Origin of the sequence: Stenotrophomonas sp. LST15-1-1.1 (genome assembly GCF_040815575.1) — a bacterium.
Lineage (GTDB): Bacteria > Pseudomonadota > Gammaproteobacteria > Xanthomonadales > Xanthomonadaceae > Stenotrophomonas > Stenotrophomonas lactitubi_B.
Genome location: NZ_JBFPNJ010000023.1, coordinates 167,271 through 221,814, shown reverse-complemented (window position 1 = coordinate 221,814; position 54,544 = coordinate 167,271). Strand labels below are relative to the sequence as shown.

The following is a 54,544-nucleotide window of genomic DNA, read 5'->3' as shown; positions in this document are numbered from 1 at the left end:
GTACGGCCGGGGCCCAGCCAGGGTTCCAGCACGGCAACACTGTCCGCATCCAGGCCGTTGATCGCGTGCAGCGCGATGCCCTGCAGTTCCAGTTCTTCCAGCACCGCCAGCGCATCGTCGCTGTACTCGGTCTGGTCGGCCTTGGTCAGCACCACCACCGGTTCGGCACCGCCACCGCCCACCAGCAGCAGGTAGCGTTCAATACGGCGCGGATTGAAGTCCGCATCCAGCCCACAGACGATGAAGACGGTATCGATGTTGGCCGCAATCACCTGCTGGTGGTAATGCTCACCGGCAGCGCCACGCTTGATCGCGGTACGTCGCGGCAACAGGGCAACGATGCGGATGCCATCCAGCAGCACCCAGTCGCCGACCGCCGGCCGTTCGTGGCTGGGAAAGCGCGGGCGCTGCCATTCCGGCAACGATTCGGCCTTGATCGACGCCTCCGGGCCATCCGCCACCACATAATGGGTGCGGTGCTGTTCGATCACCCGTGCCGGGCGGGCCTGCGGGTGTGCGGCCATCACGGCCTGCCAGTCGGCCTGTTGCGCAGGGCCTGGCCAGGGCCAGCCAATGGTCTGCAGGGCGTTGAAATCGGGAGTCTGGGTCATCGCCCCCATTCTACCTGTGCCGGTGGCCCGCAAGCCCAATGGCAGCAAGCCCTGCGGCCTTGCCATGCAATGCAGCAATTCCGCTACCATGGAACCCCCATGCCTTTTGCGGCCCACCGCCCATGTCCACTCCCTCGCCCAAACCCCTGGTCATCCGCGAGCGCCTTTCCGAAGTGCGCTACGAAATCCGCGGAGAACTGGCGCGGCGAGCCCGGGAGCTGGAAGCGCAGGGTCACAAGCTGATCAAGCTCAACATCGGCAATCCCGGCGCGTTCGGCTTCCGTGCACCGGAACACCTGCAGCGCGCGATTGCCGACGACATGGGCCGCACCGATCCGTACACCCACCAGCAGGGCCTGCCGGTCGCCCGCGAAGCCATCGCCGCCGCCTACGCCCGCCGTGGCGCGCCGGACGCCCACCCGGACCGTGTGTTCGTCGGCAACGGCGTCAGCGAGCTGATCGACCTGTCGCTGCGTGCGCTGCTCAACCCGGGCGACGAAGTGCTGGTGCCCTCGCCGGACTACCCGCTGTGGTCGGCCTCGACCATCCTCAATGATGGCCGCCCGGTGTACTACCGCTGCGCCGCCGAGAATGGCTTCCAGCCGGACCCGAGCGAGATCGAGACGCTGGTGTCCTCGCGCACCCGCGCCATCGTGCTGATCAACCCGAACAACCCCAGCGGCGCCAGCTACCCGCGCGAGCTGCTGGAGCGCGTGGTCGAGATCGCGCGCCGGCACAACCTGCTGCTGCTGGTCGATGAGATCTACGACCAGATCCTGTACGACGACGCGGTGTTCCAGCCGGTCGCACCGCTGGCCGGTGACCATCCCTGCCTGACCTTCGGCGGCCTGAGCAAGGTGCACCGCGCTTGCGGCTGGCGCGTGGGCTGGGCCCACCTCAGCGGCGACGACGCACGCCTGGGCGATTTCCGCGCCGCGCTGGACCTGCTGGGCGCACTGCGCCTGTGCGCCAACGTGCCGGGCCAGTACGCCATCGACGCCGCGGTGAACGGGCCGGACACCATTTCCGAGCTGTGTGCACCGGGCGGCCGTCTGTATGAAACCCGCCGTGCGGTGATCGAAGCCTGCGAGGCCAGCGAGCATCTGTCGCTGGTCGCCCCCGCCGGTGCGCTGTACGCGTTCCCGGCCGTGGTCGGTGCCGCCGCCAAGGGCTTCGACGACCACAATTTCGCGCTCGACCTGATGAACAACGACGGCGTGCTGGTGGTGCCGGGCTCGAGCTTCAACGTGCCATACCGCCACCACTTCCGCGTGACGCTGCTGCCGGAGGCGTCGGTGATGCGCGACGTGTTCGCCCGTATCGACCGCGCCCTCGCCCGCCGTGCCGAAGACGCCACCAAGGTGGTGCCGCTGAAGCCCCGCCGGTCGGTGGCTTGAGCAATGGGCTTGTCGTATCTGGCCTTGGGCGATTCCTACACCATCGGTGAAGCGGTCGCGGTCGAAGGCCGCTGGCCGCATCAGCTCGCCGCCGCCCTGCGCGCGCAGGGCATCGATCTGGCCGATCCCCATACGATCGCCACCACGGGCTGGACCACCGACGAGCTCGACGCCGGCATCGACGAGGTGGCTCCGCAAGGACCGTTCGACTTCGTCAGCCTGCTGATCGGCGTCAACAACCAGTACCGCGGGCGCCCGCTGGGCGAGTACCAGGTGCAGTTCCAGGCCCTGCTGCAGCGCGCGATTGGCTTTGCCGGCGGCCGCGCGGACCACGTGCTGGTGCTGTCCTTCCCGGACTGGGGCACCACGCCGTACGGTGCAGGCAGCGGTCGCGACCTGGCCCGCGTCGAGCTGGAGACCGACGAGTTCAACGCGGCCGCCGAGGTGATCAGCAGCCAGCAGGGCGTGGCCTTCGTCGACATCACCGATATCAGCCGCGACAACGGCGCTGACCCGGCGATGATCGCCGAGGATGGCCTGCACCCGTCCGCACGGATGTATGCGCTGTGGAGTGCGCGTGCGCAGCCGGTGGCCGCGCACCTGCTGGGCAGGACGGACTGATCCGATGGACGGCACGCCACGGAACGGCACGCCTCTGCCCTGCTCGCCGCTCGATGCCGGACAGGCGCGCCTGATCGCCGAGTCCTTCCGGCCGATGCAGGCCTGGGGCAGCCGCCGCGATTACTACTACACCCGCGGCAAGCTGGGCAGCGACCCGCTGTATGACGGCGTACTGCAGCACCTTCCCGACGACGGCCAGCCGTTGCTCGACCTCGGCTGCGGGCTGGGCCTGTTCGCGCACGTGCTGCGCCAGCGTGGCCGCCAGCAGGCCTACCTCGGGATTGACGTGGACAGCGACAAGATCGCGCGTGCGCAACGCGCTGGCGGCGGCCTGGCCGATGCACGTTTCGACTGCCTGGATGTGCAGGCACCCTTGCCGGCACACAGCGGGCATGTGCTGCTGCTGGATGTGCTGCAGTACCTGGACGAAATGCCGCAACTGGAACTGCTGCGCGCGGTGAGCGCGCGGGTCGCGCCCGGTGGCCGCTTGCTGCTGCGTACGCCGCTGGCGACCGGCGACCGTCGCGACCGCACCACGCGGGTAACTGATCGCCTGGCGTGGCTGGTCGGCTGGATGGGCACGCGGCCGCGTCACTACCCCGATCCACAGGTGCTGCAAGCGACGCTGGCCGAAGCCGGATTGCGGGTGACGGCACCACGGCCGCTGCATGGGCGCACGCCGTTCAACAGCTGGCTGCTGGTGGCCGAGCGTCCGGGAACGGCGGCCAACGGCTGAGCCCCTCGTGGTGGGCGGCGGTCTACGAGGGCTGCCCGGGCGGGATGGACTGCGCGGGGACGCCGTGAACCCCTCCTTGGGGGCTTAGCCGCGCCATCCTTGGCGCGGATACCCCGCACAGCCCATCCCACCCGGGCGCGGACGGTTTACGGGGGCGTCCACCACGGAAGACAAGAGAGAAAAGCGAAGCGCAAACGCGGGTCGCTTCGCTCTTGCCGCGCTGCGCGCTCGCCGGGCGTGGTCCGGCGCTACCGGTCAGCCGAGCGGCAGTTCGGCCTTCAGGCCGCGCTCGTCCAGCGCCTGCAGCACGCGTTCGATGATGGCCAGGTTGTGGCCGTGGGCGGCCCCTTCATGCAACAGCACGATCGCGCCCGGGCGCAGGTCGGGCAGCAGACGGGCCAGCACGCCATCCGGCGTACAGCCGACGCCGTCGTAGCCGCGGGCGCTCCAGCCCACGCGCACCAGGCCCAGCTTGCGCAGCACCGGTGCCACGAACGGGTTGGTCATGCCCACCACCGACCGGTACCAGCGCACCGGTCGCCCGCTCACCGTCTGCAGCGCCTGCTGGCAACCTTCGATCTCCGCCGCCATCGTGCCCGGGCCCAGCCGCCAGAAGCGCGCCTGCGGGTGGCTGTGGCTGTGGTTGCCGAGGTCGTGTCCGCGACGCAGGATCTCCTCCACCAAGGCCGGATGCGCCAATGCGCGCTCGCCGACCAGGAAAAAGGTCGCCCGTGCCTGGTACCGGTCCAGCAGATCCAGCACCGCCGGGGTCTGCTCACCGGGGCCGTCGTCGATGGTCAGCCAGACGCGGTTGCCGGCATCGGGCAGCCGGCTCAGCACCGGTGCATAGAAGCGGCTGTTGGGCAGGAACACCGGCACCAGGAACAAGGCGTGGCTTGCCACCATCACGGCCAGGCCCCAGTGCCAGCCCGCCAGCACCCAGACCAGGATCACAGCCAGCTGCGACAGCACCAGCCAGGGCACCCAGCGCCAGGGCCGGGTTGGGATGCGATGCAATGTTCCTGCGTTGGTCATTCCCCATGATGCCATGGGGGGTAGAATTGATGATTCGAATTTTTCGGACCCATGACTGCCATGTCCCTCGATCCCGCCCTGCGTTCGCGCATCGAAACCATCCTCAACGACAACCGCGTCGTGCTGTTCATGAAGGGCCAGCCGTCGATGCCGCAGTGCGGTTTCTCGGCCAAGGCCGTGGGTGCCCTGCAGGACCTGGGCGTGGAATTCGCCCACGTCAACGTGCTGGCCGACGCGGAGATCCGCGAAGGCATCAAGGCCTATGGCGACTGGCCGACCATCCCGCAGCTGTACATCGACGGCGAACTGGTCGGCGGCAGCGACATCGTGCTGCAGATGGCCGCCAGCGGTGAGCTGAGCAGCGTGCTGGGCCTGGCTGCACCGGACCGCACCCCGCCGCGCATCACCGTCACCCCGGCCGCGGTGGAAATGCTGAAGGGCGCGCTGGCCGATTCGCCGGGTGCCTCTCTGCAGCTGGGCATCGATGCCCGCTTCCAGCCGAACTTCCAGCTGGCCCCGTACGACGAAGGCGCGATTGCCGCCGAGTCCAACGGCCTGCGCGTGCAGTTCGACCTGGCCAGCGCCCGCCGCGCCGATGGCATCACCATCGACTGGGTTGACGACATCCGTGGCAAGGGCCTGGCGATCGACAACCCGAACGCGCCCAAGCCGGTGCAGGAAATCAGCGTGCGCGATGCCGACGACCTGGTGCGTGCCGGCAACGTGATGCTGGTGGACGTGCGCCCGGCCGAAGAACGTGCCATCGCCGCGGTCGGCGTGCCGTTCAAGAGCTTCGATGGCAACGGCCGCGCCGAGCTGGAAGCCCTGCCGAAGGACACCGCCCTGGCCTTCCTGTGCCACCACGGTGGCCGCAGCGCGCAGGCAGCGGAGCAGTTCCGTGCGCTGGGCTTCAGCAAGGTGTTCAACGTCACCGGCGGCATCGATGCCTGGTCGGACGAAGTGGACAACGGCGTGCCGAAGTACTGATCGGCTGCGCTTGAAACCCACAAAAACGCCGGCGAAAACCGGCGTTTTTTGTTTCTTACCCGGCGAACCCGCCTTCGGCCAGATAATCCAGTTCTTCCGGCGACGGAATACGGCCGAGCACCGCATTGCGGTGCGGGAACCGGCCGAAACGGCGGATGATGTCGCGGTGCAGTTCGGCGTACTGCAGGTATTCCTTGTCGCCCAGCACGTCGAACATCGCGACCGAGCGGTCCTGGTCCAGCGGATCTTCGGAATGCTCGAACGGCAGGTAGATGAAGGCGCGCAGCTTGGGGACCAGCTGCAGGTCCAGCCCCTCTTCGATCGCACGCATGGCGTAGTGCCGGGCCAGGCCATCAGTGGCATAGGAATGGGCCGTGCCGCGGAAGCAGTTGCGCGGGAACTGGTCCAGCAGCAGCATCAGCGCCAGCGCACCCTCGGCGCTGCCCAGCCAGTGCTCGCGCGCGCGCGATGCGGCCGCATGGTGTTCGTCCGCGAACAGCGCACGGAAACGCCCGTCGAACGCATCATCGCGGGCAAACCACTTTTCAGGGCCCGCGTCTTTCCAGAATTCCACCACTTGCGCGGCAACGTCCATCACCTACTCCCCAGGGCCGGCGCACCGCGCCAGGCCATCATCATCATTCGTCGAAGCGCAGGTGGCGGACCGACTTGCCGTTGCGCCGGATAAGCTTAAGCGCCTCGATGCCGATCTGGATATGGTTTTCCACGAACTGCGAGCTGACCTTGGCGTCGGACGCCTCGGTTTTCACCCCGTCCGGGATCATCGGCTGGTCTGAAACCAGCAGCAGAGCGCCACTGGGAATGTGGTTGGCGAAGCCGGCGGCGAAGATCGTAGCGGTTTCCATGTCGATGGCCATGCAGCGCATCGCCCGCAGCCGCTCCTTGAAGGCCTCGTCGTGCTCCCAGACCCGGCGGTTGGTGGTGTAGACGGTGCCGGTCCAGTAGTCGTGGCCAAGGTCACGGATCATGGTCGAGACCGCACGCTGCAGGGCGAAGGCCGGCAATGCCGGCACTTCCGGGGGCAGGTAGTCGCCCGAGGTGCCCTCGCCGCGGATGGCCGCGATCGGCAGCACCAGGTCGCCCAGCTCGTTCTTGCGCTTCAGCCCCCCGCACTTGCCCAGGAACAGCACGGCCTTGGGCATCACGGCAGACAGCAGATCCATGATGATCGCGGCGTTGGGGCTGCCCATGCCGAAGTTGATCATGGTGATGCCATCGATGGTGGCGCTGGCCATGGGCCGGTCCAGGCCGATCACCGGCGCCCCGGTCAACGCGGAGAACGTATGCAGGTAGCCCCCGAAGTTGGTCAGCAGGATGTGCTGGCCGAACTGGTCCAGGGGCACGCCGGTGTAGCGTGGCAGCCAGTTGTCGACGATGTCCTGCTTGCTCTTCATGGGCGGTCCGGTGCGGCGTGGGGAGCACCATTTTCCGGGAGGCGGACGTTGCCGTCGAGATGACAGATGACGCCCCGTGAACAAGGACACTTGGCAAGCAGGCCGGTCCCCGGCTAGCGTCGGTGGGTTGAACACGCTGCCAAGGGGATATGCATGACATCGACGTTGTTGCGCGCCGGGTTGGGACTGGCGCTGGTATCGCTGAGCACGGCGCCGGCCGTGGGCGCTTCGCGCTTCGTGGCCGATCCCTACCCGAGCACCTACCAGGCGCATCCCGATGGGCCGTTGCTGATCCAGAACGCCACCGTGCTGACCGGCACCGGCCAGCGCCTGGACAACGCCGATGTGCTGCTGCGCGATGGCCGCATCGTCGCCGTCGGCGATGCGCTGCAGGTCGACGCCAGCGTCACCCGCATCAATGCCGACGGCAAATGGGTGACCCCGGGCCTGATCGACGTGCATTCGCACCTGGGCGTCTATCCCAGCCCCGGCGTAAGCGCGCACAGCGACGGCAACGAGATGACCGCGCCGGTCACCGCCAACGTCTGGGCCGAGCATTCGGTATGGCCGCAGGACCCCGGTTTCCACGCGGCACTGGCCGGCGGGGTGACCAGCATGCAGGTGCTGCCCGGCTCGGCCAACCTCGTTGGTGGCCGCGGCGTAACGCTGAAGAACGTGCCTGCCACCACCTACCAGGCGATGAAATTCCCCGGCGCGCCGTGGGGCCTGAAGATGGCCTGCGGCGAGAACCCCAAGCGCGTCTATGGTGGCGGCAAGGGCGTTGCACCTGCCACGCGGATGGGCAACGTGGCCGGTTACCGCGCAGCCTTCATCGACGCGGCCGACTACATCGCCAAGAACAAACCGAAGCCGGCCAAGCGCAAGGGCTGGTTCGGCAGCGACAAGGGCGACAGCGCCGGTGACGCCGGCGGCAAGCGCGACCTCAAGCTGGACACGTTGGCGGGTGCAATCCAGGGCGATATCCGCGTGCATATCCACTGCTATCGCGCCGATGAAATGGCCACCATGCTCGACCTGTCCAAGGAATTCGGCTTCAAGGTGGCCGCCTTCCACCACGGCGTGGAGGCGTACAAACTGGCCGACCGGCTGGCGGCCGAAGGCGTGTGCGGGGCACTGTGGGCCGACTGGTGGGGCTTCAAGATGGAGGCCTTCGACGGCATCGCCGAGAACATCGCGCTGGTCGACCGGCCGAAGAACAGCTGCGCCATCGTCCACTCCGACTCGCCCGAAGGCATCCAGCGCCTGAACCAGGAAGCGGCCAAGGTGATGGCCGCCGCGCGCCGCGCGCACATGCCGGAGATCGCGCCGGAACGCGCCATCACCTGGATGACCGCCAACGCCGCCAAGGCGCTGGGCATCGAAGCACAGACCGGCACGCTGGAGGCCGGAAAGATGGCCGACGTGGTGATCTGGAACGGCAACCCCTTCAGTTCGTACGCACTGGCCGAACAGGTGTTCGTCGATGGTCGCCGCGTGTACGACCGCAGTACGCCGGCGGCAACGCCGCGGTCGGATTTCCAGCTTGGACAGGAGCTGCGCTGATGGGCATGTTCAAGGCAATGGTGAAGCCTGCCGCAACGCTCGGCGCTGCCGTCATGGCGCTGGCCTGCATCGCATCGTCTGCGCAGGCGCAGGACCTGCTGGTGCGCGGTGCGACCGTCGCCACCGCCAGCGCACGCGGCAACGTGGAAGACGCCGACGTGCTGGTGCAGGGCGGCATCATCCGCGCGGTGGGTCGCGGCCTGTCCGCACCGGCCGGCGTGCCGGTGGTCGAGGCCAGGGGCCGCACGCTGACCCCGGCCCTGTTCGGCGGCATCACCGAGATCGGCATCGAGGAAGTGTCCGGTGAATCGAGCACGGTCGACAGCGCGCTGAAGATCGGTGAGCAGCCGCTGCGTCCGGAATTCGACGTGACCCTGGCCTACAACCCCGCTTCGGTGCTGATTCCGGTGGCACGCCTGGATGGCATCGGCTTCACGGCGCTGGGTGCGGCCACCGGTGGTGGCTTCGTTGCTGGCCAGGGCGGCGTGGTGCGCTTCGATGGCAGTGCCGACCCGATCGGCCCGCGCGCCCTGTTCCTGCGCCTGGGTGCTGCTGCATCTGAACTGACCGGACAATCGCGCGCGGCGCAGTGGATGCTGCTGCAGCAGATGGTCGACGAAGCGCGTGGCCAGGTCGCCGCCGACTCGCCGCATGCGCTGCTGACCCCGGCCGGTCGCCGCACGCTGGCCCGCTATCTGTCCGGCCAGGGCCGCATCGTGGTGGAAGTGGACCGCGCGGCCGACATCCGCCAGCTGTTGCGCTGGGCAGCCCGCGAAAAAGTGAAGATCGCCATTGCCGGCGGTGCCGAGGCCTGGCAGCTGGCACCGGAACTGGCAGCGGCCAAGGTGCCGGTGTTCGTCGACGCACTAGGCAACCTGCCGACGACCTTCGACCAGATCGGCGCCACCCTGGAAAACGCCGCGCGGTTGCAGCGCGCCGGCGTACCGGTGGCCTTCGCACAGCGCGACGATGCCTCGCACAACGCGCGCAAGATGCGCCAGCTGGCCGGCAATGCGGTAGCCAATGGCCTGCCCTGGGCCGACGGCCTGGCCGGGCTGACCCGGGTACCGGCCGAGGTGCTGGGTGTGGCCGACCAGATCGGCAGCATCGAGCCGGGCAAGCGCGCCGACCTGGTGCTGTGGGAAGGTGATCCGCTGGATGTGGCGCACTATGCAGAGCAGGTCTGGCTGGGCGGTCGCGCGATGCCGATGCGCTCGCGCCAGACCGAACTGCGCGACCGCTACCTGCAGCGCAACGCGCAGCCCTGACCGCTACAAGGAGCCACAGATGCCCACCCTGCGCTGGTATTTCGACTTCGTCTCGCCGTACTCCTACCTGCACTGGCAGAAGGTGAAGCGGCTGCCGCAGTTCGAGCACATCCAACCGGTACCGATCGCCTTCGGTGCGGTCCTGCACCATCTGGGCAACCTCGGCCCGGCGGAGATCCCGGCCAAGCGCCGTTTCATGTACCGCCAGCTGCTGTGGACCGCGCAGGCCGAGAGCACCCCTCTGCGCTTCCCGCCCGGGCATCCGTTCAACCCACTGGCGGCCCTGCGCCTGTGCCTGGCCGCGGGCGCCAGCTCCGAGGCGGTGGATGTGCTGTTCGACTGGATCTGGCGCGACGGCCACGCGGCCGACAGCGCCCCGGCCCTGCGCGACCCGGCCGCCCGGCTGGGTGTCAGCGACGTGGAAGCAGCCATTGGCGAACCGGCGATCAAGGAACAGCTGCGACGCAACACCGACGCAGCGATCGAGGCTGGCGTATTCGGCGTGCCGACCCTGGCCATCGACGGCGAACTGTTCTGGGGCAACGATACCCACCCGCTGATGGCGGCGGTGCTGGACGACCCGGGCCTGCTGGATCGCCCCGACTGGCAGCAGGCGGTGGCCCTGCCGATGGCGGTGCAGCGCAGTCGCTGAACAGGCAGTGGCGCATTTCCCTCGCGCGCCCGATCCGGTTTTGAGATAGTTTTCACATTTCCGAACCTACAACCGCCCTGGAGGGGGAGCCGCGGATGCGCATCGGAATCGTCGTCGACTCGGCCTGCGACCTGCCGCAGGACTTCATTGCCGAGCACAACATCGTGCTGTTGCCGATCACCGTACGGATCGGCGAAGCCGTGCTCGCCGACCACCGCGACGAGCAGGCCACGCTGAGCTTCCTGCACGCACACGTCGCCGAGCACGGCGCCGAAGCGGAGACCATCCCCTTCAGCGTCAACCAGATCCGCGACCTGTTCCTGCAGCGCTTGGTGATCGATTACGACCACGTGTTCTGCATGACCATCACCAAGACCCGCAGCCCGATCCACGACAACGCGCTGCAGGCCAGCTTCGCCATCCTCAACGACTACAAGCCGGTGCGGCAGGCGGCAGGCTACAACTCGCCGTTCGCGCTGCGTGTGCTCGACACCCAGAACCTGTTCGCCGCACAGGCGGTGACGGCGGTGGAAGCGGTGCGCCTGCGTGCCAGCGACGCCAGCGTGCAGCAGATCCGCGAGCGCCTGGAAGAACTGGCCGGCAACGTGCACGGCTACATGGTCACCCGCGACCTCTACTACATGCGCGCCCGCGCGCGGCACAAGGGCGACCGCAGCGTCGGTCTGCTCAGCGCGGCGCTGGGCAGTGCGCTGGACATCAAGCCGGTGCTGCATGGCTATCGCGGCGAGACCGGGCCGGTGGCGAAGATCAAGGGTTTCGACAACGCCGTGCTGAAGCTGTTCGGCGTGGTCGGCCAGCGCGTACGCGCCGGACTGATGACGCCCACCGTGTGCGTCAGCTACGGCGGCGAACTGGACGAGCTGCGCGCCCTGCCCGGCTATGCGCAGATGAAAGACGTCTGCGCTGGTCATGGCGTGACCGTGTACGAATCGGTGATGAGCCTGACCGGCATGGTCAACGTCGGCAAGGGCGCGGTCACCGTGGGCTTCGCCGATGGGCCGCATCGGTTTGAATGAAGGCCAACCACGCATTGGAATCTGCACATCGATTCCACCGCGTCTATGCCAGCCTTGCCGCACCTCAAGGAGACCAACATGCCTGCGCAGTACCACATCAGCCTGCCCGACCCGTCCAAGGCCCGCGGCAATGACCCCGACCTGTCCTTCCATTCGCAGGGCGCGGCCGGCTTCGCCGAAGAACTGCAGAACGCGCTGCGCAATGGCAGCCTGTTCGAACGCTGGCGCGACAAGCAGCCGGACCCGGATGCGGTGGAACCGCAGTGGGGCGCGACCGATCCGGAAGCCACCGTGACCGGTGAGCAGAAGGATCTGCGCATCAACCTGGTGGCCACCACCCGTATCGACAGTGACGTGTTCAAGCAGCGCCTGCGCCTGCTGGCCGGGCACCACTGGGAACTGCGCGACGTGCGTTGAGGCCACGCGCTTTGGTAGGTGCCAACCTTGGTTGGCGCTTTCCAGAAGGCTGCCAACCAAGGTTGGCATCTACCGACTCCTCGTTGCCGGCACTACCGAGCACCAGGGCCTGCTGCTATCGTGCCGCCGCCAACGGTGACTGCACGGATTGCACATGGACCCCAAGCTCAAAGCCCTTATCGAGCAGACCAACCTGTCGGACCTGCTGCCGTCGGCGCCCAAGGAAATGGACCTGCAGCAGCCGGTGGCGTCGCCTGAACCCGCAAAACCGCAGCCTGCCCGTTCCACCAACGATGCACTGCAGGTGTATTTCGGTGGTACCGACATGGTTGGCAAGCTCGCCAACGCGCCCACCAGTGGACGCATAAGGACCTTCGCAATGATCCTGCTGGGCGGACCGACCATCGTACTCGGCCTGCTTCTGCTGGGCATGGTCTGGACCGAGCCTGGCAAGTCGGTGTTCGCGCTGGTCTACGGCACCGTCATCGCAGCGGTGTTGATCGGCATCTGGCCTTATCTGCTGTTCCGCAAGCGCGAGAAACCGTCGGACTGACGCGGACTGCCGACCAGGGTGATGCCGGCCGCTGGCCGGCAATCCATGCATCCTGCAGCTGCCGGCCAGCGGCCGGCACTACCCCATCCTGCGTGCTACCAACCGCCGCCCAGCGCGCGATACAGTTCCACCCGTGCAATCGCGGCCGTGGCCTGGCTGTTGGCCAGCGCGGCCTGGTTGTCCAGCGCGACGCGCTGCGTGCTCAACACGTCCAGCATGTCGACCACGCCTGCCTGGTACTGCCGACGCGCAGCGCCCAGCGCCGTCTCGCTCTCATCCACCGCCACATGCAGCTGCGCGGTACGCTGCTGTTCGGCGGCATAGCTGTCGATGGCATCGTCCACTTCGTGCCAGGCCTGCAGCACGGTACGGCGGAACTGCAGCGCCGACTGTTGCTGCTGCAGCCTGCTCAACGCCAGGTTGGCCTTCAGGCGTCCGCCCTGGAAGATGGGCAGGCTGATCGACGGCCCGATGCTGAAGCGGTGGGCGTTCCAGCCATCCAGGTCATCCAGCTGCCTGGCCTGGAAACCGGCATCGCCATTCAAGGTGATGCGCGGCAGGAAACTGGCTTTGGCCACGCCGATGCCCGCCGTGGCTGCATGCAGTGCGGCCTCGGCACGGCGGACATCGGGGCGACGCTCGGCCAGCTCACTGGGCACGCCCACGGCGAGGGTCGGCAACGCAGGCCAGTCGCGGCGCGCGCTCCGCAACTGCGCGTCCAGTGTCTGCGGTGGCTGCGGTGGCTGCGCCAGCAGGAACGCCAGCGCATTGCGCAGTTGTGATTCGCGATGCCGCAACGGCGCGATACGCGCCTGCAACGATGCCACCTGTGCCGCCGCACTGGACACCTGCAACGTGCTGGCCACGCCCTGGCGTTGGCGCGCTTCGGTCAACCGCTTGATGTCGTGGGCGATGCTGAGGTTGTCCTCGGTGATGGCCAGCAGCTGGCGTGTTGCGCGCAACTGCAGGTAATCGCGCGCGGTTTCCGCCAGCAGCGCGATGCGCACTGCATGTGCATCTTCCTCGGCCATCTGTACGCGCGCGTCGGCGGCTTCCACCTGGCGGCGCACGCGCCCCCACAGATCCAGTTCCCAGCTCAGGCCGATGCCGGCCTGGAACAGCCCATAGTCATCACGACCGCCGTTGCCGGACGGATCGTTCAAGCCCACCTCGCTGTTGCGTGCGCGTGCGCCGCTGGCGGTTGCGCTGACGCTGGGCAGACGGTCGGCGGCGCTGATGCCGCGCGCGGCGCGGCTCTGCTGCACGCGGTTGGCGGCCAGCTGCAGGTCGAGATTGGCCTGCAGCACCTGCGTCGCCAATTGCCCCAGCAGCGGGTCGTCGAAACCGGACCACCAACTTGCGTCGTCGTCCAGCGCAGCTGACGCCACCGCTTCGCCCTGCCACTGCGTGGGCAGTTCGGCCTGCGGGCGCACGAAGTCCGGGCCCAGCGTGCAGGCGGTCAGCGCCGTGCACAGTACCGCTGCAGCCAGTACACGTGGGAACACACGGATCATGCGCCCTCCCCGCCCTTGCGGTGCTGCTTGCGCTGCGCGCTCTGCACCCGCTGCGGGCTCTGCAGATCCACGCTCGCTTCCACCGACATGCCGGCACGCAGCTGGCCCAGCAATGCCTGCCCAGGCTCCAGCACGATCTTCACCGGAATGCGCTGCACCACCTTGGTGAAGTTGCCGGTCGCGTTCTCCGGTGCAACCGCGGCGAAGGTCACGCCGGTGGCTGGTGCGATGCTGTCGATATGGCCACGCAGCGGTGTGCCGGGGAACACGTCCACCTTCAGCTCAACCTGCTGCCCCGGCTGCATGCGGGTCATCTGCGTTTCCTGGAAGTTGGCGACCACGAAGGCGCGCTGCAGCGGCACCACCGCGGCCACCGGCGTGCCCGGGGTCAGGTAGGCACCGACGCGCACTGCGCGGCGCCCGACCAGGCCGTCGATCGGTGCGCGCAGCTTGGTGTGCGACAGATCCAGCTCGGCGCGTGCCTGCGCGGCTTCGGCACGCTGCACGGCCGCCTGCGCGGCCTGCACCCCGGCAGTAAGGATGTCGGTGCGCTGGCGCGCGGTCGACAGTGCGGCCTGCCCCTGTTGCAGGTGCGCATTGGCGACGGCCTGCTTCGACTGCGCCTGCTGTGCGTTCTGCACGGTACCGGCACCGTCGCGGGCCAGCTCGCGGTAACGCTGCTGGTCGGCGCTGGCCAGGGTCAGCTCGGAACGGCTGACATCCACACTCGCCCTGGCCTGTTCGATCAGCGAGCCCTGCTGTGCCAGCGCTGCCTGTGCGTTGGCCAGCTGCGCACGCGCATTGGCCACGTCGGCGCGGGCGGCCAGCAACGCGACCTGGTAGTCACGGTCATCGATGCGGGCCAGCACGTCACCGGCCTTCACCGCTTGGTTGTCTTCCACCTCCACCGCGCTGACGAAGCCGGCGATCTTCGGCGCGACCACCGTGTAATCAGCAACCACATAGGCGTTGTTGGTGGTCTGGTGGCGGCCATCGCGCAGCAGCAACCAGGCACCACCGGCCAGAAGCAGCACGCCCAGGCCGAGGCCGGCGTTGAGATACGTTCGATTGATTGTCATGAGGGGGTTCCTGCGAAGGGGATCAGGCCACGGCACGTGGCGGATGGATGCGGGTGGGCATCCAGGCAATGAGAGGAATGAAGGCCAGCGCGACCAACGCGACCAGCAGGTAGAGATCGGCCGAGGTCAATGCCTGCACCTGCGCATGCAGGCGCGCGCCGAGTTGCGGCCCATCGGCCAGCCACGGCTGTTCGCCGAGGCGTTCGACCAGCACGGTGGAATGGAAATGTCGGCGTCCCTGCGCGACCGCTTCAAGCACGCCGCTGGCAAGTACTGCGGCAAAACCCTTCACCGTGTTGAACCACGCCGAGGCGAAGGGGCCGTCCTGTGGCGCAAGGCCACCGGTGGCCAGCATCAGCAGCGGCAGTACCGCCATCGGCTGGGCAAACACCTGCAGCAGCTGCACCCACAGGAAGTTGTCGCGGATCCAGCTCACGTCCAGATGTGCACCCAGCCAGCAGGCCAGTGCCAGCATCGCCAGGCCGGTGGCCTGCACCCAGCGGCAATCGACCGCGCGGATGTTCAGCAATGCGGCTACCAGCGGCAGCGCGATTACCTGCGGCACCGCCACCCACAGCAGCATCGGTGCGGTCTGTTGCGGCCGATAGCCCTGCACGCTGGCGAGGAAGCCGGAGGGAATGGAGATCACCGCCAGCAGCACGAACAACACGCCACCCAGAGTAATCAGCGAATAGCTGAGGTTGCGGTTGGCCAGCAGCTGCAGCTTGAAGAACGGCAGTGGATGGAACCATTCGTTGATGAAGAACAGCACCAGCAGACCCGCACCGCCACCCAGCATCAGCGTGATCAACGACGAGTCGAACCAGTTCAAGCGCGGGCCCTGCACCAGGCCCAGTACCAGCAGCACAAGTGCCGGCAGGCCGAGCATCAGGCCGACGCCGTCGAACTGTGCGAAGCGCTCCAGCCGCAGGGGATCCTGTGGCAGCCCCCAGCCGACCATCGCCATCGCCGCCAGGCAGTACGGCACGATCTGCCAGAACGCCCAGTGCCAGCCCACCTGCTCCACCCAGAACGCGGCCAGCGGGGTGCCCATGCTCGGCCCGAAGGTGGCGGTCAGTGCGTAGGCGGCCAGGCCGTACAGCTTGATGCCCGGCGGCAGGAAGCGCAGCGCCACGCTCATCAGCAGCGGCGGCAACGCGCCACCGCACAGGCCCTGCAACGCGCGCAGCACCAGAAAGGTCTGCAGGTTGGGGGCCAGCGGGCACAGCACGCCCAGCAGCATGAACCCGCCGATCATCGCCAACGCAAAACGGCGCAGCGAGAAGGTGGCGGCGCACCACGGTGCGAACGCCATCGCGCTGACCGACATCGCGCTGTACAGCGCCACGATCCAGCTGCCGTCATCGACGCTGAAACCCATCGCACCGCGGATGTCGGCCAGTGCGACCTTGGTGACGTTCTCGTTGAAGCCCGACACCAGCACCGCCAGCAGCACACCGCACAGCCCTACCAGGATGCGCCGGTCGAGCCCAGGTGCAGAGACGGGACGGGACGCTGCCGGCGCCGGCAGTACGGCGGCAGGCGTGCTCACTGCCGGCCGCCGATCCGTGCAGTGCACGGCATATGTGGAGTCATTGGATTGCGCTCAGTGAAACTATCGGGAGCGCAGTCTAGAAAGGCCGTTGCCTGTGAAAAATGGCGTACCCGGCATCGCAGGCGTGCGTCCGGCGCACGCCTGCCAGCGATCAGTGGCGGGCCGCCTCGACCGAATCGCACATCCCCTTGATCGCCCGCCGCAGCCACTGGTGCGCCGGGTCGTTGTCCATGCGCGGGTGCCAGGCCTGCACCAGCGCCACGGTACGCACCGGCACCGGCAGCGGGAACATGCGCAGCGGCAGGCCCATGTGGGTGATGCGGTCGAGCATCACGCTCGGCATCTGCGGCAATACCAGGTCCGAATCCGCGGCGGCGAAGATCGCGCCGTGGAAGGTGGGGATGACCACCGCCACCCGCCGCTGCAGGCCCAGCACGGCCAGTTCCTCGTCGATCGGGCCGTGCGCCAGCCCGCGCCGGGACACGGCGATATGGTCGCAGGCCGCGAAGCGCTCGGCACTGATGTCGCCGTCGAACAGCGGATGATCCTCGCGTGCGGCGCCCAGCAGCGAGGTGGTGAACAGATGCTGCACCTTGGTTTCCGGGCTGTGCTTGCCCGCGGTGCTGATGTACAGGTCGATCCGCCCCTGCACCATCGCATCGTCATCGGTATCGCCTTCGGGCACGAAGCGCAGCATGCAGCGCGGTGCCTGCTGGCGGAACACCTCGCGCAGGCGGCCACCATAGCTGCCGATGAACACATCGTTGGCGCGCACGCTGAACGTGCGTTCCAGGGTGGCCATGTCGACCTCGCGGCCGGCATTGAACACGCGGTGTGCCTGCTCGATCACATCGCGCACCTGCTCACGCAGTTCCAGCGCGCGGGGTGTGGGAGCAAGCCCACGGCCGGCCCGCACCAGCACCGGATCCCCCAGGGCCACCCGCACCCGGCCGAGGGTACGGCTCATCGCCGGCGCACTGAGATTCATCCGCCGCGCAGCGGCGGCCACGCTGCATTCGTCGATCAGCACGTCCAGTGCCAGCAACAGGTTCAGGTCCGGCAGGGGCATGGCAGTCTCCCGTAAATGCGGTGACTCTACTGCAATCCAAACCAACCAGAGTTGCGTCCCGCGCACGCATTGACTGCGGCGCACGGCATGGGTGCGCGCGACGACATGCGCGACCATCACCGCCCTGCAAAGGAGCTTTTCATGTTCAACACCCTGCTGGTCGCACTTGATGGCGGCCCCCAGCACGACCGCGTGCTGGACCTGGCCGCCGCCATGGCCGGCCCTCGCAGCCGCCTGCACCTGCTGTGCGTGCTCGATCCCGAATTCGCGCTGGCAGCGGATGCCACTGATGCCGACCGCCGCGAATATCCCGCCGCCGCCCGGCAGCAGGCACATGCCGAAGCCGTGCTGGCCGACGCCCTGGCCGAGCTGCGCGAGCGCGGCGTGGACGCCATCGCACAGCTACCGTCCGGCGACCCGGGCGAAGTGATCAGTGCGCAGGCGCGGCGCCTGCAGTGCGACCTGATCGTCATCGGCCACCGCCATCTGTCGCGTCTGCAGCGTCTGTTCGAGCCCTCGGTCGGGCAATGGACCATCGACCACGCGCCCTGCCCGGTGCTGGTGGAAACGCGCGATCCGTAGGTACTCCCGGCATGGCCTCACGTTCCCCCGTATTTCCCACCCGCGTGAGTTATCGCGCCTTCGGCCGTCAGTTCAGTCGTGGCGAACAGGCCCTGCTGGCTGCGCTGCGGCAACTGGGCGACCCTGCGCTGCAGGCCGAGGGCCTGCTGCAACTGGCCGCACTGGGCCTGGATGCCGAAGGACGCGACGCCTTCCGTGAACTGCTGCCATTGCTGGCCACGCCGCATGCACCGATCGAACTGCTGCCGGCCGGGTCGCCGTTCATTTCCGCCAGCGAACTGGACCTGCTGGTCTGCCTGCTGCGCATTGCGCAATGGCGGCACGCACGCCCACGCGAGGACGATGTGCTGGCACCGCTGCGTCGCCAACTGGCATCTTGTGCGGCGGCGGTGCACGCCACGCCGTTGATATTGCGCCAGCGGTCGCTGTCACCAGTGGGCCTGCGCCTGCTGGATCCGGCCGGATGGCTACGCCAGCGCTGATCGGCTGCACACCTTTCTGCCGCGGCCGTGGCGCAGGCGTGCTCAACAGTCCAGCGTGCCGTGCGCGCCACCGTCGTCATCCAGCACATGGGCGTGCAAGGTCACCTGGTTGCGGCCTGCACGCTTGGCCGCGTACAGGCCGGCATCGGCATCGGCCAGCAGCTGTTCGGCGCTGGCCAGCGCCGGTGGATGCAGGTAGCCCACCCCCACGCTGATGCTGACCGGGCCTTCCGGCAGCGGCAGCGCTTCCACCGCCTCGCGCAGACGCTCGGCCAGTGCCAGCACACCCGACAACGGGCTGCCGGGCACGATCACTGCGAACTCCTCACCACCATAGCGCGCCACGCTGTCGGCCGCGCGCCCGGCGGTGGCCTGCAGCACCGCGGCCACCGCCTGCAGGCAGCGGTCGCCAGCGGGATGACCGTGCTCGTCGTTGAACGCCTTGAAATGGTCGATGTCCACCAGCAGCAGGCCCAGTTCGGTGCCGCTGCGGCGCGCGCGGTTCCATTCGGCCAACAGCAGCGTATCGAACTGACGGCGATTGGCTACGCCGGTCAGACCATCCTGCCGCGCCAGCTGGTCCAGGCCCGCCTGTCGTTCAAGCAGATCGATCTGCAGCAGGGTGCTGCGCAGGCTGAAGCCCAGCGTCGCCACCACGAAGCCGGTCACCGCCAGCGGTCGGGCGTGATCCACCACCAGGGTACCGACCACCAGCAGCAGCAATGGCAGGATGATCGGTCCACCCGCCTGTACCAGCCGCGACAGGCGCGGATGCAGCGATAGGCCGGGCGCTGGCGCCTGCCGCAGCGCCAGCATGGCCAGCAACAGGAACGGCAGGTCGATCAGCAGATCGTTGTAGGCACCAAAGGACTGCTCGGCGGTGTAATGGTTGATGTAGTACGCCACCACCAGATAGACAAGCGCATACAGCGCCAGCGCGCGGAAGAAGCTGCGCCGTTCCGGCACGTCGCCGGCCAGCCAGCGCACCACCGCGAAGCCGGCGATGCACAGGTTCTGGATGTCGAACATGCGCTGCATGTGCGCCATCGCCTGGTCATCGATATCGATGCGGTCGGCGAAGGACTGGGTATGCACGAAGAACAGCACGCCCAGCAGCGCCGCCATCACGCCGTCGATCAGGCTGATGACGCGACGTTCGCGCCGGGCACGGGCGAGGATGAACACCAGCGGCACGCCATACAGCACGTACAGCAGCAGACTGACACGGGGGGTAAGGTCGGCCCGTCCCGCCCCCAGCGCGTCGGCCATGTTGAACGCCATGCCGCCGGCCCAGAGCAGCAGCGCCATGGCAGTGGCCCGCCAGCCCAGTGCAGCGCGGTCGCGCTGACCGCGCCACAGGCAGGCCGCAGCGGCCAGCAGAGGCGCCGCGGTCAGGAACACGAACGATCCCCCACCGGCCGTACCCGGCCAGAACGCCACTACCACGCCATGGCAGATCACGAATATCAGCGCCAGCACAACCAGCATGCATCCCCCATGCGCAAGGCCGTATGGCGGCACGATAACGCGCCGCCACGCCACAGCGGCGTGATCCACGTTGGAAAAGACGGATACGCGACAGTGGCAGCCGTCTCGCGAAATGGTTGCCCGGCGACGCTCGCGGGCCAGCCGGGAAGCCGCCCGACAGCCGCGACCTGTAAAATGCGAAAATCCCTCCCCATCCTGGCGAGCGCCTCCGCGCCGGCCACCCCAGATATCCCGTGAAAACCCCCGAAGGACTGCGCGCGCTGATCGACGACGGCGTGATCGATGAAGTGCTACGCCCGCTCAAGAGCGGCAAGGAAGCGGCCGTGTACGTGGTACGCAGCGGCAACGAGGTGCGCTGCGCGAAGGTCTACAAGGACATGGCCCAGCGCAGCTTCCAGCAGCGCGTGCAGTACCAGGAAGGCCGCAAGGTGCGCGGCAGCCGTGAGGCGCGTGCGGTGGGCAAGGCCAGCAAGTACGGCCGCAAGCAGCAGGAAACGGCCTGGAAGAACACCGAGGTGGACTCGCTGTACCTGCTGCGTGATGCCGGCGTGCGCGTGCCCGAGCCATACGGCTACTTCCACGGCGTGCTGGTGATGGAGCTGGTCACCGATGCCGACGGTTTCTCCGCCGCCCGCCTGGGCGAAGTGGAACTGGAGCCCGAACAGGCCCGCCAGTTCCACCAGACCCTGGTCCGCCAGGTGGTGCGCATGCTGTGCTGCGGCCTGATCCATGGCGATCTCTCGCCGTACAACGTGCTGGTCGGTCCCGATGGCCCGGTGGTGATCGATTTCCCCCAGGTGGTCAGTGCAGGCGGCAACAACGCCGCGCGCAGCATGCTGCTGCGGGACGTCAACAACCTCACCGCCTACTTGGGCCGTTTCGCCCCTGAACTGCTGGACAGCTGGTATGGCGAGGAAATGTGGGCGCTGTTCGAGGCTGGCAGCCTGCTGCCGGACAGCGAGCTCACCGGCACCTTTGTGCACGATGAATCTACCGTCGACCTCGACAGCGTGCGCCACGCCATCAACGATGCGCGCGAAGAAGCCCTGATCCGCCAGCAGGGCCGTGAAGCGGCGGAAGAAGACGACGACGTATAAGCGCCACGCCATGCGTGGCGGCTCGACGCTACGGACAAGCCAGAGCAGCCGAGCGTGGGCTCGGCTACAGGGTCAGGCCTTCAGTGCGCGCGCGTGGTGGGCGATGTGCTCGCCGATGAAGCTGGCGATGAAGTAGTAGCTGTGGTCGTAGCCCGGCTGCAGGCGCAGGCTCAGCGGATGGCCGGCCGCTTGGCAGGCCTGCTGCAGGCGCTGAGGCTGCAGCTGGGTCTGCAGGAACTCATCCCCCTCACCCTGGTCGACCAGCAGCGGCAGTTGCTCGCTGGCGTTGGCGATCAGCGCGGTGGCGTCCCACTGCGCCCAGTCGGCCGGGTTGTCACCGAGGTAGGCCGTGAACGCCTTCTGTCCCCACGGCACCTGGCTGGGCGCAACGATCGGCGAGAACGCCGACACGCTGCGGTAGCTTCCCGGGTTGCGCAGCGCGATCACCAGTGCACCGTGGCCGCCCATCGAATGACCGCTGATCCCGCGCGCGTCGGTCACCGGGAAATTCGCTTCGATCAGCGCCGGCAGTTCCTGCGCCACGTAGTCATGCATGCGGTAGTGCTTCGCCCACGGCTGTTGCGTGGCGTTGAGGTAGAAGCCCGCGCCCTTGCCCAGGTCATAGCCCTCGGCATCGGCCACGTCATCGCCGCGCGGACTGGTATCCGGGGCGACGATGATTACGCCGTGCTCGGCCGCATAGCGCTGCGCCCCGGCCTTGGTGATGAAATTCTGCTCGGTGCAGGTCAGCCCGCTCAGCCAGTACAGCACCGGCAGCTTCTGCGTCTCCGCCTGCGGCGGCAGGTATACGGCGAACTGCATGTCGCAGCCCAGCGTGGTCGAATGATGGCGGTAGACGTCCTGCCAGCCACCGGCACAGGCGCGGTGTTCAATACGTTCCATGGTGCTCTCCTGCGCGGCGCGTCAGCGCACGCGTGCTTCTGGTAGATGCCGACCGTGGTCGGCTTATCCACGCACGGCGTGGATGCCTTTGTTGATCAGTTCGTCCAGCTGTGCCAGCAAGCGCAGTAACGGCTCGACGCCAGGCTGGCCATCAAGATTGCGATATGCCGCCGCTGCCACGTTGCTGCGCGGCGGCCACTGGCCATCAGCGCGGGCCTGGTGCAGGCGCGGCAGGAATACCTGCCCCAGCCACTGCTCGAACGACATGCCATCGTCGCTGCCGAAGGCCGAAGTCACCGCACGCGGTGGCCCCACTTCACCCACGACCCAGCCCAGCGCGCGCAGCGCCTGCTCGATCGGGGCCACCAGGGCCGCGCGCGGGTCTTCCGCACGCGGCCGGCGCAGGGCATCCAGCCAGCCCATGACGCGCCTCAGTAATGGACCACCGAACGGATCGACTTGCCTTCGTGCATCAGGTCGAAGGCTTCGTTGATCTTGTCCAGGTCCATGGTGTGGGTGACGAACGGGGCCAGCTCGATATCGCCCTTCATCGCGTCTTCGACCATGCCCGGCAGCTGGCTGCGGCCCTTCACGCCACCGAACGCGGTACCCATCCACTTGCGGCCGGTGACCAGCTGGAACGGACGGGTGGAGATCTCCTGGCCCGAACCGGCCACGCCGATCACTACGCTCTGGCCCCAGCCGCGGTGGGCGCATTCCAGCGCCGCACGCATCACGTTGACGTTGCCGATGCACTCGAAACTGTGGTCCACGCCCCAGGTGGTCATTTCAACAATGACCTGCTGGATCGGCTTGTCGAAGTCCTTCGGGTTGATGCAGTCGGTGGCACCGAATTCGCGGGCCAGCTCGAACTTGGACGGGTTGGTATCCACCGCGATGATGCGGCCGGCCTTGGCCTGGCGCGCGCCCTGGATCACCGCCAGGCCGATGCCGCCCAGGCCGAACACAGCCACGCTGTCGCCTTCCTGCACCTTGGCGGTGTTGTGTACTGCACCGATGCCGGTGGTGACGCCGCAACCGAGCAGGCAGACGTGCTCCGGGTTCGCGTCCCGGTTGATCTTCGCCAGCGACACCTCGGCAACGACGGTGTATTCGCTGAAGGTCGAGCAGCCCATGTAGTGGTAGATCGGCTCGCCGTTGTAGCTGAAACGGCTGGTGCCATCGGGCATCACGCCCTTGCCCTGGGTGGCACGCACCGACACGCACAGGTTGGTCTTGCCGCTCTTGCAGAACAGGCATTCACCACACTCGGCGGTGTACAGCGGAATCACGTGGTCGCCCGGCTTGACGCTGGTCACGCCCTCGCCCACTTCCACCACAATGCCGGCACCTTCGTGGCCCAGCACCACCGGGAACAGGCCTTCCGGATCATCGCCGGACAGGGTGAACGCATCGGTGTGGCAGACACCGGTGTGGGTGATCTTGACCAGCACTTCGCCCTGCTTCGGCGGGGCGACGTCGATCTCGACGATCTGCAGCGGCTGGCCGGGACCAAAGGCGACGGCGGCACGGGACTTCATGATGGCACTCTCCAAAATGGCTTGCGGAAAACAGGATGCGCGGCGCTGTGTCGCGCCGTCGTTCATTTCAAGTACGAGCGGATCAACGCGCTCATGTCGCGCACACGTTCGGCGCGTTGTTCATCGGAAGCGGCGGGCTGGCCGAACTCCTCACGCAGGTGCGCCTCCATCACTTCGGACATCAGGCCGTTGACCGCACCACGGATGGCGGCGATCTGCTGCAGCACCGGCCCGCAGTCGGCGCCGGCTTCCAGCGCGCGGTCCAGCGCATCGCACTGGCCGCGAATGCGGCGCACGCGGGCGAGAACCTTCTTTTTCTCTTCGGGGGAGTGCGGCATGGCAGGCCGGCCTCGGAACTATACTGGGGGATAGTATACAGAAGCCGATCCGGAGCTCAATCGAACGCGCCCTCTCCCGCCAACCGGGTCAGCTCCTCCACCACATAGCGCACCTTCGGCCGCAGATGCCGCGTCTGTGGCCACAGCGCGTGAATGTCCACGTGGTGCTTCATGCAGTGATCGAGCACCGACTGCAGCGCGCCGGACTCAAGATGCCGGCGCACCAGCGATACCGGCATCTGGCAGATGCCCAGGCCAGCCAGCGCGCCTTCGATCACCGCATCGCCATCATTGAGCTGGTAGGTGCCGCTGGGAATGAACACCCCCTGGGTGCCCGCATCGCCCATCCGCCAGGCCACGGGTTGTCCATGGCGGTAGCCGACGATGCTGCGATGTGCATGCAGCTCGTCAACGGTTCGTGGCGTGCCATGCGCATGCAGGTACGCCGGCGCGGCGCAGGTCACCAGCCGCTGGCTGGCCAGCTTGCGCGCAACCAGGTGCTCAGCATGGTGCAGGCCGCCGAAGCGGATCAGCAGGTCGATGCCTTCCTCCAGCGGATCAACGAAGTGATCGGTGAAAGTCATCGTCAACTGCAGGTCCGGATACTGCTGGCACATTTTCAGCAGCACCGGCAGCACCACCAGCCGACCGAACGAGGACGGCATATCGATGCGCAGGCGGCCGCTCGGCAGATGCGCCGCCGAGCCCAGGCACGCTTCGGCTGCCGCGATTTCATCCAGCGCCGCCGCGCACGAGGCGTAGTAGGCCTCGCCATCGGTGGTCAGCGCGATGCGCCGGGTGGTGCGATGGAACAGGCGCACCCCCAGCCGCGCTTCCAGCCGGGCAATGGCCTTGCCGACGGCCGAGCGCGAGATGCCCAGGGCATCGGCCGCTTCGGTGAAGGTGGCCGAGCGCGCCGTGGTGACGAAGGTCGCCAGGCCATTCAAGGATTCGACGGGAAGCATCGGCGGACTCGCTTATTGGGGACAGATAGTCCCGCTTGACGGGAAATTTACCGTCTTTATGCGCCTGCATGTCAACTCCATCATGGTGCTGTCGCGCCGTTGGCGCCCTCCCCCGCTCCGAGATGACTGACATGACCTCCCCCCTCTTCCACCCCTACGACCTGGCCGGAACACCACTGCGCAACCGCATCGCGATGGCGCCGATGACCCGCGCCCGCAACCCCGGTGCGGTCGCCAACGAACTCACTGCGCAGTACTACCGGCAACGCGCCAGCGCCGGCCTGATCATCAGCGAGGGCACGCCAGTGTCGGCGCAGGGCCAGGGCTATATCGACGTGCCGGGCATCTGGTCCGCTGAGCAGGTCGCCGGCTGGAAGCTTGTCACCGACGCCGTACACGCTGCGCAGGGCGCGATCTTCGCCCAGCTTTGGCACGTCGGCCGCATGTCACACGCCTCGCTGCAGCCCGACGGCGGCCAGCCGGTGAGCGCCGGCACACGGCCGGTGGCCAGCGATCCGAAGAACACCTCGTTCGTGTACCTGGACGACGGCAGCCGTGGCCATGCCGATCCGACGCCACCGCGCGCACTGCGCACCGACGAAGTGCCGGGTATCGTCAGCGACTTCGTACGCGGCGCTGAAAATGCCGTCGCCGCCGGCTTCGATGGCATCGAACTGCATGCGGCCAACGGCTACCTGTTCGAGCAGTTCCTCAACCCCGTCACCAATGACCGCAATGACCTCTACGGTGGCTCGCTGCGCAACCGCGCACGGCTGATCCTGGACACCGTGGATGCGATGGCCTCGCGCATCGGCGCGCACCGCGTTGGCGTGCGCCTGGCACCGAACAGCCAGGTCTTCGACATGCCGGCCTACGCAGAAAACGAAGCCAGCTATCTGTACCTGGCCGAGGAACTGGGCAAGCGCGGGTTGGCCTATGTGCATCTGAACGACAACCACCTGCACGGCGCACCGGCGATCGGCGAAGCCTTCCTCAAGGCCTTCAAACAGGCCTACGGCGGCACGGTCATCCTGGCCGGCGGCATGACACGCGAACGGGCTCTGCGACTGGTCGAGGACGGCATCATCGACCTGGCCGCGTTCGGCCAGCCGTTCATCGCCAACCCGGATCTGGTCGAGCGCCTGCAGCGCGATGTGCCGCTGGCCGTTCCGGATCGCAGCACCTATTACGGCGGTGGCAGCGAGGGCTACCTCGACTACCCGCTGGCACAGTAGATCCACCCCACGCGTGGAGGGGCGTCTTGATCCGGTCGGGCCACGAGCGCATCGTGGTCCGACCCGGCCTCGGTCCTGCCCCATGAACGCCTCAGCCGCGTCTTTCATCGTCAACCTCGACGTACCCGATCTTGCAGCTGCCGAAGCCTTCTACATCCAGGCCTTCGGCCTGCACAAGGGCCGCCGCCTCGGCGCCGGCGCGCGGGAAATGCTCGGCGGCCCCGCGCCGCTGTACCTGCTGCAGAACGATGCTGGCAGTACAGCGACCGAAGACGGCGATGTGCGCGATTACGAGCGCCATTGGACGCCCGTGCATCTGGACTGGGTGGTCGCTGACATCGACGCGGCGCTTGCCCGCGCGGTTGCGGCCGGAGCCACGCTCGAACGCCGCGTGCGCGAACGCCGCTGGGGAAAGATCGCCGTGCTGGCCGACCCGTTCGGCCACGGCTTCTGCCTGATCCAGTTCAGCGAGGCAGGCTACGACGCCCTGCTGGAATGACGCGCCTGCTCACCACGGCAGCGGTACCGCCTCGCCATTGGCGCGTTCGCCGTAATACAGCGATGGCAACAACCGCGACAGGAAACTGAACTCGGTATAGCAGTGCTTGAGCAGCCCCAGGCCGATCGCATCGCTGGCATCGCGCTGCGGATCTTCGCTGTCCAGGCCAAGCACGAAGCGGCTGCGCAGCACGCAACCGAACGGCGTATCGCGCGCGACGTGCAGCATCTGGCCATCGCAGGGATCACCGTGCGCGTCCAGACGAACGTGGTCACCAAAGCCGATGCGCGCGGCAATCACCGCCGAGACATCGCCTGCATCCTGCGCCGCCTGCAGACGCTCAGGTGTGAGCAACGTGCGCGGATCGTGGAACTTCAGGCGTGCCGCCACCGGCGGGATGTCGGCCAGTGACTCGACGGCGTGGATGCTGGCGCCATGGTAGCTGCGTCCACGCTGCCAGGCCGCGTCCCAGCCTCGGTGCTCGACGTGGTCCAGCGGGTGCCACCAGCGGATGTGCTGGGTGGTCTCGAAGAAGGTGAACCACCAGTCCAGCATGCGGCCCTTGCAGCCATGCAGATCGGTGCGCACCGCCACCAACAGAGTGCCGTCTTCGCGGCGCTGGATGCCGGTTTCCAGGTGCATCGGTGAGGGGTGGAGCAGGTCGTGGTGGTCCAGCCAGGCGTGAGCGTTGGCGACGGTGTCCATGGTGAGTCCTTGGTGATTCGAGGACTGGACAATACGGAAACGCTAAACGTTTCGCAATTATCGAAATGCGCTAGAATGTGCGCAATGACCGCTACTGTCCCGCCCGATCCGATCGCTCCACCCCGTCGCCGCGGCCGCCCCGCGCGGCCAGAGGCCGACGTCCGCCATGCCGTGCTGCAGGCGACGCTTGACCTGCTGCTGGCGCAGGGCTACGAAGCGACCACCATCGAAGCCGTCGCCGTGCATGCCGGCGTGGCCAAGAAGACGGTGTACCGGCATGCCGGCAACCGTGATGAGCTGGTAGGCCTGGCGGTGCGCGAGTGGACCGATGGCTTCGCACCGCAGCTGCAACGTGATGCCCACCACGCCGAAGACGTGCTGCCGCTGCTGCACGACATCCTGCAGGCGGTGTGCGCGCAGGCATTGTCAGCGCAGGCGGTGCGGGTATTCCGCCTGTTGACCACGGACTTCCCCGGCAAGGACGCGCTGCTGCGGGCCTACCTGGACAACGGCATCGGCCGCGGACGTGCGTTGCTGGCGGACTGGCTGGCGCGGCAGCAGCAGCGTGGCCTGCTGCGCGCCGGTGATCCAGAACGGATGGCGCGCCTGGTGCTGTCCATGGCCGTGGCCGAACCCCTGCGCGAGCGCGCCATCGGCGTGGTTGCAGAAGACGCATCGGTGGATGCGCACCTGCGTGACTGCCTGCAGTTGATGGAACCGATGCTGCAGGCTGCGTAGCAGGCGCCATCCACGCATGGCGTGGATCTACTGCCAGAAGGTGGAGGCCGACCGTTGGTCGGCACTCATCCATCGCGCCGCAGGAAGGACCAGGCAGTAGAGCCACGCCATGCGTGGCTTGGTATCCATGCCGTGCACCCGCGCAGCTCAATCCCGTACGTACGGCATTCTGCTGTCCATCCGCTCAAAGCCGATCAGCGGCTTCAGCAATGCCTGTACGTCCTCTTCACTGATGCCACCGCCGGCAATGTCATCCACACGCGTGAACAGCGCTTCCAGCGCAGCCACCTGATCCCCACGCAACCAACCGCGATGAGTGGACAGCCAGGCCTGCAGGTTCGCACCGATATCGCCTTCCGACAGCAGCGAATCATCTTCCTCCAGTTCAACCACCGCTTCGGCCATCTTGCGGAACAGGAAATCCTGGAGGTTCGCCGCCACCAGGTCGGCGCGATCATCGTCGTGCCAGACCAGCAGTACCGGCGGCTCAGCGAAGCCTGGTGCGTTGGTCCAGAAGCAATAGTTGTCGCCGGCGCCGGTGCGTGCGAACGGCAGCAGCTTCAGGTCTTCACGCAACGGGTTGTAGTGATCTTCGGCAGTCAGGTCTTCCCAGGCCGCGCGCAGTTCATTGGGCTCGATCGGTTCGTACTCGCTCGCGTACAGCAGCACTGGCGGCTGTGCCTGTACCTGTGGGAACACCTCACGGTACCAGCGCGGCCCCTGTTCGCCCCAACTGAAGTGGTTGCCTGCGACGAGCTGGTGGAACAGCGGCGGAAAGGCTTGGCTGGAGGCCTGTTCGAGATCGGCGAGCGTGCTCATGGAAGTCCTTGTTGGATGAGGGTGGTTACCTTAGCGCGTGCACCATCCACGCATGGCGTGGATCTACTGCGGAACGGCATCCACGCATCGCGGGGTCAAAAATGGGCATGCGGCGATGGTCAGTAGATCCACGCCATGCGTGGATGCGACGCACCACCATTTACTCACGCAACATGTCCACGAACGCACGCAACGCTCCAGGCATCTGCCGCTGCTTCGGGTAGTACAACGCAAACCCGGCGAACGGTTCGCTCCAGTCTTCCAGTACCGCCACCAGTCGCCCATCGTCCAGGTACGGGCGCGCGGTGTCTTCCAGCACATAGGCCAGGCCGATGCCATCGAGCACCGCGCCAACCACGGTGCCCTGCTCGCAGAGCGTCAGCCGCCCCGGTACGTCGATCTCCAGGGTCTGGCCCTCGCGCTCGAACTGCCACTTGTACAGATGGCCGCTGGCGAAGCGGAAGCGCACGCACTCATGCGCAGCCAGGTCGCGCGGATGCTGCGGTGCCGGCCGGCGTCGCAGGTACTCGGGCGAGCCGACGATCAAGCCGCGCAGCGGCGGCCCCATCGGCACCGCCACCATGTCCTCGGGCACGAACTCGTGCAGGCGCACGCCCGCGTCGTAACCCTCGGCGACGATGTCGACCAGGCCATCGTTCTCGGTCAGCTCCACCCGTACATCGGGATGCGCGTGCAGGAAACGCGCCAGCCGCGGCCCCAACTGGGTTGCCACCGCCGCCCGCGTCGCGTTGATCCGCAGCAGGCCTGCCGGAACGGCGCGGAAGTGGTTCATCTCCTCCAGCGCGTCATGCACCTGGCCCAGTGCCGGCTGCAGGCGCTCCAGCAGCCGTTGCCCTGCCTCGGTCAGTGCCACACTGCGGGTGGTCCGGTGGAACAGGCCCACCCCCAGCCGCTCCTCCAGCGCGCGGATCGCATAGCTCACCGCCGAGGTCGACAGGGCCAGTTCGGCGCCGGCGCGGCGGAAGCTGCGGTGGCGGGCGACCGCGGCGAAGGCGGCCAGGTGGGACAGGTTGTCAGTGGCCATGATTGTGCAGTCTGCCTTGATGAATCATGCCGATATATGCGCTTCTTACCTTGCGGTACGGGGCGTATTGTAAAACGCCTTTCGACAAACCCGCCAAGGATTCCCCATGTCCCTCGCCCGTGGTTACGCCGCCCATACCCATACCGACCCGCTGGTGCCCTTCGAGTTCGAGCGCCGCGCGGTCGGCCCGAACGATGTGCGCATCGAGATCCTGTACAGCGGCATCTGCCATTCCGACCTGCACCAGGCGCGCGACGACTGGGGTGGCTCGATCTACCCGATGGTGCCGGGCCACGAGATCATCGGCCGCGTTACCGAAGTCGGCAGCGAGGTCACCCGTTTCAAGGTCGGCGACCACGCCGGCGTCGGCTGCATGGTCGACTCCTGCCGCCACTGCGATGCCTGCGAACACGATCTGGAGCAGTACTGCGCCGAAGGGGCCACCTGGACCTACAACGGCCGTGAACGCGCCGACGGTGCCCCGACCTACGGCGGCTATTCCGACCACGTGGTGGTCGAGCAGCGCTTCGTGGTCAAGGTCTCCGAGACGCTGGACCTGAAGGCCGCCGCGCCGCTGCTGTGCGCGGGCATCACCACCTGGTCACCGCTGCGCCACTGGAAGGTCGGCCCGGGCCAGAAGGTCGGCGTGATCGGCCTGGGTGGGCTCGGCCACATGGGCGTGAAGTTCGCCAAGGCACTCGGCGCGCACGTGGTGATGATCACCACCACCCCGGAAAAGGGTGCCGACGCCAAGCGCCTGGGCGCGGACGAAGTACTGGTCTCGCGTGATGCCGCGCAGATGAAGGCACATGCCGGCAGCTTCGACTTCCTGCTCAACACCATCCCGGTCGGCCATGACACCAACCCGTACATGGGCCTGCTCAAGCGTGAGGCGACCATGTGCCTGGTCGGCGTGCTGACCGAACTGGACCCGCCGCTGACTGGTGGCAGCGTGATCTTTGGTCGCAAGCACCTGACCGGCTCGGCGATCGGTGGCATGGCTGAAACCCAGGAAATGATGGACTTCTGTGCCGAGCACGGCATCGTCAGCGACGTGGAGATGATCGACATCAAGAACGTCAATGAAGCCTGGGAACGCATGGCGAAGAACGATGTGCGCTACCGCTTCGTGATCGACATGGCGACGATGAACAACGCCGCCTGATCCAAGGCGGATGTGGAAACGCAAAACCCCGGCAATGCCGGGGTTTTTTCATTCCTGACGGTAGCGCCGGGCCATGCCCGGCGGTCATCCATCCCGCGTCAGTACGCGAACTCGCGGAACACCGGATCCACATCGCCGTGCCAGCGGCCATGGAACAGCGCCAGCTTGCGCTCGGCCGGAGTCAGGCCGGACTCGACGATTTCCTGCAGCACGTCCAGGAACTTGCTTTCATCCTGGCCATCGGCATTGCGCGCCGCACGGCGCTTGAGGCCTTCCACGGAAATCTTCACCGCTTCGCGCGCCAGATCGCGCACGGTGCCATTGCGGAACGGCAGGTTCATCGCATGCTTGGGCACCCCATCACGCAGCGCATGGCGTTCAACCAGGCTGAAGTCGCGCACCAGGTCCCACGCTGCATCCAGTGCGGTGTCGTCGTAGAGCAGGCCCACCCAGAAGGCCGGCAGCGCGCACAGGCGGCTCCACGGGCCACCATCGGCACCGCGCATTTCCAGGTACTTCTTCAGCCGCACTTCCGGGAACGCGGTAGTGGTGTGATCCGACCAGTCGCGCAGCGTCGGCAACGCGCCCGGCAACACCGGCAGCTTGCCCTGCATGAAATCGCGGAAGCTCTGCCCGCTCGCATCGTGGTAGATGCCGTCGCGGTAGGAGAAATACATCGGCACATCGAGCAGGTAGTCGACGTATCGCTCGTAACCGAAGCCGTCATCGAACACGAAGTCGAGCATGCCGGTACGGTCGGCGTCGGTGTCGGTCCAGATGTGCGAGCGGTAGCTGAGGTAGCCGTTCGGCTTGCCCTCGGTGAACGGCGAATCGGCGAACAGTGCGGTGGCGATCGGCTGCAGCGCCAACGACACGCGGAACTTCTTCACCATGTCCGCTTCGCTGGCGTAATCCAGGTTCACCTGCACGGTGCAGGTGCGGGTCATCATGTCCAGGCCCAGCGAACCGACTTTGGGCATGTACGAGCGCATGATCTTGTAGCGGCCCTTGGGCATCCACGGCATTTCATCGCGCGTCCACTTCGGCTGGAACCCCATGCCGAGGAAGCCCAGCTGCAGTTCGCCGGCCACCTGTGCCACCTCATTGAGGTGGGTGCCGGTTTCCACGCAGGTCTGGTGGATGGTTTCCAACGCCGCACCGGACAGCTCCAGCTGGCCCGCGGGCTCCAGCGTCACCGAGGCGCCATCACGCAGCAGGGCGATGGTGTTGCCGTTCTCCTGCACCGGGGTCCAGCCAAAACGGACCAGCCCGTTGAGCAGTGCCTCGATGCCGCGCTCGCCCTCGAAGGTCGGCGGGCGCAGGTCATCCAGGCGGAACCCGAACTTCTCGTGCTCGGTACCGATGCGCCACTGCGAACGGGGCTTCTCGCCGGAGGCGATCTCCGCCACAAGTTGCGAGCGGTCGGTAATGGGCGTATCGGCGACGTGGCTGGGGCTCGACAAGGGGGTGGCTCGCTGGACGGTGGCAGGGGATGTGGGGCTGGGAGCCTTGCATCGCAAGGGCGCACTATAGCGTGGCGGCTCGTTACGTCATGCGACGGTGACGGGTTTCAGCATCCTACCGACGCCCTCTTGACCCTCGTACACTCAGGGCCATGAGCCGCCATTCACGACATCCTGAACTGCATCGCGCCGACCGCGTCGGCTGGCTGCGCGCCGCCGTGCTGGGCGCCAACGATGGCATCGTTTCGGTGGCCGGCCTGGTGGTCGGCGTGGCCGCCAGCGGCGCCTCGGCCAACACGATCCTGGCCACCGGCGTGGCCGGCACCGTGGCCGGTGCGATGTCGATGGCCGCCGGCGAGTATGTATCGGTGCAGACCCAGGCCGATACCGAAAACGCCGATCTGGCGATGGAGAAGCGCGAGCTGCACGAAGACCCGCACAGCGAACTGGACGAGCTGACCGCGATCTATCGCCACCGCGGCCTGGAGCCGGCGTTGGCACGCCAGGTTGCCGAGCAGCTGACCGCCCACGACGCGCTGGGCGCCCATGCGCGCGACGAACTGGGCATCACCGAGGAACTGCGCGCGCGACCGTTGCAGGCTGCACTGGCTTCGGCTGGTGCCTTCACCTGTGGTGCCGCATTGCCGGTGCTGACCGCGCTGCTGGCACCGGTACAGAACGTCGCCACCGCCACGACGGTCAGCACGCTGGCCGGCCTGTGCCTGACCGGCGCGATGGCAGCCCGCGCCGGGGGTGCATCACCGATGCGCGGTGCCCTGCGCGTGATGTTCTGGGGTGCGCTGGCGATGGCAGCCGCAGCGGGCGTCGGCCGCCTGCTGGGTGCGCACGTCGTATGACCGGCATGCCCCCCACCGCCACCGCCCTGCTGGCGGAGATGGCCAGCCTGGCCGGCTGCGAACGCGCCGAAGGCTACGCCTGCATCACCGCCCGCCGCGAACACGGCGCCAGTTCGGTGGAGATACCGCAGCCGCAGTTCGCGATCCTGCTGGAAGGCCGCAAGCAGGTGCGCACCGCCCACCAGTCGCTGACCTTCGTCCCGGGCGACATCCTGCTGATCACCCAGCGTTGCCGCATCGACGTGGTCAACACACCGGACCCGCAGACCGGCCGCTACCTCAGCGCGATCGTGCCGCTGTGCACGGAAGTGCTGGCGGCGGCGCGCACGCTGTGGAACGAAGCCTTGCCGACGGCCGGACCGGCGCTGGCACGGCTGGCGTTGAGCGATCACGCCGCGGTGCTGCGCAGCTGGCGGCAGTCGTTGCAGGATGGCCGCTACAGCGAAGCGCGGCTGGCGCTGGCCACGCTGGTGCTGGCGTGGTGCCGGCAGGGCCACGGCAACCTGCTGCTGCCGCACGCACCGACGCTGGGCGAACAGATCCGCGACCGCATCGCCGCCGAGCCGGCACGCGACTGGCAATCGCGCGACGTTGAAGCACACTTCGCGCTGAGCGGTGCGACCCTGCGGCGGCGGCTGGCGGCTGAAGCCACCAGCCTGCGCCAGCTGCTGACCGAAGCGCGCCTGGCCCACGGCATGCAGCTGCTGTACACCACCGATCTGCCGCTGAAGACCGTGGCAGCGCGCGCGGGGTATCGTTCTGCAGCGAGCTTCAGCAAGCGCTTCGCCGAGCAGTACGGGCTGGCTCCTACCGACATATAGGGTTGTTCGGCAGGGCTGCGCCCTGCACCCGCAGAGGCAACGGCAACAGCCGAAGCAACAGCAACAGCGCGCATTCCGTGGGATGGCGGGGCGGTGTCGGATTGCGGGGACGCCGTAAACCCATCCCTGGGGGCTTGGCCGCGGCATCCATGCCGCGGACACCCCGCAATCCGACACCGCCCCACCTCTGACAGATTCCGGTGGCCAGTAGATCCACGCCATGCGTGGATGATTTCCTCCACGTCCATTCGATTCATTTCGATGATTGCGAATTGAATTCGAAGAGCATCCACCCATGGCGTTGATCTACGTGTCGACCAAGGTCGACACCCACCAAGAGCAGGTCATGCCATCCCAACAGATCGCGGGAATCTGTCGAAGGCGGGGTGGGTCCGGTTGCGGGGGCGTGAGCCGCATGGATGCGGCGACCGAGCTTACATGGACGTACTTGCAGCGTCCCCCGCAACTGGACCCACCCCGCCTCCCCACAGAAAGCCCGCTTCTGCTGTTGCTTCGGCCGCTGCCGTTGCTTTGGCCGTCCGCTGCCTCTGCGGGTGCAGGGCGCAGCCCTGCCGATAACCCCCTTGAGCATTCCGCGCAGTGGTTTGAGCGCCGCACGCACGCGCAACGCGGCACGCTGTGCGCACTGGGCCTGCCCATCACTCATCGAGAAGAACCACCATGACCCTGCGCCATCTGCCACTGCGCGCCGCCCTGCTGCTGGCCCTGTCCTCCCTGCCGCTGGCCGCGCTGGCCGAAGCCACCTCGCCCGCTCCCACCCAACAGGTGCCGGGTGTGCAGCACCAGCGCATCGGTGCGCTGCAGGTCACCGCCCTGTTCGACGGCGTGGTCGCGCTGGGCCGGCAGGAAGTGGTGGATGTGCCGCCAACGCTGGTCAGCCGCCTGCTCGAAGGCCGCTACGTGCCTGAAGACAAAAAAGGTCTGCAGACCGCGATCAACGCGTTCCTGGTGCGCCAGGGCAAGCACCTGACCCTGGTTGATGCCGGCACTGCGCAGTGCTTCGGCCCTGACCAGGGCCAGGTGCTGGGCAACCTGCGCGCGGCGGGCGTGGACCCGGCCGAGATCGATGAGGTGCTGCTGACCCACGCCCATCCCGATCACCTGTGCGGCATCCTCGATGCACACGGCAAGCCGGCCTATCCGAATGCGACGGTGTGGTTGTCCAAGGCCGATGCCCGCTACTGGCTCGACCCGGCCAGCGAAGCCACGGCGCCGCAAGGCGTGCGCTTCGCCTTCGCGCTGGCACGCAATGCGGTGGCGCCGTACCAGGCCGCCGGTCGCCTGCACACCTTCCAGCCTGGCGACACCCTGCCGGGCCACGCGGTGGCGATGGATACCCACGGCCACACGCCGGGGCACGTGTCCTATCGCTTCGACAGTCAGGGGCAGTCACTGCTGGTGTGGGGCGATGTGCTGCATTTTCACGCGGTGCAGTTCGCGCACCCGGAAGCGGCATTCGAGGCCGATTCGGACCGCAAGGCGGCTACCGCTGCACGTCGTGGGATATTGCAGGAAGCCACCGCCAAGGGCTGGTGGGTCGCCGGCGCACACCTGCCCTTCCCCGGGCTGGGTCACGTGCGCAGCGAAGGCAAGGCCTATGCGTGGGTGCCGGCGGAGTTCTCGCCGTTGAAATGACCCCGTGTAGAGCCGAGCCCATGCTCGGCCATCAGGGTCTCGCCGCGCCAGGCGCGGCAGCCGAGCGGGGGCTCGGCTCTACAAAAGTGTCGCCGGGCAAGGCCCGGCGCCCTGTTCCTTATTCCAGCCCCAGCCAGCCGCCGATGATGCCGCGGGCTTCATCCACGCCGGTACGGGCGGCGCCGGAGAACACCTGCACGCTCACCGTATCGCCGAACGACGAATGCAGTTCCTTGCGCACTTTCTGCAGGGTCTGCATCTGCTGGCTGCGGCTCAGCTTGTCGGCCTTGGTCAGCAGCGCATGCGCCGGCAGGCCACGCTGCACGGCGTAGGCCAGCATCTGCCGGTCGTAGTCCTTCAGCGGATGGCGGATGTCCATCACCACCACCAGGCCCTTCAAGGCCTCGCGGGTACGGAAGTAACGGTCGATGAAGGCCTGCCAGTGCGCCTGCAGGTCCAGCGGCACCTTCGCGTAGCCGTAACCGGGCAGATCGACCAGATGGGCGTCCGGGGTGACCTGGAAGAACACCAGCTGCTGGGTGCGGCCAGGCGTCTTGGAGACCCGGGCCAGGCTGTTCTGGCGGGTCAGCGCGTTGAGCGCGCTGGACTTGCCGGCGTTGGAGCGACCTGCAAAGGCCACTTCGGAACCTTCATCGGGCGGCAGCTGCCCCATGTTGTGGGCAGAGAGGTGGTATTGGGCGCGTTCGATGAGCAATGACATGTGCATAGGATCGCATGTTGCGGCGCCGCGCGCCCGGCCGGTGGGCCTCCGCCGGGAAAATGCTGCACTGCTGCGTTGACCGTGTACGGAAACGGCGTTGATAATCCGGGCGATGCCGGCCGCCGCCGCCCGGCCGGTCCATACGGAGCTTCAGCATGCGCCACGCTCGCGTTCTTGCCGTATCCGCCCTTGCTACTGCCGTTGTTGCCGCTGCTGCCTTCGCGCAGACCACGCTGACCCCGCTGCCCGACAACGGCCCGATCAGGACCGCCTCGCTGGAGGTGGATTTCAGCAAGACCACCTGGGGCGATGCCAAGGCCGGCCAGACCAAGGCCACCGCGTGTGCCGCCTGTCATGGTGCCGATGGCAATTCCACGGTGGAGATGTATCCCAGCATCGCCGGCCAGAGCGAGCGCTACGTCGCCCAGCAGATGGCCCTGATCGCCAATGGCCAGCGCAGTTCCGGCGCCGCCGTGGCGATGGTGCCGTTCGTGCAGAACCTCACCCCGCAGGACATGCGCGATATCGGTGCATTCTTCGCCACCCAGAAGGCCAACGCCGGCATCGCCGACGACACCCTGGTGGCCGAGGGCCCGTACAAGGGCATGAAGTTCTACCAGATCGGCCAGCAGCTCTACCGCGGCGGCGACGCCCAGCGCGGGCTGCCGGCCTGCATGGCCTGCCACGGCCCCAGCGGCGCCGGCAACCCCGGACCGGCCTACCCGCACATCGGCGGTCAGCACGCCAGCTATGTCGCCCGGCGCCTGCAGGAATACCAGGCAGGACAGACCAATGAGACCGACAAGGCGCACTTCCAGATCATGGCCACGGTGGCGCAGAAGCTGACCGAGCAGGAGGTGCAGGCCCTTTCCAGCTACCTGCAGGGCCTGCACAACAAGGCCGACGATCTCGCCGCCGAAGGCGCTTCGACGCGACCGGCCGCCGCCCCCTGACCGCCACTGGTCGGCGCGGGTCGCCACGACGGCCCGTCGCTGCGGTATGTTTCCTTCACGCCGGCGGCTGCGCCGGCGTTGTCATTTTCAACGGAGATGCGTGTCGATGAGGTTGATTCCCCGCCTTCTGCTGTCCCTGCTGGTGCTGCTGCCGTTGGCGGCCTGCGCCGCCACCCCCACCAACGCCCCGCTGGTCGAAGGCAAAGACTACGAGCGCATCGCCCAGCCTGGCCCGTTCCAGCCGCTGGCCGGCAAGATCGAAGTGGTCGAGGTCTTCGGCTACACCTGCCCGCACTGCGCCCATTTCGAACCGCAGCTGGCCACCTGGGCCGCCAAGCTGCCGGCCGACGTGCGCTTCACCCCGGTCCCGGCCGCCTTCGGCGGTGCCTGGGATGCCTGGGCCCTGGCCTACTACGCCGCCGACGAAGTGGGTGTGGCCAAGCGCAGCCACGCCGCCGTGTTCAAGGCCCTGCACGATGACGGCACGCTGCCGATGCAGAACGTCTCGGCCGATGAGCTCGCCAACTTCTACAAGGCCTACGGCGTGACCCCGGAGCGCTACACCCAGGCCCTGCGCGGCGAGGCGGTGCAGAAGAAGGTCGATGCCGCCCGTGCCTTCGCCCAGCGCACCCAGGTGCCGGGCACCCCGGCCATCATCATCAACGGCCAGTACCTGGTGCGTGGCAAGAGCTTCGACGACCAGCTGCGCATCGCCTCGGCGCTGATCGCCCAGGCCCGCGCCACCCGCGGCCGCTGAACCAACTCACACCATCGACACGGCGCTGTCGCCGCCGCATGTCATCATTTCCCTCTGGCCGGCGCCTGACGCCGGCCCCACCTTTCCAGATGCTGGAGACGTTTCCATGAAGACCCGTTTCGCCGCCCTCGCCCTCGCAGCGCTGCTGCCGATCCTGGCGGCCTGCAAGGCCGATGACGGCACCACCAACACCTCCGCCCCGGCAGAACCGGCCGCGACCCCGGCCAGCACCGAACCGGCCGCGCCGGCCGCAGGCAGCGAAGCCGCTGCACCGGCTGCCGAGGGTGACAAGACCGCCGCCAGCGCCGCACCTGCCCCGACCACCGCCGCGCTGACCGGCCCGGCTCCGGTGGAAGGCGCCGACTACCAGCTGATCCCGAACGGCCAGCCGTTCCAGCCGGCGGCCGGCAAGGTCGAAGTGGTCGAGATCTTCGGTTACGTCTGCCCGGCCTGCGCCGCGTTCCAGCCGCTGGTCGGCCCGTGGAAGGCTGGCCTGCCGAGCGATGTGAACTTCGTCTACGTGCCGGCCATGTTCGGCGGCACCTGGGACAACTACGCCCGTGCCTTCTACGCCGCACAGACCCTGGGCGTGCAGGAGAAGACCCACGAAGCGCTGTACTCGGCCATCCACTCGCAGAAGACCCTGAAGGGCGAGCGCGGTGCTGATTCGGTCGAAGACATCGCCAAGTTCTACGGTGCCTACGGCGTGGATCCGAAGCAGTTCGCCGCCACCATGGGCAGCTTCGCGGTCAATGCCAAGACCAACTCGGCCAAGCAGTTCGCCCAGCGCAGCCAGATCAGCGGCACCCCGTCGATCATCGTCAACGGCAAGTACCTGGTGAAGGGCAAGAGCTTCCCGGACATGCTGCGCATTGCCGACCACCTGATCGCCCGCGAACGCGGTGCGGCCCAGGCTCACTGATCAAAGAGACGTTTTCCCGGCCGTGACTTCCCCCACAACACGGACCCTGCGCTTGCTGACGGCCAACATCCAGGCCGGCTCGAGTACCCGCCGCTACAGCGACTATGTGACCCGCAGCTGGTCACATGCGCTGCCGGCGGGTCGCAAGCGCAGCAGCCTTGACGCGATTGCCACTTTGGCGCGCGGTCATGACATCGTCGGCCTGCAGGAGGCCGACCCCGGCAGCCTGCGCTCGGGCTTCACCAACCAGACCCATTACCTGGCCCAGCGCGCAGGCTTCAATTACTGGAGCCACCAGCCGAACCGGCGCATGGGCGGCGTCGCCTCCAGCGCTAATGGTCTGCTGAGCAAGCTGGAACCGGTGGAAGTGCAGGACCACGCGCTGCCCGGCCGCATCGGCGGGCGCGGCGTGCTGCTGGCCAAGTTCGGCGATGGTCGCGATGGCCTGGCGGTGGCGGTGGCGCATCTGTCGCTGGGCGCAGGCTCGCGGATGGCCCAGCTCGGTTTCATCGCCGAGCTGTTGTCGGACCATCCCAATGCAGTGCTGATGGGCGATTTCAACTGCCTGGCCGAACGGCCGGAAATGCAGGTGCTGTACCAGAAGACCCGCCTGCAGCCGCCGGGCTGCATCGTGCCGACCTTCCCCAGCTGGCGTCCCGACCGCGCCATCGACCACATCCTGGTCAGCAGCGGCCTGCAGACCCGCAACGTGGAAGCGGTACCGGCTGCGTTCTCCGACCATCTCGCCCTGGCGATGGCGATCGACGTCCCCGCCGACGCGCTGCGCTGACGCTTCTGGTAGGTGCCCACCTCGGTTGGCACGCTGATCCGGTGGGTGCGGACCGTTGGTCCGCACGCTCTCCGCCGGGCATGGCCCGGCGCTACCCCGCCTGCACCACCGGCACCTTCAACCGCCTTGCCGTCATCGTGCTGCCCACCGAGGCCAGCACCGTGCAGCCGATCGCCAGCCACTGCAGGCCATGCAGGTGCTCGTGCAGCAACAGCATCGCCCACAGCGCGGCCACCGCCGGTTCCATGCTGATCAGGATCCCGAAGGTCTCCTTCGGCAGGCGCTTGAGCGCCATCATCTCCAGTGACATCGGGATCGCGCTGGACACCAGCGCCACCACCAGCCCGGCCAGCAGGATCTTCGGCTCCAGCAACGCCGCGCCGGCATGCACCACGCCCACCGGCACCACCACCAGCGACGCAGCCAGCAGCCCCAGCGACACAGAATGCCCCGCGTGCAGGTGGCCGGCGCGCTTGCCGAACACGATGTACAGGCCCCAGCAGGCCGCCGCGCCCATGGCGTACAGCACGCCCACCGAGTCCAGTGCCGGGCCGCCGCCGATCGGCAGCAGCAACAGCAGCCCGACCGCCGCACAGCCCACCCAGAGGAAATCGATCGGCCGTCGCGACGACAGCATGGCCACCGTCAACGGGCCGGTGAATTCGATGGCCACCGCGATGCCGAACGGGATCGTCCGCAAGGCCATGTAGAACAACAGGTTCATCAGGCCCAGGGTCAGGCCGTAACGCAGGATCGTTATCGCATCCACGCGGCTGGTCTTCCAGCGCCATGGCCGCCAGAACAGCAGCAGCAACAGCGCCGAGAAGCCTACGCGCAGCGCGCTGGTGCCCTGCGCACCGATCAACGGAAACAGCTGCTTGGCGTAGGAGGTACCGATCGCCAGTGACGTGACCGAGCCGAGCACCGCCAGCGCCGGCAACATCGGCGCGATTCGAGAAGTCTGCATGCCGCCAGTCTATTGCGCCGGCGGCGAGCACTTGGCTCAATTGACGGCCCGTCCGTGCAACTTCTGCTCACCATGGCCACCGCCCCCGTGCTGGACAGCTTCGACCGCGCCATCCTCGCCCTGCTGCAGCAGGACAACACCCTGCCGCAGCGGCAGATCGCCGAAGCCGTGCACCTGTCGACCCCGGCCGTGCAGCGACGGATCAAGCGCCTGCAGGACAGCGGCGTGATCGCCGCCAATGTGGCCGTGATCGATGCCGCGAAGATCGGCCGGCCGCTGACCATCATCGTCGAGGTGCGCGTGGTCAGCGAGCAGCGCGAAAAGGTCGCCCCGTTCCGCCGCCGCGTGCAGGACGATCCTGCCGTGCAGCAGTGCTACTCGATCACCGGCGACGGCGATTTCCTGCTGCTGCTCTCGGCGGCATCGATGGAAGAGTACGAGGCGATCACCGAGCGGTTGTTCGGTGCCGATGACAACATCGAGCGCTTCCGTACGTCGGTGGCGCTGGGCACGTTGAAGCGTGGCTTCGACGTGCCGTTGTCATAGCGTAGATGCGTTCGAGCATGGCCTGCTCCTACACTGGCAACGCATGAATACCCCTGCCCCCTCCAATGCCAGACGCCTGCGCCGCTGGCTGCTGCGTGGCGCCATTCTGCTGATCCTGGTCATCGCGGCGATGGCCCTCTGGAACAGCCCGTGGGCCGCCGCACCGAAGATGCTGTGGACACTCTCGCGCATGCCGCCAGCCACACAGCTGCCGGTGCCGGTGGACGGCGTTCGCCCGCGCCAGATCGCCGATACCTTCGGTGCGCCGCGCGGTCGCGACCGCAGCCATGCCGGTATCGACATCTTCGGCAAGCGCGGCACGCCGGTGCGCAGTGCTACCCCCGGTGTTGTCGCCGACATCCGCGACAGCGGCCTCGGTGGCCGCCAGGTCTGGGTCATCGGCCCGGGGCGAGAGCGCTACTACTACGCACACCTGGAAGACTGGGCCGATGGCCTGGCGCGCGGCCAGGTGGTGCAACCCGGCGACCTGCTCGGCCATGTCGGCGACAGCGGCAACGCCCAGGGCACGCCGCCCCATCTGCATTGGGGCATCTACGGGAAAGACGGGGCTCGCGATCCGCTGCCGCTGCTGCGCTGAGCTGAGCTGCCTCGCAGAGTCACACGTTGCCGACCGCTGCCAGGCAGTTCTGCAAGCTCGACTCTTCACCTGCATGCCCCCATCATCAACCGCAGTGACAGGGAGAGCACGTCGATGGCCGCACTTGGTCGCACCCCGCTGCTGATCACCATCATGCTGCTGGCCACGGGCTGCAGCACGCTGCAGGCGCCGCGCGAGCCGATATGCGCGCAGATGCTCGCCTTCGCCAACAGCACGCCGGTAGGCGCCAGCCAGTCGATCGAACTGGTTACTGATTGGAACACCTGGAGCAAGGGCTGCACGCACGAGGGCAATCCGGCTGGCAAGCGCTTCTGCGATTGGCTGCTTGCCCATTCCTCCACCGAATTCGCCTCGGCCAACATCCGCAGCGCGATGGCCTGCCTGGACCCCGGTGCCCGCTATGCCGGACCGGTGCGTACCACGCCCGAGTACCTGACCGGCAAGATCCATGTGTCCGACATCCGTGGGCTCGAGCGGAACGTGATGATCACCATCGAATATGCCGACGGCATCGAGGGCCAATTGCCGCGCCTGAACATCCTTGCTGAACGCCTGACTCCCGACGAATAGCCCTATCGCGCGGAACGCAGGCACAGCCGCTGGCTATTTGTAAATGGAAACAATTCCCATTACGATATTGGCGTTTTCCGGGCAGCCAGGACGGTTCGTCCGTCCTCGCATTGCCCAGCCACCGCCCTGAAACACAGGGCTTCGCCAGCGGCGTGAGATCCCCACCAGCCGCGGCGCCAGACCATCCGGGAAGCCGGTCGGACGCACGCACGTGCCCGTCCAGGAACCTTGATGAACCGTTCGACCTCCCCCCTGCTGCCGCATCGCCTGTCCGCAGCGGTGCTCTCCGCCCTGTGCCTGGCCGCCGCCCCCGCAGCCGTCGCCGAAACCGCCGCCGACCCGACCACCCTCGACAAGGTCGTGGTGAAGGGCGAGCGTGCCGAAGGCTATTCGGTGCGTCGCACCTCGGCCGGTACCCGCTTCGACCTGGCGCCGCGCGAAATCCCGCAGTCGGTCAGCATCATCAGCCATCAGCGCATCGAAGATCAGCAGCTGGACGACATCATCGACGTGCTGGGCAACACCACCGGCGTGACCAGCACGCAGTCGGACAGCGAGCGCACCGAGTTCTACGCACGCGGCTTCTACATCGATGCGTACCAGTTCGATGGCCTGCCCACGCAGATGGTGCAGAACTGGAGCTACGGCGACTCCGGCCTGGACCTGGCCCTGTATGACCGCGTGGAAGTGGTGCGCGGCGCCACCGGCCTGCTCAGTGGCGCCGGCAACCCGTCGGCATCGGTGAACCTGATCCGCAAGCACGCCGACAGCGCCGAGCTGACCGGCAGCGTGTCTGTGAACGTCGGCAGCTGGGGCCGCACCCGCACCACCGTGGACGTGGGCAGCGCACTCAATGCCAGCGGCACGGTACGCGGCCGGGTGATCGGCAGCTACCTGGACACCGACGCGCAGATGGACCGCTACAACCAGCGCAAGACGCTGGGCTATGCGGTGATCGATGCCGACCTGACCCCCGATACCCAGCTCAGCGTGGGCTACGACTACCAGCAGAAGCGCGCCAACGGCGCGACCTGGGGTGGCTTCCCGATGCTGTACTCCGACGGCAGCGCGACGCCGTACGACGAATCGTTCAACGCCAGCCCGAACTGGACCTACTGGGACACCACCAGCAAGCGTGCGTTCGCTACCCTGCAGCACGCCTTCAGCAACGGCTGGAAGTTCAAGATCGGCGCCACGCATGACGAGACCAAGGCCGACGACAAGCTGTTCTACCCTGCGTACAACGACTGGACCACCGGCGCGTCGAACTTCGACAAGACCACCGGTGCGGGCATTTCGCCCTCGGCCGGCTTCTACAACACCGAGCGCAAGGTCACCGGTGTCGATGGCTATGTCGACGGCCCGTTCCAGCTGTTCGGTCGCGAGCACCAGTTCATGGCCGGCCTGAGCTACAACAAGCGCGAGTACGCCAACTATGGCGACTACCAGGTGGGCGGCGCTGGCCTGCCGTGGAACCCGTTTGCCAGCTATTTCAACTGGACCGGCAACATCAGCGAGCCGAACTGGAATCCGCTGGCGCTGGCCAGTGAGGGCACGATCACCCAGAAGGCCGGCTATGCCGCCGCACGGTTGTCACTGGCCGACCCGTTGAAGCTGATCATCGGCGCACGCTACACCGACTGGAAAAGCGAAGGCGAAGGCGCGGACCGCCAGCACAAGGTCACCACACCGTATGCCGGTCTCGTGTTCGACATCAACGACACCTACTCGGCGTACACCAGCTACACCGAGATCTTCCAGCCGCAGACGCTGAAGGACCGCAACGGCAGCTATCTGGACCCGGTCGATGGCAAAAGCTACGAAGTGGGTGTCAAGGGTGCCTGGTTCGACAACCGCCTGAATGCTTCGCTGGCGGTGTTCCGCATCGAACAGGACAACGTCGGCCAGATCACTGGCGAGCCGGTGCCCGGCAGCCAGAACGAATTCGCCTATCGCGCCGCGCGCGGCACGGTCAGCCGTGGCTTCGAGTTCGAGTTGAACGGCGAACTGGCACCGGGCTGGAATGCCACCTTCGGTGCGTCACGCTATGTGGCCAAGGACATCAACGACGCCGACATCAACACCAACCTGCCGCAGACCGCGCTGAAGCTGTTCACCAGCTACACCCCGCAGTCGCTGCAGGAACTGACTGTCGGTGGCGGTGCCAATTGGCAGAACCGCATCTACTACCCGGTGCCGGCGTATGGCCGTATCGAGCAGAGTGGCTACGCCCTGGTCAGTGCATTCGTGCGCTACCGCATCTCGCCGGAGTTCAGCGTGCAGGCCAACCTCAACAACCTGCTGGACAAGAAGTATCTGTCGCAGATCAATGGCTACGGCGCGTATGGCGATGGCCGCAACGGTTCGCTGACCTTTACCTGGTCGTTCTGAGCAGGCGCGGGGCACGATCGCCCCGCACCTGTAGAGCCGAGCTCATGCTCGGCTGCCTTTCGCAACGTTGTGGGCGATCAAGCCGAGCATGGGCTCGGCTCTACATCCACATGGGGACGCCGGGCTGAGCCCGGCGCCGTCCCTTCATCAGAACCGCAGGTCCGCGCGCAGGTACCAGTAGCGGCCACGCGGGATGTCGTAGGTCGACGCGTCATAGCCGTTCAACGAGCACGACAGGCAGATCGGCGGATCCTTGTCGAACACGTTGTTCAGGCCGGCCGTCAGCTGCAGCCCCTTCATCCAGTCGATCTTGTAGCCCACCTGCGCATCATGGAAGGTGGTGGCCGACAGTGTGTTGGTGCCGGCCGCCTGGTTGCTGCACACCGGGAACGCCACGGCGTCACCGCAGTCTTCGGTCAGTTCGGAAATGTGGCGCACCGTCCAGTTGGCACTCCAGTTGTCCAGCGTCCACCCGATGCTGGCATTGCTGGTCCACTCCGGAATCGAACTGTCAGCCACTTCCACGCCGGGCTTCTGCGGCTGCCGCTGGCCGGCCGCACCGGTGGCCTCATAGCGACCGACGAAGGTGTTCTTCCAGCCCAGCTTGAACTGGCCGATCGGGCTCTGCGGCAGGGTCCAGAACAGATCCACATCCCAGCCATCGGTCTTGATCGAACCCAGGTTGGTCAGGCGGTTGTTGAAGCTGCTGACCGCACCGGTGCTGGCACGGGTGATGCCATCGCAGTAGATCGGGTCCAGCGTATCCACGCACAGGTCCAGCTGGGTCTGCGCGTTGATCGCCTGGATCGCGCCATCGATGTTGTGGCGATAGAAGGTCACTTCCACGTCGAAGCGTTCCGACCACGACGCATCGTTGCCGAACCAGGGGCTCCACACGAAGCCGGCACTGAAGCTGCGCGACCGCTCCGGTTCCAGCTCGCGGTTGCCGCCGGTGGTCACCGAGATCTGCGAGTTGGCCTGCTGGAAGCCCGTAGGCACGCCCAGCGAGGCACAGTTGGCCGCGCTGCCACGCGGCGGTGTGCCACCCAGGCCCACTGAGCAGGGATCGAACAACTGCAGGTCGGCGCGCGCAGCCGAACCGTACAGCTCACCGATCGACGGTGCGCGGAAGCCTTCGGCATAGGTGGTACGCAGCACGAAGTCATCGGTCACCTGCCAACGCAGGCCGTACTTGGGCGTGAACTCGCCACCGAAGGTCGAGTAATCCGAGTAGCGGCCGGCCAGGCTCAGGTCCAGCTTCTTGCCCAGTGCCGAGTCGGCGAAGATCGGCACGCTCAGCTCCAGGTACGCTTCATTGACGTCGTAGGAACCGGACGTCGGCTGTGACGGTACGCCGTTGTAGTGGCCGATCACCGTCAGCGGGTCAGGCTGGTACGAGCCTTTGTATTTGCGGTGTTCGAGGCCGGTGGCGAAGGACACCGGGCCGGCCGGCAGAGTGAACAGATCGCTGGACAGATTGGCGGTGAACAGGCTCAGCTCGTTCTGGCTGCGGTCGCGCACCACCGGCTGGATCCAGCGCAGCATGTCCGGGGTGATCGAACCTGCACCACCGAAGATGTTCAGCGGCACGCAGCCTGGCGTGGCCGCGCACACGGCCGGATCGCCCAGCGCCATGTTGACGTTGTAGATGTTGTAGCTGCCGTAGTTGGTCTGCTCGGCCTTGTTCTTGCTGTACATGCCGTTGACGTCCCAGTACCAGCTGCGGTCGGCCGCCTGGAAGTTGCCGACCAGGCCGGTGGCGAAGTACGTGGTGTCCACCTGCTGCTCGAATACGCGCGCGCCACCTTCCACCGGGCGGCGACCGATCAGGCTCATGTTGCCCGACGACACCAGGTCGAAGCCGAACGGGTTGTACGGGTTCAGTGCCGAGACCACGATGTTGTCGGCCAGCGGATTGCCGGTGGCGCCATCGGGGCCGAAGAACAGCGGCTCCGGGCCGGCCTGGTTGGTCGACTCGCGGCGGTTGCCCAGTGCCTTGACGTACCACTGCACGTTGTCGGTGATGTCGAAACGGAACTGGCCGAACAGGCCCTTACGCTCCGATGGCGTCAGCACCATGTTGTATTCGGCGAAGTTGAAGCGGTCGGCGCTGGTGAAGCAGTGGTAGTCGTCGGTGCGGTTGCAACCGGCGCTGCCGTCGTAACGCGGGCTGCTCACGCCGGTGTTGGGCACGATGTCCTGTTCGGCACCGGTATTGGGATCGACGAAGGCAAAGCGCCCCTGCGGAATGCCGCCGCTGCCGAAGGCCAGGCCGGTGCCGGGGATCGGGAAGCGCGACTGCTCGCGGTCTTTCGCATACACCGGGTCCTGCTTGGTCCAGCTTGCCCCCAGGAACAGGCTGTAACGGTCGCCACTCTTGCCCCAGGCCAGGTCCACGCCCTTCTGCGTGCCGTCGCCCTTGCCGTACTGGCCATAGTTCAACGTTACCTGGCCGCCATCGAAATCGCGGCGGGTGATGATGTTGACCACACCGGCGATGGCATCGGAGCCGTACAGCGACGACGCGCCGTCTTCCAGCACTTCGATGCGTTCAACGATGGCCAGCGGAATGGTGTTGAGGTCGGTGGCCGAGCCCACGCCCGAGGCCGAGGATTCGTTGACCCAGCGGATGCCATCGACCAGTACCAGTACACGCTTGGCCCCGAGATGACGAAGGTCCACCTGCGCCGAACCCGCGCCGACGCCACTGCCGTCGGGCGGGAAACCGAAGTTGCCCGACGAATTGAATTTGGCATTGAGCGCCGAGCCGGAACCTGTGAGCTGTTGCAGCACTTCACCGATCGAGGTCAGGCCGGTGCGTTCGATGTCGGCGCGGTTGAGGGTCTGGACCGGCACCTGGCCTTCCACTTCAGCGCGCTTGATGCGGGTGCCGGTGACTTCGATCGCGTCCAGATTGGTGGTGGTCGATTGGGCAGCAGCACCCATCGGTGCCAGGGCGGTCACGCACAGCGCGACGGCAACCGCCAAGGGGCGGTGGTGCAGGTAATTCATTCGCTCTCTCTCCAAAGGAATGTCGGGACATGGACTGCCGCGCTCCCCCCTGCATGGCGGCAGCGTCTCCTTTGTAAACAAGCGGTAAAGATCGCGACGTGATGCCCGACACTGTTTCACGCGGATTTGACGATTCTGAAAGCAGATAACGTCATTTGGCTACGTATTCACCGAAGGCGGCGATCTACATCGGCGCGCTTCCGAGAGCCTGCTGCCCTAGTGCGGCCCTCCCTAGGGAAGGCCGCACCGGTCAAGCCATCATCACTGCACGAACGCGATGCGTTGCATGCCGGTGGCCTCGGCGGCGGCCAGGATCTTGGCGATGCCGTCGTACTCGGCCGACGGATCGGTGCTGATGCGCAGCTCCGGCAGGTTGCCGGCATGCTCACTGGCCTGCGCCTGCAGGCGCGACTGCAGATCGCCGACGGCCATCGGCTGCCCGTCCCAGCTCAACTGGCTGGACGCATCCAGCCGCAGCTCGATCGGCGGTGGTGGCTCGGGGCGATCAACCACGCGATCGGTGGCCTGCGGCAACTGCACGTTGATCGGCCGCGACAACATCGGCGCGGTCACGATGAAGATGATCAACAACACCAGCATCACATCCACCAGTGGCGTGACGTTGATGTCCGCCAGTGGGCCGCTTCTTCCTGCGCTACTGAATGCCATGTGCCGCTCCCTGCAGCAGGGCCGGTCGCCCCAGCCCAAACCTACGCCGGCCAGCTGCCCTCGCGGCAGTGCGGATCACCTCATCATTCAGCTGTCGTTGCCCTCTGCTGCCGTGTACGCAATGAGAAACTGAATTCAGCCACCGCCCGCTATGCTGGTCGCCATGACCCGACGATCTTCGACCGCCCTGTCCCTGCTCCCGCTGGCCACCACGCTGCTGATCGGCTGCGCGAGTGCCCAGTCCCTCGATGCCCAGAACGCCCAGTTGAAGGCGGCCATCGCGGCCGCCGAACGTGGCCAGTTCGATCCCGGCCAGGCCGCCGCGCTCAGCCGCCATCCAGCGTATGGCTGGCTGGAGTTCGCCAACCTGCGGCGCAACATCGACACCGTGGATACGGCGCAGGCACAGGCCTTCCTCAAGCGCTACCAGGGCCAGGCCGTGGCCAACAGCTTCCGCAGCGCCTGGCTGCCCTCCGTGGCGCGCCGGCAGGACTGGCCGACGCTGCTGGCCAACTGGGTGCCGACCGACAACCTCGGCCTGCGTTGTGCGCAGCTGACAGCGCGCCAGGCCACCGGCAAGGTGGACCCGCAGTGGATTGGCGAGGCACAGGATCTGTGGCGCAAGAACGGCAAGTCGCTACCCGACGCCTGCGACGCCGTGTTCGCCGTGCTGCAAGCGCAGGGTGGCATGAGCGATGCACTGCGCTGGGAGCGTATCGATGCCGCTGCCGATGCCCAGCAGCCGGCGGTGATGCGTTCGGCCGCACGCGGCCTGCAGGCGGGCGATCTGGCGCTGGCCAACACCTACGCCGCCTTCGTCGACAAGCCCAACGCCAGTGCCCTGAACTGGCCGCGCAACGAGCGCAGCCGACGCATCGCCACCGATGGCCTGGCCAAGCTGGCCAAGGCTGACCCGGACGCCACCGAACAGCAGCTGCCGCAGTACGCGCAGGCGTTGGGCCTGAGCGCCGAACAGCAGGGCCAGGTGCGTTACCAGATCGCCCTGTGGACGGTGGCGTCCTACCTGCCCGACTCTGCCCGCCGCTTGAATGCCGTACCCGATGCGGCCTACGACGAACGCCTGCACGAATGGCGCGCACGCGAAGCAATGTCGCGCGGCGATTGGCCGGCGACGTTGGCAGCGATCCGCAAGATGGGCCCGACCCAGCGCAACGATTCGCGCTGGCGCTATTTCGAAGGCCGCATGCTGGAAAAGACCGGCCAGGCGCAGCAGGCGCAGCCGCTGTTCCGCGAAGCCGCACGCGCGCCGACCTTCCATGGCTTCCTGGCGGCGGACAAGCTGCAGCAGCCCTACACGCTGTGCCCGTGGAAGCCCGACGACAGCGCGCAGGCGCAGGCCGTGGTGGCCCGCGATCCGGCCATCCAGCGCGCGATGGCGCTGTACCAGATCGACCGCGCCGGCTGGGCGGTGGCCGAATGGAACAACGCACTGTCGCGCTTCGATGACACCCAGCGTCGCCTCGCGGTACGCGTGGCGCAGGACAACGGCTGGTTCGACCGTGCGGTGTTCTCGCTCGGCAAGCAGAAGCAGGAGCAGCGCCTGTACGACCTGCGCTTCCCGCTGCATCACGACGCCACGATCCGTCGCGAGTCGGCGCGCAATGCGCTGGACCCGGCCTGGGTGGCCGCTGAGATCCGTGCGGAAAGCGTGTTCAGCCCGCGCGCGCGTTCGCCTGCCAACGCCATGGGCCTGATGCAGGTGCTGCCGGCGACCGGTGCTGGTGTTGCCAGGTCCATCGGTCTGACCGGCTACGGCGGCGCTGACAGCCTGTACGACCCGGATACCAACATCGCCATCGGCAGCGCGTACCTGCGGCAGTTGATGAACAAGTACGACGGCCTGCCCTACGTGACCATCGCCGCGTACAACGCTGGGCCGACACCGACCGCACGCTGGCAGACCCAGCGCCCGGGCTTCGATCCGGACCTGTGGATCGAGACCATCAGCTACAAGGAAACACGCGAGTACGTTGCCCGCGTGCTGGCCTTCAGCGTGATCTACGACTGGCGACTCAATGGCGACGCATTGCCGCTGAGCGACCGCCTGATGGGCCGCCTGGTGGACAAGCGCAAGGCCTTCACCTGCGCCGCCAACGCCGACCAGGGCGGCGACTGATCGCCCGATGACGGTAGCGCCGGGCCATGCCCGGCGGACGCCACGATGTATCCCGCCGGGCATGGCCCGGCGCTACCGTGTCATCATCCCCACATGAAGATCTATCTTGTCGGCGGCGCCGTGCGCGACCGCCTGCTGCAGCGCCCTGCCGGCGACCGTGACTGGGTCGTCGTCGGCGCCACGCCCGCGCAGATGGAAGCGCAGGGCTTTACCGCCGTGGGCCGCGATTTCCCCGTCTTCCTGCACCCGAAGACCGGCGAGGAGTACGCGCTGGCGCGCACCGAACGCAAATCCGGCCGTGGCTACCGCGGCTTCGTAGTCGATGCCGATCCAGCGGTGACGCTGGAAGAAGACCTGCAGCGCCGCGACTTCACCATCAACGCCATCGCCTGCGATGAAGACAGCGGCGCGCTGGTCGACCCCTACGGCGGCGCGCGTGACATCGAGCAGCGCGTGCTGCGCCATGTCGGTCCTGCCTTCGTCGAAGACCCGCTGCGCGTGCTGCGTGCGGCGCGCTTCATGGCCCGCTTCGCCTCGCTCGGTTTCACCGTCGCGCCGGAAACAATGGAGCTGATGCGCGAGATTGCCGCCAGCGGCGAGCTCGACGCACTGGTGCCGGAACGTGTGTGGCAGGAACTGCGCAAGGCACTGGTGTGCGAACGCCCGTCCGCGTTCCTGCGCACCCTGCACGACGCGCAGGCGCTGGGCCCGATATTGCCGGAGCTGGAAGCGCTGTACGGCGTGCCGCAACGCGCGGAATTCCATCCGGAAGTCGACACCGGCATCCACCAGGAAATGGTCAGCGACATGGCTGCGAAGCTGGCGCCCGGCGATGATCTGGTCGGCTTCGCTGCACTGACCCACGACCTCGGCAAGGGCCTCACCCCGCCCGAGGAATGGCCGCGCCACATCATGCACGAACAGCGCGGCATCAAGCCGCTGAAAGCACTGTGCGCGCGCCTCAAGATTCCGGCCGAGCACCAGCAGTTGGCCGAGGCGGTATGCCGCGAGCATCTGAACGTGCATCGCATCGACGAGCTGCGCGATGCCACCGTGCTGGAACTGCTGGGCCGCTGCGATGCGCTGCGCCGGCCGGAACGGGTGGCCCGCATCGCGCTGTGCTGCGAGGCCGACAAGCGCGGCCGGCTCGGTTTCGAGGACAGCGACTACCCGCAGGGCGAAACGCTGAAGCGCCTGCACCAGGCCGCGCTGTCAGTGCAGGCACGTGACCTGGATACCACGCACCTGAAGGGGCCGGCCATTGGTGAGGCGCTGGCCAAGGCGCGCGTGAAGGCGATCGCCGCCGTCCGCTGAAGCATCTGGTGGTGCCGGCCGCTGGCCGGCAACCACAGCTTTATCAGTGCGCCATCCCACGCGTGATCGCCGCAGCACGTTCCTTCAGCTGCGCCACCGCGTCGGGGATCATCTCCATGCCCACGTCCAGGCCCGGGTTCAGCACCAGGCCAACGCCCTCGCCGATGCCCGACAGCAGCGCATGCACCGCGATGGGCATGGCATGGGCGAACTGCGGCAGCTGCTCGTGCCAGATTTCCGCGCGCTCGGGCGCAGTGAACACCGCGAACATCGGCTCGCCGCCTTCGCTGGTCAGCACCAGCGGCGAAATGCTCTCGTCCCAGGCACCGTCTTCACCGATGGCCTTGTCCAGCAGCACGAACACCGGCGCGGTCAGCAGGCCGTCGAGGAACTGAGAAGCCGTAAGGGTTCCGTCCTGGGCCTGCAGCAGGCGCACTTCCAGGTCGTTGGCGGGTTCGAACGGCATTTCGTGGTCCATGGTCGGTTCCGGTACGTGATTGCTGGCTGCAACTTTAGCAGGCCCTGCACAAGGCTACGTACACCCCATCCCGCACCAGGATGAACCTCAGCGGCCGATCAGGCTTTCCGCCGGAATGCCCAGGTTGCGGTGCAGGTTGCGGATCATCTCCAGGGTCAATCCACGCTTGCGATTCAACACCTCATACACGCGGTTGAGCTGACCAATGGAGGGCACCAGGTCCTTGACGGTCAGACCGCCCTGCTCCATGCGGAAGCGGATTGCCTCGATGGGGTCCGGCAGTTCGATCGGGTAATGCTTCGCTTCGTAGGCCTCCACCAAGGTGGCGAGAATCTCGAACCGGTCACCTTCTTCACTGTCCAGGGCGGGTTCGTTGTCGAAATAGGCCTCCAGCTCGCGCAACGCATTCTGGTAGTCATCTTCTGTGCGAATGGGACGAATGTTCATTTTTCCTCCACGGTCGCTACGTCAATCACGTCGTATTCGGCATGGGTGCCGATGAACTTGATGTAGACCATCTGACGCTGATAAGTAACGTCGACAATCAACCTGTGGCTGTTGCCTTTGATGTTGAAAACCACGCGACTGCTACCGACGAAACTCGCACTCGCATAACAACTGCGGATGTCATGCGGACTCGCCCAGGCGGCGCGCCTCACTTCGTCATGCCAGGCCTTCAGCGGTTGCTCGCACTCTGGAAACCTCTCCCAGTAGCGCCTGAGCGTAGACAGCGCGAAAACTCTCACGGGCGCATCCTAGTCCCAATATGGGACATATGCAAATCATGACCCATCAGATGCCTCCGTGCCCCTGCCGCCACATCCACCCCGCCACTGCCAGCCCGGCCACCACCACCAGCATCACCGGCAGGCCGAAGCGGTGTCGCCACGGGATCGGCACCCCGCCCAGCTGCTGGTCCATGCTTTCGGTATCCAGCACCCAGCCATGCTCGCAGCCGGTGCAGGCCAGCTCATAGCGGCGCTGGTAGACGAAGCCGAACAGCAGGTCGATGCGCGCCATCTTGTAGCGCAGCTGCGGGGCGAACTCGGTTTCAGCCTGGCAGCGCAGGCAGTGGTGTGCTTCGGTGGGGCCGACAATCAGCACCCGTTCGTGCTGGCCGATCAGCAGCATCGGTCAGCGCCCCGCACAGGCCGGTTGGGCCAGCAGCCAGGCCTGGGCAGCGGCGATGGTTGCAGCATCGCCTTCGCTGGGCTGGTCCGGCGCGATCTTCAGCCCATCGCCACGTCCGTTGCGGTCCCGCATCACGCTGGTGGTCAGCACCAGTGAACTGCCATCGACCAGCGGCCGCACGATGTTGGCCGTGGACATGCCGGCGGTGGGCAGACCGAAGCTGCGTGTCTGCGGCCGGCCACGGAAGGCCAGCACCGTGGCTTCACCGGAACTGGCGGTTAGCGGACCGGTCAGCACGGCTACCGGCGCACCTGGGTTCTTCAAACGGTAGCCGGGTGCACCGAGATCCACGATTGCACGCGAACCCAGGCGCACGCCGGACGCAGTCGATTGCCAGCCTTGCGCCCCCTCGGCGGTGGCGAAGGAGCCGACGTCTTCGTCATCGTTCGCCGAGGTACGCAGCAACGGCGCTGCACCCACCAGCATCGGCCACATGTTGCCACCGGTGTTGCCGCGCAGATCAACGATCCAACCGCAGCGGTTGCCGTTGTCCTTGTCACCGATGATCGCCTGCCAGCGTGCGGCACGTGCCTTCATCTGTTCGCGCGCGGCTGGGCCCGGGGCGGCGGAATAGCCTTCGATCCCCATCCAGCCGATGC

At 67.0% G+C, this 54,544-nt stretch carries 57 protein-coding genes (2 of these 57 only partly in view); 30 read left to right on the top strand and 27 right to left on the bottom strand.

Annotated features, from left to right (window positions below; all coding sequences use genetic code 11):
• On the bottom strand, positions 1-620 hold the 5' portion of the coding sequence (rsgA, locus tag MRBLST15_RS11355; RefSeq protein WP_414716129.1) for a ribosome small subunit-dependent GTPase A. It extends 490 nt beyond the left edge of the window; only the first 620 of its 1,110 coding nucleotides appear in the window; its start codon is at positions 618-620; its stop codon lies off the left edge, out of view.
• A 113-nt stretch (positions 621-733) separates the two neighbouring features.
• Here rsgA and MRBLST15_RS11350 point away from each other — a divergent pair, with 113 nt between their 5' ends.
• Genes MRBLST15_RS11350 through MRBLST15_RS11340 form a run of 3 tightly spaced genes read left to right on the top strand, consistent with a single transcriptional unit; the run spans position 734 to position 3,365 of the window.
• Positions 734-2,008, top strand: coding sequence for a pyridoxal phosphate-dependent aminotransferase (locus tag MRBLST15_RS11350; RefSeq protein ID WP_312705350.1), 1,275 nt, complete (start codon positions 734-736; stop codon positions 2,006-2,008).
• 3 nt (positions 2,009-2,011) lie between these two features.
• Positions 2,012-2,629 carry an SGNH/GDSL hydrolase family protein gene (locus MRBLST15_RS11345; protein ID WP_367785947.1) on the top strand — a complete coding sequence of 206 codons (618 nt, stop codon included), beginning with the start codon at positions 2,012-2,014 and terminating at the stop codon, positions 2,627-2,629.
• Between the two features lie 4 nt (positions 2,630-2,633).
• The gene (locus MRBLST15_RS11340; protein ID WP_367785946.1) at positions 2,634-3,365 is read left to right on the top strand and encodes a class I SAM-dependent methyltransferase; all 732 of its coding nucleotides are present in this window, start codon (positions 2,634-2,636) and stop codon (positions 3,363-3,365) included.
• 255 nt (positions 3,366-3,620) lie between these two features.
• On the opposite strand, the gene MRBLST15_RS11335 is transcribed toward MRBLST15_RS11340, so the two are convergent.
• Positions 3,621-4,400, bottom strand: coding sequence for a polysaccharide deacetylase family protein (locus MRBLST15_RS11335; RefSeq protein WP_367785945.1), 780 nt, complete (start codon positions 4,398-4,400; stop codon positions 3,621-3,623).
• A 60-nt stretch (positions 4,401-4,460) separates the two neighbouring features.
• Here MRBLST15_RS11335 and grxD point away from each other — a divergent pair, with 60 nt between their 5' ends.
• A complete protein-coding gene (grxD, locus tag MRBLST15_RS11330) occupies positions 4,461-5,387 on the top strand; it encodes a Grx4 family monothiol glutaredoxin (RefSeq protein WP_025874107.1) in 927 nt (308 codons plus the stop codon).
• Positions 5,388-5,442: 55 nt separating this feature from the next.
• Here grxD and MRBLST15_RS11325 read toward each other — a convergent pair whose 3' ends face one another.
• Both MRBLST15_RS11325 and MRBLST15_RS11320 read right to left on the bottom strand, forming a co-directional pair.
• Entirely contained in the window at positions 5,443-5,982 is a 540-nt protein-coding gene (locus MRBLST15_RS11325; RefSeq protein WP_265953336.1) for a DUF924 family protein, read from the bottom strand.
• Positions 5,983-6,025: 43 nt separating this feature from the next.
• Positions 6,026-6,802, bottom strand: a complete 777-nt coding sequence (locus tag MRBLST15_RS11320) for an AMP nucleosidase (RefSeq protein ID WP_025874105.1) — start codon at positions 6,800-6,802, stop codon at positions 6,026-6,028.
• A gap of 153 nt (positions 6,803-6,955) precedes the next feature.
• On the opposite strand from MRBLST15_RS11320, the gene MRBLST15_RS11315 reads away from it, so the two are divergent.
• The 6 genes from MRBLST15_RS11315 (at position 6,956) to MRBLST15_RS11290 (ending at position 12,292) form a co-directional block, all read left to right on the top strand.
• A complete protein-coding gene (locus tag MRBLST15_RS11315) occupies positions 6,956-8,365 on the top strand; it encodes an amidohydrolase (protein ID WP_367785944.1) in 1,410 nt (469 codons plus the stop codon).
• Between the two features lie 53 nt (positions 8,366-8,418).
• Positions 8,419-9,633, top strand: coding sequence for an amidohydrolase family protein (locus MRBLST15_RS11310; protein WP_414716130.1), 1,215 nt, complete (start codon positions 8,419-8,421; stop codon positions 9,631-9,633).
• Between the two features lie 19 nt (positions 9,634-9,652).
• Positions 9,653-10,285 (top strand): 2-hydroxychromene-2-carboxylate isomerase, encoded by a 633-nt coding sequence (locus MRBLST15_RS11305; RefSeq protein ID WP_367785942.1) that lies wholly within the window; start codon positions 9,653-9,655, stop codon positions 10,283-10,285.
• A gap of 95 nt (positions 10,286-10,380) precedes the next feature.
• Positions 10,381-11,322 (top strand): DegV family protein, encoded by a 942-nt coding sequence (locus tag MRBLST15_RS11300; RefSeq protein ID WP_367785941.1) that lies wholly within the window; start codon positions 10,381-10,383, stop codon positions 11,320-11,322.
• A gap of 78 nt (positions 11,323-11,400) precedes the next feature.
• Complete coding sequence (locus tag MRBLST15_RS11295; RefSeq protein ID WP_265953340.1) at positions 11,401-11,739, top strand: hypothetical protein; 339 nt, start codon at positions 11,401-11,403, stop codon at positions 11,737-11,739.
• Between the two features lie 154 nt (positions 11,740-11,893).
• Positions 11,894-12,292 carry a hypothetical protein gene (locus MRBLST15_RS11290; RefSeq protein WP_367785940.1) on the top strand — a complete coding sequence of 133 codons (399 nt, stop codon included), beginning with the start codon at positions 11,894-11,896 and terminating at the stop codon, positions 12,290-12,292.
• Positions 12,293-12,387: 95 nt separating this feature from the next.
• Here the strand turns inward: MRBLST15_RS11290 and MRBLST15_RS11285 are convergent, their stop codons facing one another.
• The 4 genes from MRBLST15_RS11285 to MRBLST15_RS11270 form a co-directional block, all read right to left on the bottom strand.
• Complete coding sequence (locus MRBLST15_RS11285; protein ID WP_367785939.1) at positions 12,388-13,806, bottom strand: efflux transporter outer membrane subunit; 1,419 nt, start codon at positions 13,804-13,806, stop codon at positions 12,388-12,390.
• Positions 13,803-14,885 (bottom strand): HlyD family secretion protein, encoded by a 1,083-nt coding sequence (locus tag MRBLST15_RS11280; protein ID WP_367785938.1) that lies wholly within the window; start codon positions 14,883-14,885, stop codon positions 13,803-13,805. The genes MRBLST15_RS11285 and MRBLST15_RS11280 overlap by 4 nt, the downstream gene beginning before the upstream one ends.
• Positions 14,886-14,907: 22 nt before the next feature.
• On the bottom strand, positions 14,908-16,437 hold the full coding sequence (locus MRBLST15_RS11275) for an MFS transporter (protein ID WP_367785937.1): 1,530 nt from the start codon (positions 16,435-16,437) through the stop codon (positions 14,908-14,910).
• Positions 16,438-16,591: 154 nt separating this feature from the next.
• A complete protein-coding gene (locus MRBLST15_RS11270) occupies positions 16,592-17,509 on the bottom strand; it encodes a LysR family transcriptional regulator (RefSeq protein ID WP_265953345.1) in 918 nt (305 codons plus the stop codon).
• Positions 17,510-17,650: 141 nt separating this feature from the next.
• Between MRBLST15_RS11270 and MRBLST15_RS11265 the strand changes: the two genes are divergently transcribed.
• Together MRBLST15_RS11265 and MRBLST15_RS11260 are read left to right on the top strand one after the other, a co-directional pair.
• Entirely contained in the window at positions 17,651-18,091 is a 441-nt protein-coding gene (locus tag MRBLST15_RS11265) for a universal stress protein (RefSeq protein WP_265953346.1), read from the top strand.
• A gap of 11 nt (positions 18,092-18,102) precedes the next feature.
• Complete coding sequence (locus MRBLST15_RS11260; protein ID WP_312705808.1) at positions 18,103-18,573, top strand: hypothetical protein; 471 nt, start codon at positions 18,103-18,105, stop codon at positions 18,571-18,573.
• Between the two features lie 42 nt (positions 18,574-18,615).
• Here MRBLST15_RS11260 and MRBLST15_RS11255 read toward each other — a convergent pair whose 3' ends face one another.
• Entirely contained in the window at positions 18,616-20,061 is a 1,446-nt protein-coding gene (locus MRBLST15_RS11255) for a GGDEF domain-containing protein (RefSeq protein ID WP_265953348.1), read from the bottom strand.
• A gap of 233 nt (positions 20,062-20,294) precedes the next feature.
• Here MRBLST15_RS11255 and MRBLST15_RS11250 point away from each other — a divergent pair, with 233 nt between their 5' ends.
• Positions 20,295-21,158: a PA4780 family RIO1-like protein kinase gene (locus MRBLST15_RS11250; RefSeq protein WP_099820969.1), complete on the top strand. Its 864-nt coding sequence runs from the start codon at positions 20,295-20,297 to the stop codon at positions 21,156-21,158.
• A gap of 72 nt (positions 21,159-21,230) precedes the next feature.
• Here MRBLST15_RS11250 and fghA read toward each other — a convergent pair whose 3' ends face one another.
• The 5 genes from fghA to MRBLST15_RS11225 form a co-directional block, all read right to left on the bottom strand.
• Positions 21,231-22,061 (bottom strand): S-formylglutathione hydrolase, encoded by an 831-nt coding sequence (fghA, locus tag MRBLST15_RS11245; protein ID WP_367785936.1) that lies wholly within the window; start codon positions 22,059-22,061, stop codon positions 21,231-21,233.
• Between the two features lie 63 nt (positions 22,062-22,124).
• The gene (locus MRBLST15_RS11240) at positions 22,125-22,484 is read right to left on the bottom strand and encodes a YqcC family protein (protein WP_367785935.1); all 360 of its coding nucleotides are present in this window, start codon (positions 22,482-22,484) and stop codon (positions 22,125-22,127) included.
• A gap of 8 nt (positions 22,485-22,492) precedes the next feature.
• Positions 22,493-23,602 carry an S-(hydroxymethyl)glutathione dehydrogenase/class III alcohol dehydrogenase gene (locus MRBLST15_RS11235; protein ID WP_367785934.1) on the bottom strand — a complete coding sequence of 370 codons (1,110 nt, stop codon included), beginning with the start codon at positions 23,600-23,602 and terminating at the stop codon, positions 22,493-22,495.
• A 62-nt stretch (positions 23,603-23,664) separates the two neighbouring features.
• Positions 23,665-23,940, bottom strand: coding sequence for a formaldehyde-responsive transcriptional repressor FrmR (gene frmR, locus MRBLST15_RS11230; RefSeq protein ID WP_005411009.1), 276 nt, complete (start codon positions 23,938-23,940; stop codon positions 23,665-23,667).
• A 56-nt stretch (positions 23,941-23,996) separates the two neighbouring features.
• Positions 23,997-24,905 (bottom strand): LysR substrate-binding domain-containing protein, encoded by a 909-nt coding sequence (locus tag MRBLST15_RS11225; RefSeq protein ID WP_367785933.1) that lies wholly within the window; start codon positions 24,903-24,905, stop codon positions 23,997-23,999.
• Between the two features lie 131 nt (positions 24,906-25,036).
• Here MRBLST15_RS11225 and MRBLST15_RS11220 point away from each other — a divergent pair, with 131 nt between their 5' ends.
• Positions 25,037-26,140, top strand: a complete 1,104-nt coding sequence (locus tag MRBLST15_RS11220; protein ID WP_367785932.1) for an alkene reductase — start codon at positions 25,037-25,039, stop codon at positions 26,138-26,140.
• A gap of 82 nt (positions 26,141-26,222) precedes the next feature.
• Complete coding sequence (locus tag MRBLST15_RS11215; protein WP_367785931.1) at positions 26,223-26,639, top strand: VOC family protein; 417 nt, start codon at positions 26,223-26,225, stop codon at positions 26,637-26,639.
• Positions 26,640-26,648: 9 nt separating this feature from the next.
• Here MRBLST15_RS11215 and MRBLST15_RS11210 read toward each other — a convergent pair whose 3' ends face one another.
• Positions 26,649-27,344: a DAPG hydrolase family protein gene (locus MRBLST15_RS11210; RefSeq protein WP_367785930.1), complete on the bottom strand. Its 696-nt coding sequence runs from the start codon at positions 27,342-27,344 to the stop codon at positions 26,649-26,651.
• 75 nt (positions 27,345-27,419) lie between these two features.
• Here MRBLST15_RS11210 and MRBLST15_RS11205 point away from each other — a divergent pair, with 75 nt between their 5' ends.
• Positions 27,420-28,082 (top strand): TetR/AcrR family transcriptional regulator, encoded by a 663-nt coding sequence (locus MRBLST15_RS11205; protein WP_312705814.1) that lies wholly within the window; start codon positions 27,420-27,422, stop codon positions 28,080-28,082.
• 147 nt (positions 28,083-28,229) lie between these two features.
• Here MRBLST15_RS11205 and MRBLST15_RS11200 read toward each other — a convergent pair whose 3' ends face one another.
• Together MRBLST15_RS11200 and MRBLST15_RS11195 are read right to left on the bottom strand one after the other, a co-directional pair.
• Positions 28,230-28,901, bottom strand: a complete 672-nt coding sequence (locus MRBLST15_RS11200) for an SMI1/KNR4 family protein (RefSeq protein ID WP_367785929.1) — start codon at positions 28,899-28,901, stop codon at positions 28,230-28,232.
• Positions 28,902-29,061: 160 nt separating this feature from the next.
• Entirely contained in the window at positions 29,062-29,946 is an 885-nt protein-coding gene (locus MRBLST15_RS11195) for a LysR family transcriptional regulator (protein ID WP_100462607.1), read from the bottom strand.
• A 106-nt stretch (positions 29,947-30,052) separates the two neighbouring features.
• Here MRBLST15_RS11195 and MRBLST15_RS11190 point away from each other — a divergent pair, with 106 nt between their 5' ends.
• Positions 30,053-31,111: an NAD(P)-dependent alcohol dehydrogenase gene (locus MRBLST15_RS11190; RefSeq protein WP_099820958.1), complete on the top strand. Its 1,059-nt coding sequence runs from the start codon at positions 30,053-30,055 to the stop codon at positions 31,109-31,111.
• Between the two features lie 98 nt (positions 31,112-31,209).
• Here the strand turns inward: MRBLST15_RS11190 and MRBLST15_RS11185 are convergent, their stop codons facing one another.
• Positions 31,210-32,574 carry a glutamate--cysteine ligase gene (locus MRBLST15_RS11185; protein WP_312705816.1) on the bottom strand — a complete coding sequence of 455 codons (1,365 nt, stop codon included), beginning with the start codon at positions 32,572-32,574 and terminating at the stop codon, positions 31,210-31,212.
• Between the two features lie 152 nt (positions 32,575-32,726).
• Here MRBLST15_RS11185 and MRBLST15_RS11180 point away from each other — a divergent pair, with 152 nt between their 5' ends.
• From MRBLST15_RS11180 to MRBLST15_RS11170, 3 genes are all read left to right on the top strand, one after another.
• Positions 32,727-33,431 carry a VIT1/CCC1 transporter family protein gene (locus MRBLST15_RS11180; RefSeq protein WP_367785928.1) on the top strand — a complete coding sequence of 235 codons (705 nt, stop codon included), beginning with the start codon at positions 32,727-32,729 and terminating at the stop codon, positions 33,429-33,431.
• Entirely contained in the window at positions 33,428-34,252 is an 825-nt protein-coding gene (locus tag MRBLST15_RS11175; protein ID WP_367785927.1) for a helix-turn-helix transcriptional regulator, read from the top strand. The genes MRBLST15_RS11180 and MRBLST15_RS11175 overlap by 4 nt, the downstream gene beginning before the upstream one ends.
• A gap of 681 nt (positions 34,253-34,933) precedes the next feature.
• Positions 34,934-35,908, top strand: coding sequence for an MBL fold metallo-hydrolase (locus tag MRBLST15_RS11170; protein WP_367785926.1), 975 nt, complete (start codon positions 34,934-34,936; stop codon positions 35,906-35,908).
• Positions 35,909-36,026: 118 nt separating this feature from the next.
• Here the strand turns inward: MRBLST15_RS11170 and yihA are convergent, their stop codons facing one another.
• The gene (yihA, locus tag MRBLST15_RS11165; protein WP_100462756.1) at positions 36,027-36,629 is read right to left on the bottom strand and encodes a ribosome biogenesis GTP-binding protein YihA/YsxC; all 603 of its coding nucleotides are present in this window, start codon (positions 36,627-36,629) and stop codon (positions 36,027-36,029) included.
• A 155-nt stretch (positions 36,630-36,784) separates the two neighbouring features.
• Here yihA and MRBLST15_RS11160 point away from each other — a divergent pair, with 155 nt between their 5' ends.
• The 4 genes from MRBLST15_RS11160 (at position 36,785) to MRBLST15_RS11145 (ending at position 40,051) form a co-directional block, all read left to right on the top strand.
• Complete coding sequence (locus MRBLST15_RS11160) at positions 36,785-37,582, top strand: c-type cytochrome (protein ID WP_099820952.1); 798 nt, start codon at positions 36,785-36,787, stop codon at positions 37,580-37,582.
• A gap of 106 nt (positions 37,583-37,688) precedes the next feature.
• Positions 37,689-38,339: a thiol:disulfide interchange protein DsbA/DsbL gene (locus MRBLST15_RS11155; RefSeq protein WP_367785925.1), complete on the top strand. Its 651-nt coding sequence runs from the start codon at positions 37,689-37,691 to the stop codon at positions 38,337-38,339.
• A gap of 106 nt (positions 38,340-38,445) precedes the next feature.
• Positions 38,446-39,261 carry a thiol:disulfide interchange protein DsbA/DsbL gene (locus tag MRBLST15_RS11150; RefSeq protein ID WP_265955608.1) on the top strand — a complete coding sequence of 272 codons (816 nt, stop codon included), beginning with the start codon at positions 38,446-38,448 and terminating at the stop codon, positions 39,259-39,261.
• 52 nt (positions 39,262-39,313) lie between these two features.
• Positions 39,314-40,051 (top strand): endonuclease/exonuclease/phosphatase family protein, encoded by a 738-nt coding sequence (locus tag MRBLST15_RS11145; protein WP_218946652.1) that lies wholly within the window; start codon positions 39,314-39,316, stop codon positions 40,049-40,051.
• Positions 40,052-40,142: 91 nt separating this feature from the next.
• Here the strand turns inward: MRBLST15_RS11145 and MRBLST15_RS11140 are convergent, their stop codons facing one another.
• Entirely contained in the window at positions 40,143-41,018 is an 876-nt protein-coding gene (locus MRBLST15_RS11140; RefSeq protein ID WP_367785924.1) for an EamA family transporter, read from the bottom strand.
• A 72-nt stretch (positions 41,019-41,090) separates the two neighbouring features.
• Between MRBLST15_RS11140 and MRBLST15_RS11135 the strand changes: the two genes are divergently transcribed.
• From MRBLST15_RS11135 to fhuE, 4 genes are all read left to right on the top strand, one after another.
• Entirely contained in the window at positions 41,091-41,564 is a 474-nt protein-coding gene (locus MRBLST15_RS11135; protein ID WP_165378087.1) for an Lrp/AsnC family transcriptional regulator, read from the top strand.
• A gap of 43 nt (positions 41,565-41,607) precedes the next feature.
• The gene (locus tag MRBLST15_RS11130; protein WP_367785923.1) at positions 41,608-42,162 is read left to right on the top strand and encodes a M23 family metallopeptidase; all 555 of its coding nucleotides are present in this window, start codon (positions 41,608-41,610) and stop codon (positions 42,160-42,162) included.
• 114 nt (positions 42,163-42,276) lie between these two features.
• Complete coding sequence (locus MRBLST15_RS11125; RefSeq protein ID WP_367785922.1) at positions 42,277-42,753, top strand: hypothetical protein; 477 nt, start codon at positions 42,277-42,279, stop codon at positions 42,751-42,753.
• Between the two features lie 231 nt (positions 42,754-42,984).
• The gene (gene fhuE / locus MRBLST15_RS11120) at positions 42,985-45,144 is read left to right on the top strand and encodes a ferric-rhodotorulic acid/ferric-coprogen receptor FhuE (protein WP_367785921.1); all 2,160 of its coding nucleotides are present in this window, start codon (positions 42,985-42,987) and stop codon (positions 45,142-45,144) included.
• A 147-nt stretch (positions 45,145-45,291) separates the two neighbouring features.
• On the opposite strand, the gene MRBLST15_RS11115 is transcribed toward fhuE, so the two are convergent.
• Positions 45,292-48,090 (bottom strand): TonB-dependent receptor, encoded by a 2,799-nt coding sequence (locus tag MRBLST15_RS11115; protein WP_414716159.1) that lies wholly within the window; start codon positions 48,088-48,090, stop codon positions 45,292-45,294.
• Positions 48,091-48,417: 327 nt separating this feature from the next.
• On the bottom strand, positions 48,418-48,825 hold the full coding sequence (locus MRBLST15_RS11110; protein WP_367785919.1) for an ExbD/TolR family protein: 408 nt from the start codon (positions 48,823-48,825) through the stop codon (positions 48,418-48,420).
• A gap of 151 nt (positions 48,826-48,976) precedes the next feature.
• Between MRBLST15_RS11110 and MRBLST15_RS11105 the strand changes: the two genes are divergently transcribed.
• A complete protein-coding gene (locus MRBLST15_RS11105) occupies positions 48,977-50,962 on the top strand; it encodes a transglycosylase SLT domain-containing protein (RefSeq protein ID WP_265954516.1) in 1,986 nt (661 codons plus the stop codon).
• 93 nt (positions 50,963-51,055) lie between these two features.
• A complete protein-coding gene (locus MRBLST15_RS11100; protein ID WP_367785918.1) occupies positions 51,056-52,276 on the top strand; it encodes a multifunctional CCA addition/repair protein in 1,221 nt (406 codons plus the stop codon).
• Between the two features lie 43 nt (positions 52,277-52,319).
• Here the strand turns inward: MRBLST15_RS11100 and MRBLST15_RS11095 are convergent, their stop codons facing one another.
• From MRBLST15_RS11095 to MRBLST15_RS11075, 5 genes are all read right to left on the bottom strand, one after another.
• The gene (locus MRBLST15_RS11095; protein WP_236511533.1) at positions 52,320-52,754 is read right to left on the bottom strand and encodes an SseB family protein; all 435 of its coding nucleotides are present in this window, start codon (positions 52,752-52,754) and stop codon (positions 52,320-52,322) included.
• A gap of 87 nt (positions 52,755-52,841) precedes the next feature.
• Complete coding sequence (locus tag MRBLST15_RS11090; protein ID WP_100462573.1) at positions 52,842-53,201, bottom strand: helix-turn-helix domain-containing protein; 360 nt, start codon at positions 53,199-53,201, stop codon at positions 52,842-52,844.
• Positions 53,198-53,500 (bottom strand): type II toxin-antitoxin system HigB family toxin, encoded by a 303-nt coding sequence (locus MRBLST15_RS11085; RefSeq protein ID WP_265954523.1) that lies wholly within the window; start codon positions 53,498-53,500, stop codon positions 53,198-53,200. The genes MRBLST15_RS11090 and MRBLST15_RS11085 overlap by 4 nt, the downstream gene beginning before the upstream one ends.
• Positions 53,501-53,546: 46 nt before the next feature.
• Complete coding sequence (locus MRBLST15_RS11080; protein WP_265954525.1) at positions 53,547-53,885, bottom strand: hypothetical protein; 339 nt, start codon at positions 53,883-53,885, stop codon at positions 53,547-53,549.
• 3 nt (positions 53,886-53,888) lie between these two features.
• Positions 53,889-54,544, bottom strand: partial view of a S41 family peptidase gene (locus MRBLST15_RS11075; RefSeq protein ID WP_367785917.1) — the 3' portion only. 376 nt of this gene lie beyond the right edge of the window; 656 of the gene's 1,032 nt are visible here — the last part of the coding sequence; its start codon lies off the right edge, out of view; the stop codon is at positions 53,889-53,891.

What these genes read in the sequence shown, in the direction of transcription:
- MRBLST15_RS11160 (WP_099820952.1), top strand. Translation starts at nt 36,785, where the DNA reads ATGCGCCACGCTCGCGTTCTTGCCGTATCCGCCCTTGCTACTGCCGTT.
- MRBLST15_RS11170 (WP_367785926.1), top strand. Translation starts at nt 34,934, where the DNA reads ATGACCCTGCGCCATCTGCCACTGCGCGCCGCCCTGCTGCTGGCCCTG.
- MRBLST15_RS11260 (WP_312705808.1), top strand. Translation starts at nt 18,103, where the DNA reads ATGGCCTCACGTTCCCCCGTATTTCCCACCCGCGTGAGTTATCGCGCC.
- MRBLST15_RS11335 (WP_367785945.1), bottom strand. Translation starts at nt 4,400, where the DNA reads ATGACCAACGCAGGAACATTGCATCGCATCCCAACCCGGCCCTGGCGC.
- MRBLST15_RS11295 (WP_265953340.1), top strand. Translation starts at nt 11,401, where the DNA reads ATGCCTGCGCAGTACCACATCAGCCTGCCCGACCCGTCCAAGGCCCGC.
- MRBLST15_RS11340 (WP_367785946.1), top strand. Translation starts at nt 2,634, where the DNA reads ATGGACGGCACGCCACGGAACGGCACGCCTCTGCCCTGCTCGCCGCTC.
- MRBLST15_RS11080 (WP_265954525.1), bottom strand. Translation starts at nt 53,885, where the DNA reads ATGCTGCTGATCGGCCAGCACGAACGGGTGCTGATTGTCGGCCCCACC.
- MRBLST15_RS11265 (WP_265953346.1), top strand. Translation starts at nt 17,651, where the DNA reads ATGTTCAACACCCTGCTGGTCGCACTTGATGGCGGCCCCCAGCACGAC.
- MRBLST15_RS11115 (WP_414716159.1), bottom strand. Translation starts at nt 48,090, where the DNA reads ATGGGTGCTGCTGCCCAATCGACCACCACCAATCTGGACGCGATCGAA.
- MRBLST15_RS11270 (WP_265953345.1), bottom strand. Translation starts at nt 17,509, where the DNA reads ATGCCCCTGCCGGACCTGAACCTGTTGCTGGCACTGGACGTGCTGATC.
- MRBLST15_RS11240 (WP_367785935.1), bottom strand. Translation starts at nt 22,484, where the DNA reads ATGGGCTGGCTGGATGCCCTGCGCCGGCCGCGTGCGGAAGACCCGCGC.
- MRBLST15_RS11190 (WP_099820958.1), top strand. Translation starts at nt 30,053, where the DNA reads ATGTCCCTCGCCCGTGGTTACGCCGCCCATACCCATACCGACCCGCTG.
- MRBLST15_RS11155 (WP_367785925.1), top strand. Translation starts at nt 37,689, where the DNA reads ATGAGGTTGATTCCCCGCCTTCTGCTGTCCCTGCTGGTGCTGCTGCCG.
- MRBLST15_RS11150 (WP_265955608.1), top strand. Translation starts at nt 38,446, where the DNA reads ATGAAGACCCGTTTCGCCGCCCTCGCCCTCGCAGCGCTGCTGCCGATC.
- fghA (WP_367785936.1), bottom strand. Translation starts at nt 22,061, where the DNA reads ATGGAACGTATTGAACACCGCGCCTGTGCCGGTGGCTGGCAGGACGTC.
- MRBLST15_RS11095 (WP_236511533.1), bottom strand. Translation starts at nt 52,754, where the DNA reads ATGGACCACGAAATGCCGTTCGAACCCGCCAACGACCTGGAAGTGCGC.
- MRBLST15_RS11215 (WP_367785931.1), top strand. Translation starts at nt 26,223, where the DNA reads ATGAACGCCTCAGCCGCGTCTTTCATCGTCAACCTCGACGTACCCGAT.
- MRBLST15_RS11200 (WP_367785929.1), bottom strand. Translation starts at nt 28,901, where the DNA reads ATGAGCACGCTCGCCGATCTCGAACAGGCCTCCAGCCAAGCCTTTCCG.
- MRBLST15_RS11130 (WP_367785923.1), top strand. Translation starts at nt 41,608, where the DNA reads ATGAATACCCCTGCCCCCTCCAATGCCAGACGCCTGCGCCGCTGGCTG.
- MRBLST15_RS11255 (WP_265953348.1), bottom strand. Translation starts at nt 20,061, where the DNA reads ATGCTGGTTGTGCTGGCGCTGATATTCGTGATCTGCCATGGCGTGGTA.
- MRBLST15_RS11090 (WP_100462573.1), bottom strand. Translation starts at nt 53,201, where the DNA reads ATGAACATTCGTCCCATTCGCACAGAAGATGACTACCAGAATGCGTTG.
- MRBLST15_RS11320 (WP_025874105.1), bottom strand. Translation starts at nt 6,802, where the DNA reads ATGAAGAGCAAGCAGGACATCGTCGACAACTGGCTGCCACGCTACACC.
- MRBLST15_RS11345 (WP_367785947.1), top strand. Translation starts at nt 2,012, where the DNA reads ATGGGCTTGTCGTATCTGGCCTTGGGCGATTCCTACACCATCGGTGAA.
- MRBLST15_RS11135 (WP_165378087.1), top strand. Translation starts at nt 41,091, where the DNA reads ATGGCCACCGCCCCCGTGCTGGACAGCTTCGACCGCGCCATCCTCGCC.
- MRBLST15_RS11315 (WP_367785944.1), top strand. Translation starts at nt 6,956, where the DNA reads ATGACATCGACGTTGTTGCGCGCCGGGTTGGGACTGGCGCTGGTATCG.
- MRBLST15_RS11225 (WP_367785933.1), bottom strand. Translation starts at nt 24,905, where the DNA reads ATGCTTCCCGTCGAATCCTTGAATGGCCTGGCGACCTTCGTCACCACG.
- MRBLST15_RS11280 (WP_367785938.1), bottom strand. Translation starts at nt 14,885, where the DNA reads ATGACAATCAATCGAACGTATCTCAACGCCGGCCTCGGCCTGGGCGTG.
- MRBLST15_RS11350 (WP_312705350.1), top strand. Translation starts at nt 734, where the DNA reads ATGTCCACTCCCTCGCCCAAACCCCTGGTCATCCGCGAGCGCCTTTCC.
- MRBLST15_RS11325 (WP_265953336.1), bottom strand. Translation starts at nt 5,982, where the DNA reads ATGGACGTTGCCGCGCAAGTGGTGGAATTCTGGAAAGACGCGGGCCCT.
- MRBLST15_RS11125 (WP_367785922.1), top strand. Translation starts at nt 42,277, where the DNA reads ATGGCCGCACTTGGTCGCACCCCGCTGCTGATCACCATCATGCTGCTG.
- MRBLST15_RS11235 (WP_367785934.1), bottom strand. Translation starts at nt 23,602, where the DNA reads ATGAAGTCCCGTGCCGCCGTCGCCTTTGGTCCCGGCCAGCCGCTGCAG.
- fhuE (WP_367785921.1), top strand. Translation starts at nt 42,985, where the DNA reads ATGAACCGTTCGACCTCCCCCCTGCTGCCGCATCGCCTGTCCGCAGCG.
- yihA (WP_100462756.1), bottom strand. Translation starts at nt 36,629, where the DNA reads ATGTCATTGCTCATCGAACGCGCCCAATACCACCTCTCTGCCCACAAC.
- MRBLST15_RS11100 (WP_367785918.1), top strand. Translation starts at nt 51,056, where the DNA reads ATGAAGATCTATCTTGTCGGCGGCGCCGTGCGCGACCGCCTGCTGCAG.
- grxD (WP_025874107.1), top strand. Translation starts at nt 4,461, where the DNA reads ATGTCCCTCGATCCCGCCCTGCGTTCGCGCATCGAAACCATCCTCAAC.
- MRBLST15_RS11140 (WP_367785924.1), bottom strand. Translation starts at nt 41,018, where the DNA reads ATGCAGACTTCTCGAATCGCGCCGATGTTGCCGGCGCTGGCGGTGCTC.
- MRBLST15_RS11175 (WP_367785927.1), top strand. Translation starts at nt 33,428, where the DNA reads ATGACCGGCATGCCCCCCACCGCCACCGCCCTGCTGGCGGAGATGGCC.
- MRBLST15_RS11220 (WP_367785932.1), top strand. Translation starts at nt 25,037, where the DNA reads ATGACCTCCCCCCTCTTCCACCCCTACGACCTGGCCGGAACACCACTG.
- MRBLST15_RS11180 (WP_367785928.1), top strand. Translation starts at nt 32,727, where the DNA reads ATGAGCCGCCATTCACGACATCCTGAACTGCATCGCGCCGACCGCGTC.
- MRBLST15_RS11290 (WP_367785940.1), top strand. Translation starts at nt 11,894, where the DNA reads ATGGACCCCAAGCTCAAAGCCCTTATCGAGCAGACCAACCTGTCGGAC.
- MRBLST15_RS11305 (WP_367785942.1), top strand. Translation starts at nt 9,653, where the DNA reads ATGCCCACCCTGCGCTGGTATTTCGACTTCGTCTCGCCGTACTCCTAC.
- MRBLST15_RS11105 (WP_265954516.1), top strand. Translation starts at nt 48,977, where the DNA reads ATGCTGGTCGCCATGACCCGACGATCTTCGACCGCCCTGTCCCTGCTC.
- MRBLST15_RS11110 (WP_367785919.1), bottom strand. Translation starts at nt 48,825, where the DNA reads ATGGCATTCAGTAGCGCAGGAAGAAGCGGCCCACTGGCGGACATCAAC.
- MRBLST15_RS11300 (WP_367785941.1), top strand. Translation starts at nt 10,381, where the DNA reads ATGCGCATCGGAATCGTCGTCGACTCGGCCTGCGACCTGCCGCAGGAC.
- MRBLST15_RS11285 (WP_367785939.1), bottom strand. Translation starts at nt 13,806, where the DNA reads ATGATCCGTGTGTTCCCACGTGTACTGGCTGCAGCGGTACTGTGCACG.
- MRBLST15_RS11195 (WP_100462607.1), bottom strand. Translation starts at nt 29,946, where the DNA reads ATGGCCACTGACAACCTGTCCCACCTGGCCGCCTTCGCCGCGGTCGCC.
- MRBLST15_RS11310 (WP_414716130.1), top strand. Translation starts at nt 8,419, where the DNA reads ATGGCGCTGGCCTGCATCGCATCGTCTGCGCAGGCGCAGGACCTGCTG.
- MRBLST15_RS11205 (WP_312705814.1), top strand. Translation starts at nt 27,420, where the DNA reads ATGTGCGCAATGACCGCTACTGTCCCGCCCGATCCGATCGCTCCACCC.
- frmR (WP_005411009.1), bottom strand. Translation starts at nt 23,940, where the DNA reads ATGCCGCACTCCCCCGAAGAGAAAAAGAAGGTTCTCGCCCGCGTGCGC.
- MRBLST15_RS11210 (WP_367785930.1), bottom strand. Translation starts at nt 27,344, where the DNA reads ATGGACACCGTCGCCAACGCTCACGCCTGGCTGGACCACCACGACCTG.